Origin of the sequence: Streptomyces sp. NPDC004647 (assembly GCF_040609575.1) — a bacterium.
Classification (GTDB): Bacteria; Actinomycetota; Actinomycetes; order Streptomycetales; family Streptomycetaceae; genus Streptomyces.
In genome coordinates this window covers 55953-106314 of record NZ_JBEXKU010000016.1, presented here as the reverse complement: position 1 = coordinate 106314, position 50362 = coordinate 55953, and the positions used below count along the sequence as shown (strand labels likewise).

The following is a 50362-nucleotide window of genomic DNA, read 5'->3' as shown; positions in this document are numbered from 1 at the left end:
AGGCAGCAACGACAAGGAACTGTGCTAGGTCGCCACCGCCGTCGGGGCCAAGGCACTGAAGCGGTCAACGGTCAGTTCTCAACCCCGTCCACAAGATGGCCGCGAAGCGCGACCACACCGGCCCGATGGAGCTGTACGAGGGCCAACCTCACCAACCCTGAGCGCTGTTCGCGCCCGAGCGGAGGGGGACGCACATCAGGCGGGTGTCGCCACGGGCGTCCCGGAAGAACGGCACGGTCTCGGCGCGCGGAGCGGGGCGGACACCTCCGCTCCGGGACCACCGGCCCCCGGGATCCGCATCCCGTAGGGTGCCGCCGTGACGACATATGTGGCGCTGCTGCGCGGAATCAATGTGGGCGGCCACAAGAAGGTTCCCATGGCGGCCCTGCGCGAATTGCTGACAGAGCTGGGACACGGCGACGTCCGTACGCTGCTGCAGAGCGGCAATGCCGTATTCACCAGCGCGGAGAAGAACCGGGCGAAGCTCGTGGCCGGGCTCGAGCAGGCACTCGCCGACCGCTTCGGCTTCGAGGTCCGGTGCATCGTGCTCGACACGGCGGAGCTACGGGCGGTGGCGGACCGGAACCCTTTCCCGCCCGGCTCCTTCGAGCCCTCAAAGCTCGTGGTCATCTTTCTGACCGGCCCGGTCGACCCTGGAAAGCTCAGCGGTCTCGACCCGGAGGCGTACCTCCCGGACGAGTTCCACCCCGGGGAACGGGAGATCTATGTGCACTGCCCGAACGGCCTCGGAACCAGCAAGCTCATGCCCGCCCTCGGCAAGGTCCGGCTCGGAGTGGAAGGCACGGCCCGCAACTGGAACACCGTCACCAAGCTCCTGGCGATGATGGAGAACTGACGGTACGTCAGTGACGTCCGGAGCGCCGCCGCCAGGAGAATCCGCCGGGCAGCCGCACCGTGGTGGTGTGTCGGCCGTGCCGGTGCCAGGTGATGTTCGCCTGCCGCGGCCCGAACGAAACCGACCAGCCGTGCGCGCCGATGTTGAGGTGGACAAGCTTCGGGATGATCGTGATTCGCTTGTGATAGTGGATCGGCATAGCAGCGTCCTTCGCTCGGGCGGCAGGTCACGGGTCTGCGGGTCGGCGGGTCTGCGGGTCTGCGGGTCTGCGGGTCGATGGGTCGATGGGTCTACGAGTCGATGGGTCGACGGGCTTCTTCCCATGATGTCGGATTGCCGACCATTCGCCGGCCGCCGAGACTGGCCGTATGAGTGTTGCCCGCGAGGTCGTGCTCGTGGGGGTGCCCATCGACTGCGTGGGCATACCCGAGCCGGGCGATCCGTCTTTCGGGACCGAGCTGGCCCCGGCGGCCCTGCGTGGCGCGGGGCTGGCGGACGCGATCGGAGCCGTGGATCTCGGCGATCTCGACGTACGTCTCGTCGGGAGCGCCAGAGACGCCGAGGTCGGGGTCCTGGGATGGCCGACGGTGCGTGCCATGACCGGCATCCTGCGGACGCGGATCGGCGCCGTCATGGACGACGGCCGGATGCCCGTGGTGCTCGGAGGCGACTGCACGATGCTGCCGGGAGCGCTGGCGGGCGCCCGCGACGCCCTCGGTGATGTCGGCCTGGCCTATCTGGACGGACACCTCGACCTCTATGACGGGCGGACCTCGACCACGGGCGAGCCGGCCGACATGCCGGTCGCCGTGCTGACCGGCGTCGGTCCGCCGGCGTGGTCCGAAGAGGTGGCTGCGCCCCTGGTCTCCGCCGACCGCCTCGCCCTGCTCGGTCCGCGGGACCGGGCGGAAGCAGCCGGGCTGGCATCAGCGCTGCCGGAGCAGGTGGGACTGCGGCGCGAACTCAGCCCCCCGGACCTTCGGGCCCGTGGGATGGCCGCAGCGGGGGAGGAGACACGGGCACGGCTGGCCGGGGCCGACAGTGCGGGCCGGGCGCAGGGGCGCTACTGGGTGCATCTCGATGTCGACGTCCTGGACGAGCTGGTCTTCCCCGCCACCGACTACCTGATGCCCGGCGGTCTCACGCTCGGCGAACTCCACGACCTGATGCGACCGCTCGTCACCGGCTGCGGGCTCGCCGGTCTCTCGCTCGGCTGCTACAACCCCGACAAGGACCCGGACGGATCGGGTGCCCGTTCCCTGGTCGGGCTGTTCCGAGAACTGCTGACCTGACCGACGAAGGACTTCGGGGCCCGGCTCACCTGCCGACGGCTCACATACCGACAGGAGATCAGGCGGAGAGCGCCGCCAGGCGCGGGACGCGGACCTCGTCGTAGCGCCCCAGAAGGACCCGCGCCAGCTCCGGCGCCGGGCCCAGGACATCGGCGAGCACGTCCGCGCCCGCCTCGCGGGCACCCGCCTCGATGCGGTCCGGCAGCCGCCCGGGTGCGATGACGTACGGAGCGACGGCCACGCGCTCCACGCCCTCCGCGCGCAGGGCACGCACCGCGTCCTCGGTGCTGGGCACATCGGTCAAGGGGCGTGATGCGGAGGCGAACGCAGGTCGCACGGCGCACCAACCAGCAGTGCGCCGCCACTCCCGCGCGTTTTCAGCGATCACTGCGATCGCCTCCGGGTCGGAGGAGCCCGCCGAGGCCAGCACGACCCCGGTCGACCGCCGGTCGCCGGGCCGCAACCCGGCCTCGTACAGCCGCCGTTCGAGGGTGGCCGTCAGCAGGGAGGACGGACCGAGCACGTCCGCCTGGTGAACGGCCAGCTGGGGCAGGCAGGCCGAGGCCTCGCGCAGTACGGACGGGATGTCCGACTTGGCGTGGAAGGCGCGATTGAGCAGGAGGGGGAGCCCCACCACGTCCCGTACTCCCTCGGCTGCCAGCCGCTCCAGCACACGCGGCACGCTCGGCGCGTTGAAGTCGAGGAAGCCGGTCTCCACACGCAGCCCGGGCCGCAGCGACCGTACGCGCTCGGTGAGCGCGGTGACGGTCGCCGCGTGCCGCGGGTCGCGGCTGCCGTGGGCGATGAGGAGGAGTACGGGATCGTGCACGGCGACTCAGCCCCTGGCGAGGAGACCGCGGCTGCGCAGCACACGGCGCTCGATCGGGGCGAAGATCAGCAGCTCGATGCCGATACCGACGATCAGAATCAGCAGGATCGCCGAGAGGACCCAGGACATGTCCTGGAGCTCGCGGCCCTGTTCGAGAAGCTGGCCGAGGCCGACACCCAGGTCGCCGGCGTTCACGATCAGCTCGGCCGCCATCAGCGAGCGCCAGGAGAAGGCCCAGCCCTGCTTGAGCCCGGCGATGTAACCGGGCAGGGCGGCCGGGAGCAGGACGTGCCGTACGGCGCTGACGCCCGTGGCGCCGATGACCCGCCCGGCGCGCAGATACAGCGGCGGGATCTGGTCGACGCCGGCCACCAGGCCGTTGGCGATCGACGGGACGGCGCCGAGGAGCACCACCGCGTAGATCGTGGCGTCGGTGAGTCCGAACCAGATGATCGCGGCGGGCACCCAGGCGACGGACGGCAGCGACTGCAGCCCGGACAGGATCGGGCCGATCGCCGCCCGTACCGGCTTCACCCGGGCGACGAGCAGCCCCAGCGGGGTGCCGATCGCGACGGAGACCACGAAGCCGAGGGCGCCGCGCGAGAGGCTGGTCCATACGTAGTCCAGGAGCGTCCCGTCCAGCCACTTGTCCTGGAGGGAACGGCCCACCTCCACCGGGCTCGGGAGCAGATAGTGCTCCTTGAGCTTGAAGTGGTAGGCGAGCTGCCACAGCACCAGCACGATGGCGACGGCGAGGATGGGCGGCAGGACCTTGGACACCAGGGTCCTGCCCAGCGGCGCGCGCTGCGTGGCCCGCGTCTCCAGGGCGTCGAGCCCGGCCTCGAGACCGGCGAGCTGGTCGGGTGCGGCGCCGGTGGGCTGCTTGGTATCAGTGCTGGCCATGTCGGCGAATCTCTCCCCGCAGCTGTTCGGTGATCTCTACGGACAGGTCGGCGACCCCGGAGTCCTCGATCCGGCGCGGCTGCGGGATGTCGACCTCCCACTCGCGGGCGATACGGCCGGGGCGGGAGGACAGCAGGACGACCCTCTCGGCGAGACGTACGGCCTCGCGGACGTTGTGGGTGACGAAGAGGACGGACAGGTTCGTCTCGCGCCAGATGCGGGTCAGCTCGTCGTGCAGGACATCACGCGTGATGGCGTCGAGCGCGGCGAACGGCTCGTCCATCAGCAGCAGCTGGCTGTCCTGGGCGAGCGCCCGGGCGAGCGCGACGCGCTGCCGCATACCGCCCGACAGCTCGTGCACCCGCTTGCCGTACGCACCCTTCAGCCGTACGAGCTCCAGCAGCCGCTCGGTCTCCTCGCGCCGTTCGGACTTGGGCAGACCCCGCATCCGCAGGGCGAGTTCGATGTTCTTGCCGGCGGTCAGCCACGGGAAGAGGGCGTGCTCCTGGAACATCAGGGCCGGCCGTCCGCCGGGTACCTCGATGGTTCCGGCAGACGGCTTGTCGAGTCCTGCGACCAGGTTGAGCAGGGTGGACTTTCCGCAGCCGGAGGCTCCCAGGAGCGTGACGAACTCGCCCGGTCCGACGTCGAGGGTGATGTCGTCGAGTACGAGCTGCTGGGCGCCCGGCCGGCCGAACGATTTCGAGACGTGTTCGAAGCGGGCGGCGTGGGACACCGCCGTGTCGTCCACGGCGGCCTTGGTGAGCGTGGTGGCCATGAGTGTCACCTCCTGGAAGTTCCGGTTGCTGGTTACTTGACGCCGAGACCGGCGTCGTCGACCTCGGGCTTGCCTTCGGCCTTCAGCACCTTGTTGAGCAGGGTGAGGTCGTAGATGCCCTTGAGGTCGGGCTTCTCCAGCAACCCCGCCTTGACCGCGTGGTCCGCCTCGCGGTCCAGGGTCGAGGCGAGCGGGTCATCGGTGATCTCGACGTGTCTGAACGCCGGGTCGAGCACCTCGGGCGGCAGCGGCTTCCCGGCGTCCTTCTCCAGGGCCGCGTTGATGGCCTTCTTGGCTTCCTCGGGGTTGTCCTTGATCCACGCGTTGGTCTTCACCGAGCCGCGCAGGACCGCTTCGACGACATCCGGGTGCTCCTTGAGGAACTTCTGGGACACGATCAGGTTCGTGATGACGAACTTGCCGTCCTTCCAGAGCGTCTTCTCGTCGAGGAGGACCTTCCCACCCTCCGCGACCAGCTTGGACGCGGTGGGCTCCGGGACCCAGGCGGCGTCGATGCTGCCGCTCTTGAAGGCGACCGGCGTCACCTTGTTCTCCGTACGGGCGACGGTCACATCGCCCTTGCCGGAGGTGGGGTCGACCTTCAGGCCCTTCTCCGCGAGGTAGTTGAGCAGCGCCACGTCCTGGGTGTTGCCCAGCTGCGGGGTGGCGATCGTCTTGCCCTTGAGGTCGTCCAGGCTCTTGATCTTCTTCGGGTTGACCACGAGGGAGACGCCGCCGGAGGCGGAGCCAGAGATGATCTTCAGGCTCTTGCCCTGGGACTTGGTGTAGCCGTTGATCGAGGGGGAGGGGCCGATCCAGCCGATGTCGATGGCGCCCGAGTTGAGGGCCTCGATCTCGGCCGGGCCCGCGTTGAAGACCGCACCCTCGGCCTGGGTACCGCCCAGCTCCTTCTGGATGAAGCCCTTGTTGCCGAGGCCGACCAGCGCCGAGGCATGGGTCGTGTTCGCGAAGTAGCCGATCTTCACCTTGTCCAGGCCGCCGAGCTTCTTGCCCTTCGCGACGGGAGCTGCGTCGTCCTTCTTGGCCTGGGAGCCGTAGCCGCAGGCGCCCAGGCCGGCTATCAGCAGCGGGAGGGTCACAGCGGCGGCGAGCAGCCGGCGGCCGGCTGGTCGAACGGGGATGGGGCGATCGGCAGACACGGGAGGTGTTCCTCTCGGAAGGCCGGTGCGTACGGTCAGGTGACGCCCGGCGGTTCATGGGGTCTTCGGGTGCGGTGCGTGGCTGAGCGGTGCTGGGTGACCAGCGGCATCAGCGCACACATCGGCCGACTCCGCCCTGACCGCTTCCGAGGGCGCCGCTGCCGACGCGGCCGCCCTCCTTCGCGAAGGTCGAAAAGGCGTCAACCATCAAAAGTCCCACCCCTCGTCGTCCTGAACCGTCCCGGCGTCGTCGGAGGCGGCGAAGGAGGCACCCGCCATGCCGGCTGTCAGGGTCGTACCGTCCGCCGGGTCGATCAGCAGGAAGGACCCGGTACGCCGGGAGTCGGCGTACGCGTCGAGCGCCAGCGGCTCCGCGGTACGCACCACCACCCGGCCGATGTCATTGGCCACCAGCTCACCAGGCGCCGGGTGCTGTGAGAGATCGTCCAGGGTCAGCCGGGAGGGGATGTCCTTGACGATCGCCTTCACCGTGCGGGTGGTGTGCTTCAGCAGCACCCGCTCGCCGATCTTCAGCGGCCGGTCGTGCAGATGGCAGACGGTGGCCTCGATGTCCTGGGTCGTCGCGGGGGCGCCGGCCGTCGGGACGATGATGTCGCCGCGCGATATGTCGAGATCGTCGGCCAGGCGCACGGTCACGGACTGCGGCACCCAGGCCACGTCCACCTGCTCACCCAGGGCGTCGATGCCCTCGATCGTGCTCGTACGGCCGGACGGCAGGACGGTCACGGCGTCGCCGACGCGCAGCACACCCGAGGCGACCTGGCCCGCGTAGCCGCGGTAGTCGGGGAGCTCGGCGGACTGCGGGCGGATGACGTACTGGACCGGGAAACGGGCCGGGTCCGCCGACGGGTCGGTGACGACGGGCACCGTCTCCAGGTGCTCGAGCACCGTCGGGCCGCCGTACCAGTCCATGTTCGCCGACACGGTCACCACGTTGTCCCCGGCGAGCGCGGAGATCGGGATCGCGGTGATCTCCGGTACGCCCAGCGAGGCGGCGTAGGCGGTGAACTCCTCGGCGATCCGGGCGAAGACGGGCTCCGCGTAGTCGACCAGGTCCATCTTGTTGACCGCGAGGACCACATGCGGGACGCGGAGGAGCGCTGCCACGGCCGCGTGCCTGCGAGTCTGCTCGACGACACCGTTACGGGCGTCGACCAGGACCACGGCCAGCTCGGCGGTGGACGCGCCGGTGACCATGTTCCGGGTGTACTGCACATGCCCGGGGGTGTCGGCGAGGACGAACCGCCGCCGCGGGGTGGCGAAGTAGCGGTACGCGACATCGATGGTGATGCCCTGCTCCCGCTCCGCGCGCAGCCCGTCGGTGAGCAGCGCGAGGTCCGGCGTCTCCTGGCCGCGGCTGCGCGAGGCGTGCTCCACGGCCTCCAGCTGGTCGGCGAGGACCGACTTGGAGTCGTGCAGCAGCCGGCCCACCAGGGTGGACTTGCCGTCGTCGACGGAACCGGCGGTCGCGAAGCGCAGCAGCGAGGTGGCCGAGGTCTGCTCGGCGATGCCGCTGGGACCGGTGCTGATGCTGGACATTTTTAGAAGTACCCCTCGCGCTTACGGTCCTCCATGGCGGCCTCGGACAGCTTGTCGTCCGCTCGTGTCGCGCCCCGCTCGGTCAGCCGGGAAGCGGCGATCTCGGTGATCACCTGCTCGATGCTCACCGCGTCGGAGTCGACGGCGCCGGTGCAGGACATGTCGCCGACGGTGCGGTAGCGCACCATCCGGGTCTCGACCCGCTCGCCCTCCTTCGGGCCGCCCCACTCGCCGGGCGCCAGCCACATGCCGCTGCGGGCGAAGACCTCGCGCTCGTGGGCGAAGTAGATCTGCGGGAGCTCGATCTTCTCGCGGGCGATGTACTGCCAGACGTCCAGCTCGGTCCAGTTGGACAGCGGGAAGACACGGACGTGCTCACCGGGGGAGTGCCGGCCGTTGTAGAGCTGCCACAGCTCGGGGCGCTGACGCCGCGGGTCCCAGCCGCCGAACTCGTCGCGCACGGAGAAGACGCGCTCCTTGGCGCGGGCCTTCTCCTCGTCCCGGCGGCCGCCGCCGAACACCGCGTCGAAGCGGTTGCTCTCGATGGCGTCCAGCAGCGGCACGGTCTGCAGCGGGTTGCGCGTCCCGTCGGGGCGCTCGCGCAGCTTGCCGTTGTCGATGAACTCCTGGACGGAGGCGACGTGGAGGCGCAGCCCGTGCCGTTCGGCCGTACGGTCCCGGTAGTCGAGGACCTCGGGGAAGTTGTGCCCGGTGTCCACATGCAGCAGCGAGAAGGGGACCGGCGCCGGGGCAAAGGCCTTCAGCGCCAGGTGCAGCATGACGATGGAGTCCTTGCCGCCGGAGAAAAGGATCACCGGCCGCTCGAACTCGCCTGCCACCTCGCGGAAGATGTGCACCGCCTCGGACTCCAGCGCGTCCAGGTGCGACAGGGCGTACGGGTTGTCGGTGCCTTCGGTCAGTGCGGTCGCGGTCGTCACGACAGTCCTCTCTCGGTCAGCAGCGCGTGCAGTGCCGCCGCCGACTCCTCGACGGCTTGCTCGTGCGCCTCGATCCGAAGATCCGGGTCGGCCGGCGCCTCGTACGGGTCGTCGACCCCGGTCAGTCCGGAGATCTCGCCCGCTGCCTGCTTGGCGTAGAGCCCTTTCACATCGCGCACGGAGCACACGTCCACCGGGGTGGCCACATGTACTTCCAGATATGCCGTGCCTGCGGCCTGGTGGCGGCTCCGCACGGCCTCGCGGCTCTCGGCGTACGGCGCGATGACCGGGACGAGAGCCTTCACCCCGTTCGAGGCCAGCAGCTCGGCGACGAAGCCGATCCGCTGCACATTGGTATGGCGGTCCTCGCGGGTGAAGCCGAGCCCGGCGGAGAGGAACTCGCGGATCTCATCGCCGTCGAGCACCTCCACCCGGTGCCCGTCGCCGCGCAGCCGCTCCGCCAGCGCGTAGGCGATCGTCGTCTTGCCGGCGCTCGGCAGACCGGTGAGCCAGATGGTGGCGCCCGACTGCAGCGCACTCACCTCGGCGCGTGGCCGCGCACCGTGGTCCGTCAGGCTCATCTCCCGCTCCCTGGATATCTCGTCGATGGTCATCAGCCGTGCAGTCCGCACTCGGATTTGCTGCGTCCCGCCCAGCGGCCCGCCCGGGCGTCCTCACCGGCCTGTACGCGGCGGGTGCACGGCGCGCATCCGACGGAGGCGTAGCCGTCCATCAGCAGCGGGTTGGTGAGCACGCCGTGTTCGGCGATGTAGGCGTCCACGTCGTTCTGGGTCCAGCGGGCGATCGGGGAGACCTTGACCTTCTGCCGCTTGTCGTCCCAGCCGACGACCGGGGTGTTCGCCCGGGTCGGGGACTCGTCGCGGCGCAGGCCGGTCGCCCACGCGTCGTACTCCGTCAGGCCCTCTTCGAGCGGCTTGACCTTGCGCAGGGCGCAGCACAGGTCCGGGTCGCGGTCGTGCAGCTTCGGCCCGTACTCGGCGTCCTGCTCGGCGACGCTCTGGCGCGGGGTGAGGGTGATGACGTTGACGTCCATCACGGCCTCGACCGCGTCGCGGGTGCCGATGGTCTCCGGGAAGTGGTAGCCGGTGTCGAGGAACACCACGTCCACACCCGGGTTGGCGCGGGAGGCGAGGTGGGCCACGACGGCATCCTCCATGGAGGAGGTGACGCAGAAGCGGCTGCCGAAGGTGCCGGTGGCCCAGGTCAGGATGTCGAGCGCGGAAGCGTCCTCCAGCTCGCGGCCCGCCTCCTCGGCGAGCGTCCGGAGCTGGGCCGGGGTGCGCTGCTGTGCCGTGGTCATTCCGTGGTGCCCCCTTCGTTTCGGTCGCGCTGCAGGCCCTTGGCCAGCAGCCCGAGGAACGAGAGTCGGAACGCGCGGTTGCAGGACCCGCATTCCCAGGCTGCTCCCTTACCTGCGGCGGTTCCCTCCTCGGAGGGGCGCAGGTCCTCGTCCCCGCAGTACGGGCAGTAGAACGGTGCGGCTCGCTCACTCATGAGAGCGCCTCCTCACTCGCCCGGGCCGCCCACTGCGCAAACCGCTCGTCGTCCTCGCGCTCCGCCTGGAAACGCTTCAGTACGCGCTCCACGTAGTCGGGCAGCTCGGCGGAAGTGACCTTCAGACCGCGGACCTTGCGGCCGAAGCCCGGTTCGAGGCCGAGCGCACCGCCCAGGTGCACCTGGAAGCCCTCGACCTGGTTGCCGTCGGTGTCCATGACGAGCTGGCCCTTGAGGCCGATGTCCGCGACCTGGATACGGGCGCAGGCGTTCGGGCAGCCGTTGAGGTTGATGGTGATGGGCTGGTCGAAGTCGGGGATACGGCGCTCGAGTTCGTCGATCAGCGCCGACCCGCGCTCCTTGGTCTCGACGATGGCGAGCTTGCAGAACTCGATGCCGGTGCAGGCCATCGTGCCGCGCCGGAAGGGCGAGGGATTGACCCGCAGGTCCATTGCCTCGAGCGACTCGACCAGCGACTCGACCTGCGACTCCTCGACATCGAGCACGATCATCTTCTGCTCGACGGTGGTACGGACCCGGCCCGAACCGTGCGCCTCGGCCACTGCGGCGATCTTGGTCAGGTCGGTGCCGACGATCCGGCCGACGCGCGGGGCGAAGCCGACGTAGAACCGGCCGTCCTGCTGGCGGTGGACGCCGATGTGGTCGCGCCACTGCTCCAGCGGGTCGTTGGGCGCGGGGCCGTCGACCAGTTTGCGCTGCAGGTACTCGTCCTCCAGCACCTGGCGGAACTTTTCCGGGCCCCAGTCGGCGACCAGGAACTTCAGCCGGGCGCGGGTGCGCAGCCGCCGGTAGCCGTAGTCGCGGAAGATGCCGACGACTCCGGCCCAGACGTCGGGTACCTCGTCCAGCGGGACCCAGCCGCCCAGCCGTACGCCGATCTTGGGGTTGGTGGACAGCCCGCCGCCGACCCACAGGTCGAAGCCGGGGCCGTGCTCGGGGTGCTCGACGCCGACGAACGCGATGTCGTTGATCTCGTGCGCCACATCCAGCAGCGGCGAACCCGAGATGGCCGTCTTGAACTTGCGCGGCAGGTTCGAGAATTCCTTGCTGCCGATGTAGCGGCTGTGGATCGCGTCGATGGCCGGGGTGCCGTCGATGATCTCGTCCTCGGCGATACCGGCGACCGGCGACCCGAGGATGACGCGCGGAGTGTCGCCGCAGGCCTCGGTCGTCGACAGGCCGACGCCTTCCAGCCGCCGCCAGATCTCGGGCACGTCCTCGATCCGGATCCAGTGCAGCTGGATGTTCTGCCGGTCGGTGACATCCGCCGTGCCGCGGGCGAACTCCTCGGAGATCTCGCCGATGATCCGCAGCTGCTCGGTGGTCAGCCGTCCGCCGTCGATGCGGACACGGAGCATGAAGTACTTGTCGTCCAGCTCCTCCGGCTCCAGGATCGCGGTCTTGCCGCCGTCGATGCCGGGCTTGCGCTGGGTGTAGAGGCCCCACCAACGCATCCGCCCCCGCAGATCGTTGGGGTCGATCGAGTCGAATCCGGCCTTTGAGTAGATCGTCTCAATGCGTGTCCGCACATTGAGACCGTCGTCATCCTTCTTGAACTGCTCATTGCCGTTGAGCGGAGTGAAGTGACCCACGGCCCACTGGCCCTCGCCGCGGTGGCGGCCGGCCTTGCGGCGGGTCGTGGCAGCGGTTGCTCGTTCCGGGGTGGCGGCCATGGGGTTACGTCCTTCTAGGGCGGCTCAAGTTGGGTCCTCCTCCCCGAAGGGGGGCGAGGAGGAAGGGTTCGGTATGCCGGGGCGCGCTCCTGCCTGCGGATACGCAGCTGTGCTCACACCGCGGGGAGGGTGCGTGCGGCAGCGCGGATCAGGGGCGCTCGCCAGTCCGCAACGGTGGGGACGGCGTGGGATACGACGGTGCTGTGACTGTCAGCCCGCCGGACAGATGGCGCTGGACATGCGGCCGAGGTCGACGTGCCGCCGACTCACCAAGGCAATTCCAGCTCGAGACATGACGAAAGCGTGTCACGGCGGTCTCCGGAGAGTCCACCGCTATCCAGAATGTGGACGAGTCTGTCTTGCTTGACGAGACGCTGTGTCGCGGGTCACGTTGCCGGTCAGGCCTCCGGTCGCGCCTCCGGACGGACAGGCGCCGGGTCAGTACGCGCCGGGCCACGGACCCGGGGGAGAGGTCTCCGGCTCCTCCTCGGTCCTGGTCCCGAAGACCCGGAAGCCACGCCGCCGGTAGTTGTCCAGCGCGTACGGCCCGTCCTTGCTGCAGGTGTGCACCCACAGCCGCTCGGTCGGGGCGAGTCCCTGCCATCGCCCGGCCAGGTCCCAGGCGCGCGCCGCGCCCACGCTCAGCAGGTGCCCGCCGATGCGCCGTCCACGGAAGGCGGGAATCAGTCCGAAATAGCTGATTTCGACCACGCCCCCCTTCTGTGCGTCCAGCTCGATGTATCCGGCCGGGGTCCCGTGGTCGTAGGCGACCCAGGTCTCGACGCCGGGGCGCTCCAGGAACTCCCGCCACCGGGCGTACGGCCAGCCCAGCCGGTCGGTCCACCGGACGTCGCCGCCCACGGCGGTATAGAGAAATCGGCTGAATTCCGGTGAAACCACCTCGGAGCGGATGATCCGTACACCGCTGCCGTCCTCCGGCGGGCCGGCCGGTACGAGGTCGGCGGGCGCGGTCTGCTCCAGGGACCAGGTGGTCACGGTGATGCTCATGTCCGACAGCCAATCATGGGTGCCGGACGCTCCTCGAGGTGCCCGCCCCCGGATGCCATGACCCTCCCGGCATGTCCGTCGGGCCCGCGTGGGCTGTGCGGCCGGTGTCACCGGGCCGGGACGAGCTTGGCGAACACGACGACGTTCCCGTTGTAGCCCGTCTTCTTGGAGAAGCCGCCACCGCACGTTATGACCCTGAGCTCCGGATGCCCCTGGTCGGCGTACACCCGCTCCGCGGGGAAGGCCCGCTTCTCGAACACCTCGATGCCGTAGATCTCGAACACCGCGGTACGGCCGTCCTGCCGGACCACCTCGATGCTGTGGCCCTTCTTCAGGGCACCCAGGTTGTAGAAGACGACCGGGCCCGCCGCGTTGTCGACATGTCCGACGAGCACCGAGGTCCCCTTCTCCCCCGGGGTGACCGCCTCCTTGAACCAGCCCGCGAGATTCTTCTGCGCCGCCGGCGGTGAGTCGATCCAGCCCTCCCGGTCGAGCCCGACCGCCGTCAGCGGGGCGTCCACCCTGATTGCGGGGATCTTCACGCGGGTCGGGGCGGAGGCGGGCAGCGGGTCGGGCGGGGGCGCGGGCGCGGAGGGCGAGGGGGCGGGCGCAGCCCGGCTGTCCATGGCGGACTCGGCGGTCGGCTGCGGGGGCCCTTCCGCCGCGCCGGCCCCGTTCCGTATCAGAGCGGCGCCGATGAGGAGTACGAGGGCTATCAGCCCCCAGGGAGAGCTTCTTCTCCGCACCGGTCTGTAGGCGCCGCGGCTCCGGCCGTACCTCGCACGCATCTCTCTCCCCTCCAGGCGCGGTGGTGGACACGCCAGGGTCACCTAACGGCACGTTAGGACCGCGAGTCCGGGGCTGCGACAGGACACGGGCGAACGGGTGGCGGGGCATGGACATCGCCTCGGGCATCGCCTCGGGCCCACGTCGGACATCGCGCCGGACCGGTCTCGGCCCGGCGGAGGGCCGCCCGTTCGGACCGCCGCCGCATGCGCTTCCGGGCCTTCCGGGCGACGGTCGACGTGGGCGCGATCACTGAACGTCCGGGGCACCGTCCCGCAGCGCGCCCGCGCCGGAGGAAGCCCATGCCTGTCACCCGCGCCGTCGCGGCCGTCGCGCTGGCCGCCGCCGCTCTCGCCCTGCCGGCCCCGTCGGCCGTCGCGGACCCGGGCCGCGCGGGCCCCAGCAACATCGTCGTGCGGCCCGGGACGGTCGAGCAGGGCGGCAGCCTGACGGTCACGGTCGACGGCACCGCCTGCCGCGGCACCGGCAGGGCCTACGACGCCATCGTCGAGTCCAACGCGTTCCCCCGCACACAGCTGCGGGGCGTACCGAACGAAGGCTCCTCGGTCGCGCGGCCCGAGGTCTTCGCGGCCGTACGCCCCGGCACGCACACGGTCTCCGCCACCTGCGGCGGCAGGACCGTCACCGGCGGCCACTTCGAGGTCGTCGCGCGCCCCGGCACCAACAAGGACTCGCACCCCGGCACCAAGGCCGTCCCGCGCCGCGACACCGAGCCCGCGCCGCGGCACAGCGCGGTCGCCGGGCCGAGCCATGCCGCCAAGGCCGGTCTCGACGGGAGCACCGATCGTGTGACCCCGGTCGCGGTGACCGTCGGCGTCGCCCTGGTCACGGCGTTCGCCGGAGCCGTCAGTTACTTCCTGATCCGCCGCCGCGCGCGCCAGGACTCCGCCTGACGGGTCAGCCGGTACCGGGTGAGCGGCCCGCGACCACCGCCGGGGCGGTCGAGTGCGGAAGCAGCCCGGTCTGATCCGCCGGCGTCAGCAGCTCGACCCCCACCCCGTCGGCGAAGCGGTACGGGCGGTGGTCCAGAACCCCCGCCAGGGTCCGCCGGATCCGCGACAGCTCGGCCCGCACCGTCACCGTCCTGGCGGAGTCGCCGAACAGGTCCAGCGCCAGTTGCGCCGCCGTACGCCCTTCCCGGTGCCGGGCGAGGACGTACAGCAACTCCGCATGCCGCGGCGTCAGATCCTGCGTCCAGCTGCCCGTCCCACCCATCACGGAGAGCGTCCAGTGCCGGGGCATCCGCAGATCCAGTACGACCCGGCTCGGCTCCGCACACGCCTCCCCGCCGTCCGGCCGGGGCTCAGCGGCGCGCACCAGCCAGCCGTCCGGCAGCGGCTCCACCGTGCACAGTCCGAACGACGGGATCCGGACCTGCCCCGCGCTCAGGGACCTGGGCAAGACCAGGCGGTTCATCGGGGGCATGCCGGTGACGGCCGCTGTCCAGCCGTTGCGGTCGACGGCGACCGCTCGTCCGCCGATCCGGCACAGCATCGGCGCGGCCACCGCGCGCAGCCGCTCGATCGCCGCCAGATGCCGCTCGCGCAGCTCGCTCTCGGCGAGCCGGGCGACAGCGCTGACCAGGGCCAGCGTCGCCGGGTGCAGGGAGGCGGCGGGACCGCTGACATCGACCACGCCCAGCAGGCGGCCGTCCCGCGGATCGTGCAGCGGCGCCGCGGCGCAGGTCCACGAGTGATGCCTGCGGACGAAGTGCTCGGCGGAGTGCACCTGGACCGGCCGGCGAGCCACCAGCGCGGTGCCCACCGCATTCGTGCCGACCGCTTCCTCCGCCCAGCTGGCGCCCAGCTCGAAGCCCAGCCCGTCCGCCTGCTTCTGGACGGCCTGGCTGCCGTCGCGCCACAGCATCCGGCCTTCGGCGTCGGTGACCACCATGATGTGCCGGGCCCCGCCGGCGGCCGTGACGATGCCCTGCCGCAGGGTGGGCAGGACCGAGGAGATCGGCGAGGACCGGCGCCGCGCCTCGATCTCGTCCAGTGCGAGCAGACCCGGGTGGGAGCCCCGGTCGGGATCCACGCCGTATTGCAGCGTCCGGTCCCAGGACTCGCCGATCACCGGGCGGGGAGTGACGGGCGGGCGCCGCCCTGACAGTGCCGCCGCCCGTACGCCACTGAGCACACGGGATGCCTGACGTGCGTCCATGGCCGACAGCCGGGCCATGTCCATCGGTTCGTCGTTCACGGGTTCGGTCTCCGAAAAGGACAGGACTGGTCGGTACCAGCATTCCCATGGTGCCGTTGGAGAGCGGAGCGGACAGGTACTTGGCGTTATTGCTGCAACCCTCGCAACGTTTGTGCACAACCGATCGGCAGGACAAGAGTGTCCTGTACGCCGCTCGATGCGCACGGCTGTGCCGCAGCGGTGGCGTTCCTGGACGGGGGTGGTGCCGTGTCGGCGCAGCACCACTCCCGGCTCCGGGCCGCCGCTCCCGCACCCCTCAGACCGGCACCCGCGCACGGTCCACGATCGATGCCAGGTCCAGGGTGTGCGGCAGCGTGCCGAACGCCCCGCCCCAGTCACGTCCCAGCCGCGAGGCACAGAACGCGTCGGCGACCTCCGGCGGTGCGAACCGCAGCAGCAGCGACCCCTGCAGAGCGAGCGCCATCCGCTCGACGAGCCTGCGGCCCCGGGCCTCGATCCCGTCCAGATCGGCGAGTTCGGTGAGCATGTCCCTGATCGCGGCGTCCAGCCGGTGGTCGGCGCCCCGAGCCAGGCCGACCTCGGTCAGGAAGGCGTTCAGGGCGGCGGGTTCGCGCTGGAGGGCACGGAGCACATCGAGTGCCTGGACGTTCCCCGAGCCCTCCCAGATCGAGTTGAGCGGGGACTCGCGCAGCAGCCGGGGCATTCCCGACTCCTCGACATAGCCGTTGCCGCCCAGACACTCGAGGGCCTCGGCCGCCAACGGCGGACAGCGCTTGGTCACCCAGTACTTGGCAACCGGCACTGCCAGCCGCAGCAGCTGCTTCTCGCTCTCGTCATCCGCGTCGTACGCCGCGGCCAGCCGCAGCGCGAGCGTCGTCGCCGCCTCCGACTCCAGCGCCAGATCCGCCAGTACGTTGCGCATCAGCGGCTTGTCGATCAGCGGGCCGCCGAAGGCGCTGCGGTACGCCGCATGGTGCACCGCCTGCGCGACCGCCTGCCGCATCTGCCCCGCCGCCCCGGTGACGCAGTCCAGCCGGGTGGCCGCGACCATCCCGATGATGGTGGGGACGCCGCGGCCCTCCTCGCCGACGCGGCGCGCCCAGGTCGTCCCGTCGAACTCCACCTCGGCGGACGCGTTCGAGCGGTTGCCGAGCTTGTTCTTCAGGCGCTGGATACGGAAGGTGTTGCGGCCGCCGTCGGGCAGGAGGCGGGGGAGCAGGAAGCAGGTCAGGCCGCCCGGGGCCTGCGCCAGTACGAGAAACGCGTCCGACATGGGAGCCGAGCAGAACCACTTGTGGCCGGTCAGGACGTACTCGCCCGCGGCGGCCAGCGGCTCCGCCCGTGTCGTATTGGAACGTACATCCGAACCGCCCTGTTTCTCCGTCATGCCCATTCCGAACAGCGCCCCCGGCTTCACGTCCGGCGGCCACAGATCCGGCTCATACACCCGGGAGGCGAGCCGGGGCTCCCACTCGGCTGCGAGCCCGGGGTCGGCCCGCAGCGCCGGGACCGCCGCGTGTGTCATCGACAGCGGGCAGCTGTGTCCCGCGTCGGTCTGCGTCCACACCAGGAAGGCGGCCGTACGCCGGAGGTGGCCGTCCGGCCGCGACCAGGCGTCGGTCAGCCCCGCCGCGATCGCGTGGCCCAGCAGGCGGTGATAGGCGAAGTGGTACTCCACCTCGTCGATACGGTGGCCGTAGCGATCGTGGGTGTGCAGCACCGGCGGATGGTCATTGGCCAGCGCTCCCCACCGCTGGGCCTGGGCGGAGCCCGCCGAGCGCCCGAGCTCACCCAGCTCCGTACGGATCTCGTCCAGCCGGTCGGCTCCGGCATGGCGCGCCACACCCTCGGCGAGGGCGGCGTCCGCGGCGAAAGCGTCGTACCCGGTCAGGGGTGGAGCTTGGTTGGTCACGGTGTGTGTCGAGGCTCCCATGCCGGATACGTTATGGAAGTGCAAGCAGCAGAGTCATCCCCCAACCGGTCCATGGGCCGGTTGCGCAGGGCCCGCGCCCTCTATCCGCATCTGTCCAAGCGCAAGGTGGCCTGGCTGCTGCTGAAGGACACGGTCAACTCCTGCATGGAGTACCGGATCCTCGGCCTCGCCGCCGAGGCGGCCTTCTTCACGCTGCTGTCGCTGCCGCCGCTGCTGCTCGGCCTGATCGGGCTGATCGGCTATCTCGATGCCGGCACCGAGACCATCGACAGCATCCGGCAGAACATCCTCACCGCGTCCGGGACCGTGCTCTCCGACCGGGGCGTCAAGGAGATCGCCAGCCCGCTCCTGGAGGACGTCACGCGCGGCGGCCGGCCGGATGTCATCTCGCTGGGCTTCGCCTTCGCCCTGTGGTCCGGGTCGCGGGCGGTGACGGTCTTCATCGAAACGATCACCGTGATGTACGGGCTGGACGGTGTGCGGGGCATCGTCAGGACCCGGCTGCTCGCCTTCCTGCTCTATGTCGTCGCGCTGCTCATCGGGGCGGTGGTGCTGCCGCTGATGGTGGCCGGGCCGGACGCGGTCATGGACTTCCTGCCGTGGAGCGAGGGTGTGGTGCGGGCCCTGTACTGGCCGGTCGTCCTCATCCTCTCGGTGATCTTCCTCACCACGCTCTACCACGTGTCCGTACCGGTGCGTTCCCCGTGGCAGGAGGACATCCCGGGCGCGCTGGTGGCGCTCGCGATCTGGGTGCTCGGCAGCTTCCTGCTGCGCATCTATCTGATCAATACGGTCGAGGGGCCGACCATCTACGGCTCGCTGGCCGCGCCCGTCGCCGTCCTGCTGTGGATCGGTGTCTCCGCCTTCGCCGTGCTGGTCGGGGCGGCGGTCAACGCGGCGATCGACCGGGTGTGGCCGTCGGTGGCGACGGCCGCGGCGCGGCAGGCGAACGAGCGGGTCCGGGAGGAGGCCGCGGCGGCGCTGGTCGCCCGGGCGGCGGCCCAGCGCGCGGCCCGCGACCGTGGCCGCGCGGAGGACCCGGACGAGGACTGGGACGAGGCCGAGGACGGCCCCGACGCGGAGCCGCCGTCCGAATTCCCGGAGCGCTGGGCGCAGTTCCTGCCGCATGAGGACATCCGCTCCCGCCTGCACGGCAAGCGGGAGCGGGAGCGGGAGGAGCGCGCGGAGGACACGGAGCATGCGGAGGACGCGGGCGACGGCGCGGAGGGGGACGGCCGGCCCCGCAACGGCACCGAGCCGAGCCGGGGTGCGCGGGGCTGAGGCGGCCCCTGCGCCACGGCGAGGATCTACCGCCCGTACCAGTCGAGGCAGACGATCAAGGCATCGTCGTCGAGGGGGGTGTCCCCGCGGTAGCCGGCGTGTTCACGCAGGACGGCTCGCGGCACCTGGGGCGGGGGGAGCAGGCGGGTCGCGTTCAGGGAGCGGGCGAGGGCGCGTTCCCCGTAACGCTCACCGGCGCGGGAGACCGTGTCGTAGACGCCGTCGCTCCCGATGAGCAGCCGGTCCCCCGGCTGGACCCGGAGGTGCTCGGTGACGTACTGGGTGTCCTCGAACATCCCCAGGGGCAGCTGCGCGTCGAAGGACAGGGGTTCGGCACTGCCGCCGCGCATCCGCCACATCCGCGGGGAACCAGCATCGACGATCTCGACGTCACCGGTTGCGAGGGTGAAGCGGAGCAGCAGCACCGACACGTACGCGGCGCCCTGATACTGCGCGTAGACCGCCTGGTCGGCGAGGACGGCTTGATCGGCCGGCCCGAGGCCGGCCCGCCGTGCGTTGCGCAGGGCATTGATGGCGAGATTGGTGAGCAGAGCGGCATTGATGCCGTCGCCCATGCCATTGGTGACGGTCAGCGTCAGATGTTCGGCCGAGGCCGACCAGTCGTAGTTGTCTCCGAAGATCGCGTACGCGGGTTCCAGGTGGGCTCCCAGTGCGTATTCGGTACGGGACAGGGAGTGGCCGGGCAGAAGCTGCCATTGCAGCTCGGCGGCGAGTGTAAGGCGTGCCGCCCGGCGGGCCAGCAGGTAGAGGTCGGTGTCCCGTTCGGCGACAACGATTTCATGCCCCAAAGCTTCACAAAGGGGTTGGATTTCCTGCGGGAGGCCGGTGAAATACTCGTGTTCAGGCAGGCTGACGGTCAGCACGCCCATCCGGTCGCCCCGGATCGTGATGGGGAGGTGCACCCTGCCACCGCGTTCGGTGAGATCCGTTTCGACGTATGGCTCCTGCGCACCGAAGGCACGGCCCTGGGGGCTGTCGTGGATGGGTACGGGTTCTGTGGTGCCGGGGAGAGATCCCACGGTTTGCAGAGTGGTCACGCTGTAGTCGGCCATGCGCAACTCGACACGGGTGGCGGCGTACGCTTCCTGCAGGGCTGCTGTGACGACGTCCAGGAGGGTGTGGGGTGCGGCGGTACGCAACGCACGCTCTACGGCGGCAAACCTGTCCACGGGGGCATCTGCTTTCGGCTGGGCGCGGAAGCGCCTTGGTGATGAGCGGCCTGCTGACTTCGAATGGATATTTTCGGGCAACTGTCAACGTATGAGGACGAACGATATTCTTCCTCGGCAGCGCCCCGGCGTGGGAGCACACATGGTCTCTGAGGTGGTCGAGCTGTTGGAAATGCTGTGGGAGCACAGCAAGGAAGTGCCCACGGCTCCGGTCTCGACGGCCCAGTTGCGAGCCATGTATCTGCTGGAGCGTGAGGACGGCATCAAGCTGAAGAGTTTGGCGGACGGTCTGGGAGCGACGCCGCCTTCGGCGAGCCGGCTGTGCGACCGGCTGGAGGCTGTGGGCTTTCTTGAGCGGGCGCCGAGCGCATCCAGCCGCAGAGAACTGGAATTGTCCTTGACCCCGGCCGGGCGGGAACACCTCGGGAAGGTCCGGGCGCTGCGCGAGGAGCATCTGGCGCCTCTGGTGACCGCGATGCCCGCCGTACAGCAGGCTGCTCTGCGCGATGGACTGCGGGCACTGCAAGCGGCCGCGGCCGACGCGCGGGCCGCGTCCGAGGGCCGGGGAACGTCGATGCGCTCGGCGTAGCAGGCGCGGCCTACCCACCCCGCAGCCCACCCCGCAGCCCACCTCGCAGCCCACTGCGCAGCCCGCCCCGCATCCAGCCCGCGCATCCAGCCCGTCCGGGGCCGCTGTCCGGCCACCCGGATGGCCCACGATCGGGTCCGACCAGAGGCCGCGCGCTTCCCGCCTGGGTCCGGCACCCAACCCGGGTCCGCTCCTCCGGCCCGCGTGCCCCGCTCTCCGTACAAGGACGAGCGGCCTGTGCGGCACGCCGCTTCAGTCCTGCTGCATCCCGGTACGGAGCCGGGTCAGGCAGCGAGTGAGGAGACGGGAGACATGCATCTGTGAAATGCCGAGTTCGGCGCCGATCTCGGACTGCGTCAGTTCCTCACCGAAGCGCAGCTGCAGGATCGTGCGATCCCGCTCCCCGAGGTCTTCCAGCAGAGGCTTGAGTGCGTGCAGATCTTCGATGATCTCGATCGCCGGGTCGGGGTCGCCCATACGCTCGGCGAAAGTCGACCCGCCGGTGGGGCCGTCCTCGCCGACGGGCACATCGATGGAGGACGCGACGTATCCGTTGGCCGCCACCTTGCCGTCGATGACTTCCTCGGGGGTGCGCCCCAGGAACTCCGCCAGTTCGTCCATGGTCGGCGCGCGATCCAGCCGCGCCTCGAGCTCTTCGGTGGCCTTGGCCAATTCGATCCGCAGCTCCTGGAGGCGGCGCGGAACATGGACGGCCCAACTCGTATCGCGGAAGAAGCGCTTGATTTCTCCCACGATGTACGGAATGGCGAAGGTGGTGAATTCGACCTCACGGGTCAGATCGAACCGGTCGATCGCCTTGATGAGCCCGATCGTGCCCACTTGAAGGATGTCCTCGAGCGGTTCATCGCGGTTCCGGAAGCGAGCTGCCGCGTATCGAACGAGCGACACGTTCATTTCGATGAGGGTGTTGCGCGCGTACTGATACTCGTGCGTGCCCTCTTCCAGCTCCCGAATCCGGTCGAGGAACAGCTTGGTCAGTTCACGCGCGTCCTTGGGGGCGACCATCCCCGCGTCCTCGATCCACGGCAGCTCCGTGGCAGGCATCATTCCCGACACGTGCCCGGCACCGTTCCGCGGTTTCGTCGCTGAATCCGCAGCCGCCGAGATGTCCATAAAAACCCTCCTCAATGCAACTGTTGACGTCCGACACCTATTCCCCTGCCCACAAGGGAAGGGCGCACACCCCTGCGGACGCAATGGATCCGGTCGGACGGTCCAGCGGCCCCGGACAGCGACCGGGCACCGGCCCGCCCGGAGAGTCCGGCACCGGGCAGTCGGCAGGGCGGCAGGTGTGGAGGTTCCTGACCGCCGGGCCGTCGGCGGATGTCACTCCGGCGGAAGCTCGTCCCCGTCGGACTTCTGACGGCCGCTTCTGCGGGGCATCCGGCGTAGCCTGCCCCGGGGCTTGGTGACACCTTCTTCCTCGAGGACCTCTCCCACGGTGGCACGGATGGCGTCGCGCAGGCCGTGGAGGGGGTGGACGTGCCGAGCGGGGCCCGCTCCCGGGTCCTCGCGCAGCTCGGTCACCAGTGACCAGCACAGCGCGATCATCACCAGGACGAAGGGCAGCGCCACCAGGATGGTCGCCTGCTGCAGGGCTTCGAGCCCGCCGGCCACCAGCAGTACGGCGGCCACGGCGCCGATCAGTGCGCCCCAGGTGACGACCAGCCACTTGTTGGGCTTGAGGGAGCCCTGGCTGGACAGTGAGCCCAGCACCAGGGAGGCGGCGTCGGCACCGCTGACGAAGTACAGCGCGACCAGGATGATGGCGACGGCCGCGGTCAGTACGTACCAGGGAAGCGCGTCCAGGAGGCCGAACAGCGCGGCCTCCTGGCCGTCGTCCAGCTTGCCGACCAGGTTCGCCTCCCCGGTGGCCTGCAGGCGGAGCGCCCCGCCGCCGAGGATCGCGAACCACACGGCACTGACGCCACTGGGGATGAGCAGGACGCCGACGATGAACTGGCGCACGGTGCGGCCACGGGAGATGCGGGCGATGAAGGTGCCGACGAACGGCGCCCAGGACAGCCACCACGCCCAGTAGAAGATGGTCCAAGTGCCCAGCCACGACGGATCGGTGAAGGCGCCGGTCGCGCTGGACATCGGGATCAGGCCGAAGAGGTAGCCGCCGACGCTGGCGGGCAGCACGTCGAGGATGTAGATGGTGGGGCCGACCAGGAAGACGAAGGCGAGCAGGAACGCCGCCAGGAGGAGGTTGATCGTGCTCAGCCACTTCACCCCGCGGTGCACCCCGGAGACCGCGGAGACCACGAAGGCGGCCGTGAGGGCGGCGATGATGGTCAGCTCCAGGGACCGGCCGGCCTCCAGCGGCGTCACCAACTCCAGGCCGGCGGCCATCTGCAGCGCGCCCAGGCCCAGGCTGGTCGCCGAGCCGAAGACGGTGGCGAAGATCGCGAGCAGGTCGATGGCCCGCCCCCACCCGCCGTTGGCGCGGGCCTCGCCGATCAGCGGCACGAACGCGGCGCTCACCCGGTTGCCGCGGTGCTTGCGGAACGTGGCGTACGCGAGCGCCAGGCCGACCACCGCGTAGATCGCCCACGGGTGCAGCGCCCAGTGGAAGTACGTGGTCTCCATCGCCGTCCTGGCGGCATCCTCGCTCTGCGGCTCCACATGGGCCTGCGGGGGAGGTTCGGCGAAGTGGGTGAGCGGCTCGGCGACGCCGAAGAACATCAACCCGATGCCCATGCCGGCGCTGAACATCATGGCGACCCAGGCCAGCGTGGTGAACTCCGGTTCATCGTCGTCGCTGCCGAGCCGGATCCGGCCGAACCTGCTGAGCGCCAGAAAGACCGCCAGGATCACGAAGAGGTCGGCGGCGATCACGAACAGCCAGCCGAACGTGCGGATGGTCCAGTCGAGGGAGGTGGTCGCCGTGGTGTTCAGCGACTCCTTGGAGACTGCGCCCCATACGACGACGGCCATCACGATGGCCGCCCCGGCCCAGAAGACCACGGGGTCCGCGGGCAGGGTCTGTCGCTGCTGTCTCTCCGCAGCCGACTCTTCCGGGGGCGTCGGCTGCGGGGATTCCGGAGGTTCAGGCGTACCGGTGCTCACGATGCACCACTATGAGACGGAAGAGGAGGAATCGCTCCCAGCCGCGCCGTCCGGCCCTGTGCGTGGCTGAACAGGGGCTCTGCGGAGCGCGGGACCGTCCGTCTCCGGGCGAGGAGGAGCGAGGAAGTTCTGAGCCGCCGACTGTGCGGCGGGGAGTTGGGCAGCAGGGGAGGCCCGGGAAAATCGGTGGCGCCGTCGTGTGCGCTGTTCTATCGTCGGCACCGTTCCGTAGGGGGCCATGAGGCCGCCGTCCGCGGCCGTTTGAGCGAGTGGGAGGTGAGGACGTTGATGACCGTCGTTGCGCTGGGCGCTGCCCGGATTCAGAAGCTCATCAATCCCGCCCCCGTGGTCTCCGGCTGACTCGATCCTGTTCTCCTTCGCGCCTGTCGTGCGCGTCGCCGGGGCCACCCTTGTGAAGGGTCCCTCCCTTGAACCTCTCTTCTGTCTCGCATCCGCTGTCCCGCTATGGCTGGGACGACGGATGGGACGCGGTGTTCGCTCCGTACGCTTCGCAGGGCCTGGTGCCCGGTCGGGTGGTACGCGTGGACCGCGGTCTGTGCAGTGTGGTCGTCGCCGACGGCGATGCCGTGACCGAACTGCGCGCCGGCACCGCCGATGTGGCCTCGCCGGATCCGATGCCGGCCGTCTGCACGGGCGATTTCGTCGCTGTGGATCGGGAGGCCGGTGAGCGGCCGTCCGTGCGGGCGCTGTTGCCGCGCCGTTCGGCGTTCGTGCGGTCGACGTCCTCCAAGCGCTCCGAGGGCCAGGTGCTGGCCGCCAACATCGATCACATCGTCATCTGTGTATCGCTCGCGGTCGAGTTGGACCTCGGGCGGGTGGAGCGGTTCCTCGCGCTGGCGATGTCCGGCGCCGGCGGCGGCGCGGCGTCGCACGAGTCCGCGCCCTCCGGGGAGCGCGGGGCGCAGCCGCTGGTCGTCCTCACCAAGGCCGACCTGGTGCCCGACGTGGCCGGGCTGTCGTATCTCGTCGCCGATGCGGAAGCGGTCGCGCCGGGTGTGCCGGTGCTGCCGGTCAGCGCGGCGACCGGTGACGGCGTGGACGTACTGACCGCCGTACTCGGCGGCGGTACGGCCGTACTCCTCGGCCAGTCCGGTGCGGGCAAGTCCACACTCGCCAACACGCTGCTGGGCTCGGAGGTCCAGGACGTACGGTCCGCGCGCGACAGCGACGGCAAGGGCCGGCACACCACGACCACCCGCGATCTGCTGCCGCTGCCCGGCGGCGGAGTGCTGATCGACACCCCGGGTCTGCGCGGGGTCGGCCTGTGGGACGCCGAGGACGGTGTCACGCAGGTGTTCGCCGAGATCGAGGCCCTCGCTCAGGAGTGCCGCTTCCACGACTGCTCGCACACCGCGGAGCCGGGGTGCGCGGTGATCGGGGCGGTCGGGAACGGGGCGCTGGCGGCGCGGCGGCTGGAGAGCTACCGCAAGTTGCTGCGGGAGAACGAGCGCATCGCCGCCCGGACGGACATGCGACTGCGGGCGGAGATGCGCCGGGCCTGGAAGCAGAAGCAGGCGCTGGGACGGCACATGGTGGAGCGCAAGCGGGGTCCGCTGCGCAAGCCCTGACCGGGGGCGGTACGGGCCTGGCCGGGTGCGGGGGACCTGGTCACGCCCGGCCGGGTCGGGCGAGGTGCTCGTGCCCGGGCGGGTTGGGCGAGGTGCTCGTGCCCGGGCGGGTTGGGCGAGGTGCTCGTGCCCGGGCGGGTTAGGCGAGGTGCTCGTGCCCGGGCGGGTGTGGGAGCTCGTGCGGCCGGTGCGGGGAACTGCTCACGCCCGGCCGGGTTGGGGGAACTGCTCACTCCGGGCCGGGTCGGCTGCCCGCCTGGTTCTGTTGTCCGGCTGCTCGACTGTCCGGCCGAGGTTGCCCCAGCGGCGGCCGGACAGACGCTCGGCCCACCCTGCCGGGCCGTTCTCTCCCCGCGCTCACACGGCTGAGCAGGGCGCCCTCCGGCTCCTGCCCGCCTTGATGGATGGTGAGGGTGCGCAGCGCCGGATCCGCGGGCGGGTCTCGCTCAACGACGGGCCCCGCCTTTAGGCGGGCAGTGGCGGCGGCAGCGCCGTACGGATCAGGCCCGTTCCCGCCCGGAAACGCGACGTCCGATTTCCGCCAGTCGGCTGCCACGGAATGGGCGCAGACTGGACGGCATGATGGACGAGGAGACCAGGTACGAGGCGGTGTGCAGCCGTGATGCCCGCTTCGACGGGGAGTTCTTCCTCGCCGTGGCGACCACCGGCATCTACTGCCGACCCAGCTGCCCCGCGGTAACCCCGAAGCGCAAGAACGTCCGTTTCTTCCCGACCGCCGCCGCTGCCCAGGGCTCCGGCTTCCGGGCCTGCCGGCGGTGCCGCCCGGACGCGGTGCCGGGCTCCGCCGAGTGGAACGCGCGCGCCGATGTCGTCGGCCGGGCCGTACGACTCATCGGCGACGGTGTCGTCGACCGGGAGGGTGTCGCGGGGCTGGCCGTACGGCTGGGCTACAGCGCGCGCCAGATCCAGCGCCAGCTGACCGCGGAACTCGGGGCGGGCCCGATCGCCCTGGCCCGCGCCCAGCGGGCCCACACCGCGCGCGTGCTCCTCCAGACCACCGAACTGCCGGTCACCGAGATCGCCTTCGCGGCGGGCTTCGCGAGCGTCCGGCAGTTCAACCAGACGATCCGCGAGATCTACGCATCCTCCCCGAGCGAACTGCGTGCGGCCTCGGGCGGGACCGGTTCGAAGGGAGCGCGCGGGGGAGCGGCGAAGCGCCACGCGGCTGCGGGCCACGAGGCCGGGGACCGGGCCGCGCAGGCGGGTATCCCGTTGCGGCTCGCCTACCGCGGGCCCTATGCCGCCCGCGAGATGTTCGGATTCCTCGCGGCCCGAGCCGTCCCCGGTGTCGAGGAGGTGCAGGGCGCGACCGGCGATCGCGTCTACCGCCGGACGCTGAGCCTCCCGCACGGGATCGGCGTGGCCGAAGTCCGCGAGCGGGCCGGCCCGCTCACCGCGCGGGGGCGCCGGAACACCACCGCGAACGGCGCCGGGACCTCCGACACCCTGATCGCGCATGACCGCGGCGGCCCCCCTTCGCCGGTCGCCGCGGGGAACGCGCACGGAACCGCGCCGGCCAACGGCCACCCGTCCATGCCCGGACGGCAGAGCCGGACGGGTGGCCGCCGTGGCGCGGCGGCCGCAAACTCCCGGCCCACCACCACCACCGGCGCCGCCTGGCTCGAGTGCCGACTGCGCCTCGGCGATCTGCGTGACCTCACCACCGCCGTACAGCGGCTGCGGCGGCTCTTCGATCTCGATGCCGACCCGTACGCCGTCGCGGAGCGACTCGGCGCGGACCGGGTGTTCGGGCCGCTCGTCGAGGCTCGGCCCGGACTGCGGTCACCCGGCGCGGCGGAACCCGAGGAGATGGCCGTTCGGGTTGTGCTCGGGCAGGGGATGGACGTGGAGTCGGCGCGAAGGCTCACGGGGGCGCTGGTCCGGGCGTACGGCAAGCCGTTGGCCGCGCCGGACGGCGGGCTGACCCACCTCTTCCCGCAAGCCGAGCAGCTCGCCGGCGCCTCGCTCGACGAGCTGGAGTTGCCTGCTGAGCGGCGTGCAGCGCTGCGGTTCCTGGCCGCGGCCCTCGCCGACCGCACCGTCGTGCTGGACCCGGGCGCCGACCGGGACGCGGCCGAACGGTTGCTGGGCGCGTTGCCCGGGATCGGGCCTTCGGCCGCCGCACTCATCAGGATGCGGGCGCTCGGCGACCCCGATGTCTTTCCGCCCGGGCCGCACGCCTCCGCGGCCGAGAGCCGGCGGCCCTGGCGCTCGTACGCGTGGCACCACCTGCTGCTGGACCACCGGCCCGTACCGCGGAATGAAGTGCAACGGTGAAGGCGCGGGACCGCTGAAGGCCCGGGACCGAACCGCTCAACCGGCGGTACTAGCCCTCGAGGCCCCAGCTGTGGATCTTCCGCGGGTGGATGCGGATGACCTCCTGGCTCACGAACGGGCCGAGGTCGTGCGGACTGTCCAGGAGTTCCGCCTCACCGCGGATGTCCACTCCGCGCACCACCCATGGATCGACGCTTGCGATGTCGTCCACCACCAGCGCGACCTTGGGGTTCGCCTGCAGATTGCGCCACTTCTTGGTGCTGCCCAGGGACCGACCGCCGACCAGGATCGTCCCGTCGTCCTGCGGGAAGAACCCCACTGGGCTCGCCTGCGGCTGCCCTTGCGGATCGACGGTGGCGAGCCGTCCCAGGCGCTGAGTCTTCAGGTAGGCGCGCTCGGCTTCGCTGAATTCGGTCATAGGCCAAGGGTCACACCGGTGCACCCACCTCCGCGTCGGATACGAGACCTGGGCCGCTTCGTCTGGATCATCTGATCGCGCGGCCATGGGCGGCGACGGGCATCCCGGCTGTGACGTACGTCCTGTTGCCGCTCAGGCGGCCGCCTTACGGTTACCTGCCTGCCACGCGCGCCCCAGGCGCGCGAGTGCTCGCGACCGGATCACGCACAGGTAACCGAACCGTTGCGGGCACGTGCGGGCACGTGTAAAGGACGGCTCCCTCATGTCCAGTGATCTCTCGCCAGTCATAGCCGCCGCCACTCGCTGGCTGCTGTCGGCATTCCCGCCGGCAGCCGGCTCGCTGAACCACGCCCTGGCCGAAGCCCAGGCATGGCAGGCGGTCACCATCGCCGCCGCCCTGCGCTACCCCACCGCGCTGGATGCCGAGCTGCTGAACATGCTCGGCCCCGGGGGCTCCGACCGGCTGGACTCCGTCACCGGTGCCGATGCCCACCCGCTGGAGGGGCACGAATCGGCCTGGCGCACCGGAGTGGACGAAACCGTCGTCAGCTGGGCGGCCTGCCTACTGGCCGACGAGGATCTCGCCGCCCTGGCAGCGGCCTGCCTGGCCGCAACCCACCACGGTGCCGACTCCGTGGGCGATGCGCGTCGGCTGACAATGCCCAGCCCTCGCGATCACAGTGCTGCGCCGCTGCTGCGCCACCCGGACCTTCTCAGCCCGATCGCAGACCTCCACCGCGAGACACTGCTCGGCCAGCTCGATGCCGACCCGGCCGGCAGCTCACCCGAGCGAACGTAACCACGAAGCCTGCATACCGGGAAAGGCCGTCGCAGCAGGTGGCCGCCACCCATCACCGCGTGAACGACGCTCCGGGACATACACCTGGGGCCGAGGGCGCGAGGCAGGGAGGCGGGGTCAGCCGGCGGCGACCGCCCCGATCCACGCGCCCACCACCAGCAGGCACGCGAAGAGCTCGATGAGGATGCCGAGACCGATCGCCCGCATCGCCGTACGCGTCGACGCCCAGGCGCCACCGTGGCTGCCGAGGCGGTCGCGCTCGGCGCCGTAGACACCCGCGACGAAGCCGATCAGCGCGCCCACCACCGGCACGACGAAGAAGCCCACGACGCTCGCGACGCCGCCGACGTACAAGGTGCGCCAGGGGACCCCGGACTGCGACATGCGGCGGGCCGGGAGCAGCCACTTGAGCGCCTGGTTGAGCAGCAGCACGGCCGTCGCGCCCATCAACACCCACCAGGCCAGCCCGGACTTGTCGGTCAGCGACCACCACAGGACCCCTGACCACACGACCAGGGGACCCGGAACGACGGGGACCAGGACGCCGAGCAGGCCGAGCAGCATCACCAGTCCGACCGCGACCAGCTGCCAGGTCCCCATGGGGCCAAGGGTGCCGGAAGGCATACGACTACGCTTCCCGGCACCGGGCCGTGCCCGGGTCCGTGGCGTGGCGTCGCAGCAGGTCAGTGAAGGTCCGCACGCCCGGCCCCGGCACACTCCCCACCCGGCCGGTCCTCGCGGGACACCCAGCCCAGCTCGTACGCGTGCCAGCCCAGCTGGAGCCGGGTCGTCACCCCGGTCAACTCCATCAGCCGCTTCACCCTGCGCTGCACGGTCCGCAGGCCCAGATCCAGCTGTTTGGCGACGCTCGCGTCGGTCAGCCCGGCCAGCAGCAGCGAAAGGATCTCCAGGTCGGTGCCGTCCGGTCCGTCCTGCTCGCTCTCGTACGGGCCGCTGCCGGTGCCCAGCCGCAGCGGCAGCGCCTCCCGCCACACCCCCTCGAACAGGCCCGTCAGGGATTCGAGCAGCCCGCTGGCGCGCACGACCAGGGCGGCTGGCTCACCGGCGCGCCGGGTCAGCGGCACCATCCCGACCGCGCGGTCCGCGACGACCAGCTGCGCCGGAACCCGGCCGACCACCCGTACCTGCTCGTCGCGGCCGAGTGCCGTGACGAGTTCCGTCACCCCGGACGGGCCGGACAGCACCTCGCGCTCGATCACCATGCGGTGCCGCACACCGCGGGCAGCCTGCTGCTCCAGTTCGTTCCCCACGCCGAGACCACTGGCCGACGCGCCGGTGACCAGGGTGCACACCTCCTCGGACGCGCCCAGCCGGACCTGGAGGAAGCGGTGCGCGACGGCGCTCGCTCCCGTCACGACCTCGATGAGATCGTGCACGGCCGGCTCGGCCGCCTCCGCGCGGTACTCCTCGGCCAGCAGCGCCGCCGCCAGCTCGGCCCGCTCCAGTTCGTGGCGCTGCCGGGTGAGCAGCGCGCCGAGTGCGACGGCGGGCGGGGCGGCCACCCAGCGGCCCGGCCGGGTGGAGGACTGGGCCGCCAGGCCCTGGCGCTCGAGCCGGCGCAGGGTGCGTACGGCCTCCTCCTCCGCCAGGGCCAGCCGGTGCGCGAGATCGCCGGCCTCGGCGGCGCCCAGCCCCACCAAGGCGCGGTACACCGACTCCTGAACCTCGTCCAGCCCGATCGCACTCAGCATCCGACTCTCCTGGGCATCCGATACCCCCTGGCCCCGTCGCGGTGGCGGTGGGTGCTGGACGAAAGAGTCCGGGGGCGGTGGCGGAAGACTGCCACGGCAGGTGCCCGCCGCGGAACATCGCCCCCGCTCCGGAGGCCACTCGGCTTGCCGCGCACCCTTTCCGTAGGAGCGGGGAGGTGGACAATTGAGGGCATGACTCAGCAGGGGGAGCGGCACGGCCACGAGGACGACTGGTGGCGGGAGTTGTACGACGAGGAGAAGCCGGACACGGGCCCCGCGGCCGCTCCGGACTCGCTGGACGACCGCTTCGACTCGGCCTCCCGTACGGTCGGTTCGCCGCCCGGCCCTGCCACCCCTCGCCCTGCCACTCCGCCCCCGTCCACTCCTCGCTCCTCCGCCCCGCCCTCGCTCCAGGACGATGATCTGCCGCAGCGCGCGGCGGAGGAGGGCGAGTGGTGGCAGGGCTCCGTCTCGCTCCCCGATGAGGAGCCTCCTCGGGGCCCGGCCCCCGAGGAGTGGCCGGAGCCGACCTGGCCGCCGACGGCCGGTGCCCCTGCCCGGGCACGGGCCGAGAAGCCAGGTTCCGCGCCCCCGCCGGGCGGAGCAGCGGGACCGGACGAGCCGCCGCCTGCGGGGGCCGGTCGGCCCAGACCTGCCGTGGAGGCGGAGTACGTCGGCCCGCGGCCGCCCACCTACGAAGGCGAGCCGAGCGCGCTGCCCGCAGCCGATCCCGAGGACATCGGCGACCTCGTGCCGGACACCGCCCTCGACGGGGCCCGGTACGGACCGCTCGTGCTGCGAGCGGTCTCGCTGCGTGGCGACTCGGCGCGCTACCGCGGTGAGCCACGGCGGGACGCGCTGCTCACGGCGCGGTTCGGCGAGGGCGACCGCGCGCTGCTGCTCGTCGCCGTGGCCTGCGGTGTGCGGGCCACGGAGGGAGCGCACCGGGCCGCCGCGGAGCTGTGCCAGGGGATCGCCGCGGCCGTCGGCCGCAGTCAGGCCCGGCTCGCCGAGGACATACGGGCGGGCAGGCGCGGCGCCCTCAAGTCAGGGCTTCACCGGCTCACCGACCGCTCCTACGGCCGGCTCCGCGCCCGCGCCGCCGAAATCGGCCTGGCACCCGCCCAGTACACCGCGACGCTGCGCTGCCTGCTGCTCCCCGCCGACCCCGAGTGCCGTACGCGGGTGTTCTTCGGCGTGGGCGACGGCGGTCTGTTCCGGCTGCGGGACGGCGCATGGCAGGACATCGAGCCCGCCCTGCCGGAAGCACCACGCACCGGCGCGCCCGTCGTCGGCTACGGATCCACCGTCACCGACCGGCTCACCGTCGACCTGGCGGTGCCGGCCCAGCCCTCCCCGTCCACTCCGGCCGCGTCGTCCACTCCGTCCTCCCCCGGCGGCGAACCGCACGCCGGCGACGTACAACCGCCCGCCGAACCCTTCCGGTTCCGGGCCTCGGTCGCCCGCCCGGGGGACACCCTCGTCCTGTGCAGCTCCGGCCTCGCCGACCCGCTGCGCGGCGAGAGCGCGCTCGGTGGCCTGCTGGCGCAGCGTTGGGCCGGCAAGGCCCCGCCCGGACTCGCCACGTTCCTCGCCGATGTGCAACTGCGGGTCAAGGGCTACGCCGACGACCGTACGGCCGCCGCCGTCTGGGAGACGTAGGAGACGCGTAGGAGACGTAGGAGTCATAAAGACGGAGACCCGGGGCCCGTACGTGAGGTGCGCCCCGGAAACGTCATCCGTGGGCGTAGCCGGGAGGCGTATTCGCGCGGACCGTGGGTTGATGGACCGGAGCCGACCGACCGGATCCGAAGGGTGAGCACCCATGGCGAAGCAGACCGTGGCGGGGCAGTTCGTCGACATTCTCGTACGTGCCGGGGTGCGGCGGCTCTACGGAGTGGTCGGCGACAGCCTCAACCCCGTGGTGGACGCCATCCGCCGGAACTCCGCCATCGACTGGATCCAGGTCCGCCACGAGGAGACCGCCGCTTTCGCCGCCGGCGCCGAGGCACAGCTCACCGGCAAACTGGCCGCCTGTGCGGGCTCCTGCGGCCCCGGCAATCTGCACCTCATCAACGGCCTGTACGACGCGCACCGTTCGATGGCCCCGGTGCTCGCCCTCGCCTCGCACATCCCCAGCAGCGAGATCGGCTCCGGCTACTTCCAGGAGACCCACCCCGACCAGCTGTTCCGCGAGTGCAGCCACTACTGCGAGCTGATCTCCAACCCCCGGCAGATGCCGCGCGTCCTCCAGACGGCGATCCAGCACGCGGTCGGCCGCAGCGGCGTGAGTGTGGTGGCCCTGCCCGGCGACATCGCGGCGCAGCAGGCCCCCGAGAGGGCGGTGGAGCACGCACTGGTGACCTCCCGGCCGACGGTGCGCCCCGGGGACGCGGAGATCGACGAGCTCGCCAGGATGGTGGACGAGGCGAAGCGGGTGACGCTGTTCTGCGGCAGCGGCACGGCGGGTGCGCACGAGGAGGTCATGCGATTCGCCGAGCGTGTGAAGTCCCCGGTGGGGCATGCCCTGCGCGGCAAGGAGTGGATCCAGTTCGACAACCCGTACGACGTCGGGATGAGCGGGTTGCTCGGCTACGGCGCGGCGTACGAGGCCACGAACGAGTGCGACCTGCTGATGCTGCTCGGCACCGACTTCCCCTACAACGCCTTCCTGCCGACCGATGTCAAGATCGTGCAGGTGGACGTACGGCCCGAGCACCTCGGCCGCCGCTCCAAGCTCGACCTCGCGGTGTGGGGCGATGTCCGCGAGACGCTGCGCTGTCTGACCCCGAAGGTCTCGGTGAAGTCGGACCGGCGGTTTCTCGACAGGATGCTGAGGAAGCACGCCGACGCCCTCGAAGGGGTCGTCAAGGCCTACACCCGCAAGGTCGAGAAGCACACCCCGATCCACCCCGAGTACGTGGCCTCGGTACTCGACGAGGAGGCTGCGTCGGATGCGGTCTTCACGGTCGACACGGGCATGAACAACGTCTGGGCGGCGCGCTATCTGACCCCCAACGGCAGCCGCCGGGTCATCGGTTCGTTCACCCACGGCTCGATGGCGAACGCGCTGCCGCAGGCGATCGGCGCGCAGTTCCTCGACCGGAAGCGCCAGGTCGTGGCGGTGTCCGGCGACGGCGGGTTCTCCATGCTGATGGGCGACTTCCTCACCCTGGTGCAGTACGGGCTGCCGGTGAAGGTCGTGCTCTTCAACAACTCCTCGCTCGGCATGGTCGAACTGGAGATGATGGTGTCCGGCCTCCCGGCGTACGGCACCGGCAACCACAACCCCGACTTCGCCGTGATCGCCGAGGCCGCCGGGGCGTACGGAGTCCGCGTGGAGAAACCGAAGCAGCTGCCGGGCGCGCTGCGGGAAGCCTTCAAGCGGAAGGGGCCGGCGCTGGTGGACATCGTCACCGACCCGAACGCGCTGTCCATCCCGCCGAAGATCAGCGCGGAGATGGTGACGGGCTTCGCGCTCTCCGCGAGCAAGATCGTGCTGGACGGCGGTGTCGGCCGCATGGTGCAGATGGCCCGCTCCAACCTGCGGAACCTACCGCGCCCCTGACCGGGCGACAGCCCGGCCTGCTCGGGGCGGCCCGGCCTGCTCGGGGCAGTCGGGCCCCGCTCGCGACAGGCGGGGGGATGCGCCGTACGGGTGGAACAGGTGCCCGAGTGGACTGCCGATCCGGTCGATGCGGAATGGTCCGAATGTCGACTGTTGTGCAGCGGGGCGACCCGCGCGACCGTCCTCCCCTTATGCCCGGCATCGTTCTCCCGGCGATGCCGGGCATTGCCTTGCGTGAACGGGGCATGCATGAGCCTGGGCCTTTTCGAGATCGGACCAGAGGCGATTCGGCTTTACGGGGCGGGGTGGATGGCGCAGCAGCGCGAGGAGTCCGTACTGAACAAACGGCTACGAGGGTCGGATCTGACGGCGGTCGCCGACGTCCGGGCCTCGCTGCGCGATCTGCTGCGGAGCTGGTCGTGGGGCGGACCGGAGCAGACCGATGTGGCCGAGTTGCTCATCAGCGAACTGGTCACCAACGCCCTGGTCCACACCGACAACGGCGCGGAAGTGACGGCGACTCTGGTCCGGGGGCGGCTCGCCAAGGCGGCGGACCGGCTCCGGGTGGAGGTCCGGGACTCCGTCGCCCGGCGGCCCATGGTGCGCAAGCCGGACGGCGAGGCGACCGGTGGCCGGGGCCTCATGCTCGTGCAGATGCTCGCTGACGCCTGGGGCGTCCGGCCGCAGGCCACGGGCAAGGTCGTGTGGTTCGAGCTGGACGGCGGACCGGCCTGAGAGGTCGGCCGTCAAGGACCGATTCCGCTCGACTCGACCTGCCCTGACCTGATGACCAGAGCAGAGCAGACCAGACCAGCCCTGACCCGAGCCGGTCGGCCCGGCCGACCCAGACCCCGCCGGCCGATTCATCCGAACTGCCGCTCGAGGTCCTTCAGCTTCTGCTCCAGGGAGTCCAGCCGGGGGAGCGTCATCGTGTCGTCCTCGGCGGTGAGGTCGACCGTCCTGGCCCGGTCCGGCCGGCCAGCTGTGGCCTCGCGCTCATCGCCGTTCACGGCCTGCAGGGGCGGACGTGAACGCACGGGCAGCGTGCCCTGTTCCGCTATGGCGGTCTCCGCGCCGACCCGGACGCCGGACGGAGCCGGCCTCGAGACGTCCACCTGACGGCCACCGCGGCCCCGGCCCCACATGCGGTGCTGCCGGTTGATCGCCTTGATGTGCGCGCGGTCCAGCTTCTCCTTCTCGCGCCGCCGCCGGCCGCTCTCCTCCTTCTGCTGCCGGTCCTCGCGCACTTCCTCCACCGCCTCGTCCAGCGTCCGTACGCCCTCCAGCAGCATCAGCGACCAGGCGCCGAAGGTCTCCCGGGGCGCCCGGAGCCACCGGACGATCCGGATCTGCGGCAACGGCCGCGGCACGAGGCCCTGTTCGCGGAGCGCCGCCCGGCGGGTCTGCTTCAGCGCCCGGTCGAAGAGCACCGCGGCGGACAGGGACATCCCGGCGAAGAACTGCGGGGCGCCCGCGTGGTCGATGCCCCGCGGCGCGTGCACCCAGTTGAACCAGGCCGCCGCACCGGCGAACGTCCAGACCAGCAGACGCGAGCCGAGGGCCGCGTCCCCGTGGCTCGCCTCGCGCACCGCGAGGACGGAACAGAACATCGCCGCGCCGTCGAGCCCGAACGGAACGAGGTACTCCCAGCCTCCGGAGAGATTGAGATTCTGCTGTCCGAAACCGACCAGGCCGTGGAAGGAGAGTGCCGCGGCGACCGCCGCACAGCAGAACAGCAGCACATAGGAGGCGGTGCCGTACACGGCTTCCTTGCGCCGCCGGCGCTCCTCGCTCAGCTCCCAGCTGTCGGTGACGGCACTGTCCTTCGCGGGACGCCGGCCGCGGTTGAGGAGCACCGCCGCCACCAGAATGCCGACGAGCAGTACCGCGCCCGCGAGCAGCCAGTCCAGGCTCAAGTCGGTAGGTCTCATCCGGTGCCCCTTGCCTCGCTCCCGTGACGCTCATGCCGTGTGCGGCACTTACCGGCGTCATCCTGGCGGAATCCGCCCTTGCGCCAAGGGCTTTCGGGCCAAGTGGACGACAATCGGAGCCTCAGCCATACGAATAGGGCGATACGGGTCGAACTTCCGTATGAAACAGGCGTGTTGTGTTCGGATGGCGGCGTGCTCCGGCGGGTGGCCCGGGTCGGTCAGCGCGTGGTCGGGTCGGTCAGCCTGCGGTGAGCCGGGCGACGCGGTCCGCGTCGCAGGTGCGCGGGCAGGTCACACAGGTGTCCTCGGGGCGCACCGTGTAGAAGAGGCAGCAGCTCGCCCGGTCGCGGGTCCGCAGCGCTTCGCCTGCGGGGCCGGTCAGTTCACGGAATGCCGAACTGCCGACGTACGGCTTGGTGGAGCCCGGCAGCAGCCGCTCCAGTTCGGTCATCGCCCGCTGCTCCTCGCCGAGCAGGTGGCCGATGTACCACAGGCCCTCGACGATCTCGTCGGTCGCCATGGCCCACAGCGCCCGCCGCCCCCGGCGCATCCGCGGCCGGAAGCCCTCCAGCACCGGCCCGAGGTGCTCGGCCGCCGCTTCGCGCACCTCCGCCCGGAGTGCTTCCTCGTCCGGTACGACCCGGGCGTGCGGCAGCGAGGCCGCCGGATCGTCGGGCAGACAGGCGAACTCCCGGGCCCGCGCGGTCATCCGGCCCGTGGTGCGCTGGAACGAGACCTGGCCGACCGGGACTCGGGGAACCCGCCGCAGCAGGAACCACGGAACGGTGATGAGCAGGCAGGCGGGCCAGGCGTACCGGTGCAGTCCGAAGCCCGCGATGACATCCGGGCGGCCCTGCTGCCCGAAGTCGCGCAGCACCTGCGCGTTGTCCCAGGCGAGAAAGGCGTCGAGGGCGGGGCCGCCCGACGCGAGCTCGGTCGCCGCGACCCAGCCGCCGCCGGAGCGCGGTGGTTCCTCGGTCACACGCAGCCCGGGGAACACCTCGGCCAGTCGCGCGTAGGCCGCGGCGACGGGGGAGGAGACGGGTGTGGCCAGGGGTGCGGCCGGTGCGACGGGCATGGGGGACCACCGAATCGCGCGTCGTTTGCAGGTTAGCCTTACCTTATCCGATGTGATCGAGGTTTGAACTGCGGCAGGGTCCACCTATCGTTCGGGAGGACGTCAGGAGGACCCTCATGGAGCAGGCCGGTGCCGAGGTTGCCCAGCCGCGCCTGCGTGCGCCGGTGCCGGCGCAGGCGCAGGCCGTACCGCCGAACGAGGCGGCCCGGGGTGAGCACGGTCACAGCGAGCCCCCGCCGCCCGTTCTGCTCTCCGGCGTCCGCGACCCCGTCCGCTCTCCCCCGCGCAGGCTTCCGCAGCGCCACTCCGTACGCGGCCAGGTCCTCGACGCCCTGCGCTGCGCTCTGGTGAGCGGTGAGCTGACGCCGGGCGAGGTGTACTCCGCGCCCGCGCTCGCCGAGCGGTTCGGCGTATCACCCACTCCGGTCCGCGAAGCGATGCAGCAGCTCGCCGCCGAAGGCTCCGTCGAGGTCGTACCGAACCGCGGTTTCCGGGTGGCCCGGCGCAGCGCACGTGAACTCGCCGAGCTGGCCGAGGTCCGGGCGCTGCTCGAGGTGCCGGTGATGCTCCGGCTGGCGTGCACCGTGCCGCCCGAGGAGTGGGACGCCCTCCGTCCGCTCGCCGCCGCGACCGTCGCCGCCGCGGCGCGCGGCGACCGTGTTGGCTACGCCGAGTCGGACCGGGCCTTCCACCACGCCCTGCTCTCCCTGACCGGTAACGGCCAGCTCGTCATGGTGGGCGACGACCTGCACCGCCGGGCGCAGTGCCCGGTGGGCGACGGCTCGATCGTCCGCACGGCCGATCTGCTGGCCGATGCGGCGGAGCACACCGCGCTGCTCGACGCGCTGGCCGCGCAGGATCTGGCGGTCGTCGAGCAGCTGGTCCGCGAGCATTTCGCAGGTGCGCGCCACACCCGCTGACTCAACTGTCGATTCGGCCAACGGCCGCAGGTCTTCTTGTACGGATCTGCTGTTGCCCGATCTTTTGCGTTCCCGCAGGATCCCCCGAACCCCGCGGACGGTCGGGGACGCGACAGGATCTTCAGGAGGAGTCATGGGCCGAATGGCCGGCCGGCTGTGTCGCCGCAAACCGCTGGACCGCATGATCGCGGAGGCGGACGGAGGGTCGTCCGGTGCCTCCTCCGGCGCCTCCTTGCAACGCACCATGGGCCTTGGGCAGTTGACGCTGCTGGGCATCAGCTCGGTCGTCGGCACCGGGATCTTCTTCGTCCTGGGCACCACCGTGCCGGACGCGGGCCCCGGCGTGGTGCTGTCCTTCGTCCTCGCCGCGGCCGTCGCCGGTCTGGCGGCGCTGTGTTACGTGGAGCTGGCCGGCGCGGTGCCGGTCGCGGGCAGTACGTACTCGTACGCCTACGCCACGCTCGGCGAAGGCGCGGCCTATCTCGTCGCCTGGTGTCTGATCCTCGAGTACGGCGTGGCGGTGTCGACTGTCGCCGTCAGCTGGGGCCAGTACCTCAGCGAACTCAGCGACACTCTCTTCGGGTTCACCCTGCCGGACGCCATCAGCCAGCCCCCCGGAGCCGGCGGCTACGTCAACATCCCCGCTCTCGTGGTCGTCCTGCTCTGTTCGCTGCTCCTGGCCCGCGGCACGCGCGAGTCGGCGGTCGTCAACGCGGTGATGGTGTGCGTCAAGCTCGGTGTGCTGGTGCTCTTCGTCGCTGTCGCCCTGTCGGCCTTCCGGTCCGAGCACTTCACCGATTTCGCCCCGCACGGCATCGGGGGTATCGGTGTCGCGGCCTCCGGGGTCTTCTTCTCCTACGTCGGCTTCGACACCGTCGCGACGGCGAGTGAGGAGGTCCGCAATCCGCGCCGGACCATCCCGCTCGCGCTGCTCCTCACCCTGGGCACGGTCACCGTGCTGTACATCCTCGTCGCGATCGCCGCCGTCGGCGCGCAGCCGGCCGGAAGGTTCGGGGAGCAGGCCGACGCGGGTGAAGCGGTCCTCGCGCAGATCCTGCGGGATGTCACCGGCGCCGGATGGCCCGCCGCGCTGCTGGCCGCCGGGGCCGTCGTCTCCATCTTCAGCGTCGTCCTCGTCACGCTCTTCGGGCAGACCCGGATCCTGTTCTCCATGGCGCGTGACGGACTGGTGCCCGAGATCTTCCGGCGGGTCGACCGGAAGCGGCACACCCCCGTGCACAACACCTGGATCGTCGGCGTGTGCGTCGGCGCCCTCGCCGCACTCGTGCCGCTGCAGTACCTCGCCGACCTCACCAGCATGGGGACGCTCGTCGCCTTCGTGGCTGTCGCGGCGGCGGTGGTCGTACTGCGCCGTATCGCGCCGGACGCCCCGCGCTCGTACCGCGTGCCGCTCTACCCCGTCGTACCGGTGCTCGCCGCCGTGTCCTGCCTGTACCTCGCGTATCTGCTGCCCGGCATCACCTGGACGCTCTTCGGCTGCTGGCTGTTGCTGGCCGCGGTGCTGTATCTGGCGTTCGGACGCCGCCACTCGGCGCTGCGGGACGCGGACGCGGGCCCGCCGGATGCGCCGTCCACGCCGCAGGAGCACGAGTCGGCCTCCCTGCCCCGTACTTGAGCCCACGGAAACGCGGCGGCCGCCTCTCCGTTCGGGGAGGGGCCGCCGCGGGTGGTGCGGTACTACGGGCGCTTGGTACGGGCGTAGTGCCTGCGGGCACGGTCGCGGTTGCCGCAGTCGCCCGAGCTGCATCAGCGCCGGGTGTGGCTGCGACTCCGGTCGGGGAACAGCCAGCCGCAGCCGGGGCCTTCGCACAGCCGGATGCGGTGCACCTCTTCGCCGGCGAGCAGCACATCCCGCTTGGCGAGGCTTTCGGTCCGGGCGGCTTCAGCGGCGGGCGGGCCCGGGTGACGCCTCCGCACCGCGAAGGCCGGGGGCACCGGGCGGGGGCCGCGGTCCGGGCGGCGTCAGCGGGAAGCCGACCCGGGCGATGCCTCCGCCGACCGCGTTGCTGCGAGCGTGAGTTCGAGCCAGGCGGCCAGCCGTACGTCGGGGTCGTCGAGGTCGACGTCGAACAGCTCCCGAATGCGCCGCAGCCGGTAGCGCAGGGTGTTGGGATGCACCTTCAGCCGGGCCGCCGCGCCCGCGACATCGCCGACCGAGTCCAGCCACGAGGTGACCGTGGCCGCGTAGTCCGCGCCCTGCTCCCTGTCGTACGCCAGCAGCTGCGCGATGCCGGGAAGGCGCAGCCAGGGCTCCCGCTCCAGCTCGTCGCCGAGCCGGTCCAGCAGGATCCGGTGGCGTACGTCCTCGGCGGTCGCCGCAGGCTCCGGCTCCCCCTGCCGCCGGGCGGCTGAGGCCGTCTCGCGCGCGGTCGCGCGCAGCACGGAGTCGGCCTCGCGGCGCAGGGCGGCGGCGCGCAGCAGATCGCTGTACGGGCGGGTGACCGCGGCCCGCACGTGTTCGCCGACCGCCGGGCGTACGGCGGCCAGGGCCCCGTCCGCGAACCGCCGCCCCGCCCCGGGAGCCGTCGACGGCAGCAGGACGTAGACCGCGCGGGCGGTCGCCGCCACCGTCGCCTCCGCCCGCTGGGAGGAGCAGTAGCGCACCAGAGCGGACTCGATGTGCGTGATCAGTGCTGCGCCCGCCGCCTCCCCGGAGCGGGGGGCGAACGCCGCCAGAGCGAACTCCGTCCCCGGCCGCAGGCCCAGCCGGGCCGCCGCCTCGTCGGCCGGCGGGCCGTAGCCCTCCAGGACCGCGCGCAGCGTATCCCGGCGCATCCGGCGCTCGGCCTCCGGCGCGTTGAGCGCGCGCAGCAGATGCGGGGCCGCCGCCCGGGCGCCGTCCCGCAGCGCCGCCTCGGCCTCGGCGGAGAGCCCGCCCTCCGGTTCGATCGCCCACAGGGTGCCCAGCGGCAGAGCCCCCGCGCGAACGGCGACCGCCGCGCGGGCCAGTTCCTCGCCCACCGTGGGGAAGCGGACCACGGCCGGTGCGGCCAGTACCTCGCGGTACTGCTGCCGCTGCTCGGGCATGTCCGGGACCCGGCGCTGCAGGATGCCGCGCTCGCGCAGCGCGTCGATGCGCTGGCCCGGGATGTGGGAGTACGCGACCACGTGCTGGTCGAGATCCTCGATGGCCACGGACCCGCCGACCACCGCGGCGAGCGTGTCGGCCAGCGCGAACAGCTCCTCGCCGCCGGCCGGGGCGGAGGCGGCCGCGTCCCCGACGCCGTACGCCGCGAGCGAGCAGCTGAGCGCGGCGTCCACGAACCGCCAGGGGACCGCGTCCCCGGCCTCCAGCACCGCGATTCCGCAGGCGCGGGCCTCCTCGACGAGCCGCGCCGGGTCCTGGCCGCGGCTCTTGACGACCACCGCCGCGAAACCCTGCTCGGCGGCCCGGCGCAGCACGGCGCACGAGCGGGGGTCGGCCACCTCCGCGCCGACGAGGAGCAGCAGGGCGGCGGGCGAGGGGGACAGCGGTTCCCCCGGGTCGTGGATCACCGTCCCGCGCACCGGCACATCGAGCCCGGCGGGGGTGGCCAGCGCCCGGACGGTGGCACTGCCGGAGCCCTCGAGCAGCAGGCTCAGGGTGCCCGCGGTGCGCTCGTCGGGCAGTCCGTAGGGACTTGTGGGATCGGACAAGGGAAGCCTCGGTTTCTGGGGCGATCGGCAGGGGCACCGTACGGCCGCAGCGGCCAGGATAGGACCCGAACCCGTTGACAGGAGCAGCCGCACATGACCGCCACCGCGCAGCCCGCCGCAACCGCTGCCGATCTCGTCGGGCTCTTCCCGCCCGGTTCCCGCCTGGACGAGGACGGCGGACTCGTCGTCGCCGGCTGCCGTGCGAACGACCTGGCGGACCGCTTCGGAACCCCGGCCGTCATCGTGGACGAGGGCGCCCTGCGGGAGCGTGCGCGGAGCTATGTACGAGCTCTGGCAGAGCATTGGCCGAACAGCCAAACCGTCTTCGCGTCGAAGTCCTTTCCGTGCACCGCCGTCGTCCGGGTGATGGCCGAGGAGGGCCTCGGGATCGACGTCGCAGGCGGCGGGGAACTGGTCGCAGCGCTCGCCGCCGGGGCGGACCCGGCCCTGCTCGTGGTGCACGGCAACGCGAAGACCGACGAGGATCTGGACATGGCCGTCCGCGCCGGCGCGGGCACCGTCGTGGTCGACAACTTCGACGACATCGACCGCCTGGAGCACCTCGTGGAGGGCGAGCAGCGGGTGCTGCTGCGGGTGATCCCGGGCGTCGACGCCGATACCCACGAGGCGATGGCCACCGGGCACGCCGGATCGAAGTTCGGCCTCTCCGTGCCGGACGCGGTACGCGCGGCTGCGCGGCTGCGGGTGAGCGACCGGCTGCGTCTGGAGGGGCTGCATGTGCATGTCGGCTCGCAGCTGCTGGACACCGAGCCGTTCGCGCGGGCGGTCGAAGCGGTCGGCGCCATCGGGGAGTTGGGCGAGCACGCGGTGTACGACCTGGGCGGGGGACTGGGCGTGCGCTACACGTACGAGGACCGCCCCCCGACGATCGAGGAGTACATCCGCACGCTGACCGACGCGGCCCGCAAGCACCTGCCCGCCACCGCCCGGCTCCTCGTCGAGCCCGGCCGCTCACTGGTGGCCGGGGCCGCCGCCACCCTGTACCGGGCCGTCACCGTCAAGCGCGGACCGCGCACGCTGGTGGCCGTGGACGGTGGCATGGGCGACAACCTGGAACCGATGCTGTACGGGCAGCGGTTCGAGGCCACGGTCGCCACCCGCGTGGGCGGCGGCGAGAGCTGCGACCTCGTCGGCCGCCACTGCGAGTCGGGCGACACCCTGATCCGCGACATCCCGCTGCGCGAGCCGCGGGTCGGTGACGTCATCGCGGTCCCGGTCACCGGCGCGTACTGCTACTCGCTGTCGAACAACTACAACGGCGCCCGCCGCCCGCCGGTCGTCTTCTGCCACGAGGGCGAGGCACGCGAGGTGGTCCGCCGCGAGACGTACGACGACCTGCTGCGGCGGGATGTCCCGGCCGGGTGGCCGCCCCGGTCGGTGCGGCTTCGATGAGATGTACGAGGACCTGCTGCGGCGGGATGTCCCGGCCGGGTGGCCGCCCAGATCCGTGCCGGACGCTCTCAGCTGTCGCGACGAGTTTCTCTACAGTGCGCGCTCAACCCGTGATCGCGAGGAGATCGTCGAAGACCTCAAGACGCTGTTCGGGTGGGCGCCCGTGGACGACCGGGCCTACGTCAGGGCCTGGGAGGTCCAGCAGGAGCTGACCGCGCCAGGCCGCCATCGCTCTGCCGGTCCGGTCGACCTCGTCGTGGCCGCGACCGCCGAGCTCCAGGGCCTCACGATCCTCCACTACGACGTCGACTTCGAGACGATTGCCGAGACCACGGGTCAGGCATCCCAATGGCTCATGCCCCCCGGTTCGCTCTGACGGCTGTCCCGTACCGTCCCGCAACCGTCGCTGTATATCCGTCAGGCCGCGGGGGCCGTGGTCAATTGGTCGGCCAGCCAGGTGGGGTGGCCGCCCAGGAGGCGGAAGAGGCGGGCCGCCTCCGCCCGCAGGCGGGTGGCCTCCGGCTCCGGCTCGGCCTCCGCAAGGGCCACCAGGGCCGGTGCCGTGCCGATCAGATAGCCCAGCTCCTCGCGGAGACGGAGAGACTCGGCGAATCCGTGGCGGGCCTCCGCCAGTTCGCCGTCGCGCAGCGCCAACCCGGCCAGGTGCCGCCAGGTGGAGGAGCACAGCAGCAGATCCCCCTGGGCCGTGGCGCCCGCGTGGGCGCGGCGGTAGGCGGCGCGGGCCGCCTGCGGGCTGTCCGCGATGTGCTCGGCGATCAGACCGCGGCGGAAGTCCAGCAGGGGGCGGCCCGGAGCGGATGGGGCCAGCAGGGCCGCCGAGCGGCCGAGTGCGGCACGGGCCTCGTCGGCCCGGTCGCGGGCGCCGAGGACCGTCGCCGTGTACGCGAGGTGGCCGCGCTCGCACGCCGCGGCGCCCCGTTCGTCGTCCGTACGCGCGACGGCCTCGGCGGCACGTAGCGCGTCCTCGGCCTCGGCCCAGCCCGCGGCGGTGAACATGCACCGCTCGACGAGCAGGGCCGCGCGCTGGAGGGTCACCACCGGGTCGCCCTCGGCGTACGGGGCGAGCAGCGCCGCCGCGTCGTCCCAGCAGCCGCGTGACCGCAGCCGCCATACGGCAACCTGGCGCGGATCGTGGGCGTGTGGATCGTGGGCGTGCGGATTCCATGCGTGCGGATCCCGTGGGCCGGTCCCCCCCACTGCCTCTGGCCGTCCAGAATGCGACATGGCGGTATCCGCCACCTTTCCTCCCCTAGCGCGCCATCGAGCCGGAAGCCGTGGAGGAATCTCAGCACGAATTCCGTTGCGTGGCCAAGAGCTTGAGTGAACGAATTCACATGATGTTTCCGGCGAGGAACCCAAAACGTTTGCGCAGGCGAGGGATCCGCTCCCCCGATTCCGGCGGTGCGGAGCCGCGTATCGCGGGCCTCGTAAGCGGGCCCCAGCAGGGGCGAAGGCGGATCATCGGCCGCGGTCGGCCCCCGGAACGGACCACGCCCGGACCACGTCCGGACCAACCCTGTCCGCACCGACCCGCAGGATCCGGCCGGGAGTTCGGCCCGGAATTCGGCCGGAACCGGCTCAGCTCATCCGCAGGGCCAGGAAGAAGTCCAGCTTGTCCTCGAGCCGCGACAGGTCACGGCCCGTCAGCTGCTCGATCCGGCCCACCCGGTACCGCAGCGTGTTCACATGCAGATGCAGCCGCGTCGCGCAGCGCGTCCACGAGCCGTCGCACTCCAGGAAGGACTCCAGCGTCGAGACCAGCTCCGCCCGGTGGCGGCGGTCGTACTCCCGCAGCGGGTCCAGGAGGCGGGCCGTGAAGGCGCGCCGGACATCGTCCGGGACGAACGGCAGCAACAGGACGTGCGAGGCCAGTTCGTGGTGGCCGGCCGCGCACACCCGGCCCGGCCGCGCCGCCGCGACCCGGCGTGCGTGCCGGGCCTCCTCCAGCGCACCGCGCAGCCCCTCCGCGGAGTGCACGGCCGCGCTGACCCCGATCGTCAGCCGTCCGTCCCCGTCCAGGCCGCGCGCCAGCGGCTCGCCGACCGCCGCCAGCAGCTCAGCGGCCTGCAAGCCCGGTAGATCCCCGTCGTCCCCGGCGGCCGCGGACGGCAGCGGCACCAGCGCGATCGCCTCGTCCCCGCTGTGCGCCACCGCGATCCGGTCCGACGGCTCCGGGCCGCCCGCCTGCGGGTCGACGAGGATCTCCTCCAGCAGCGACTGGGTGACCGGCCCGCCCTCGATGTCGCTCTCGTCCCACTCGACCCGGGCCACCACCACCTGCCAGTGCGGAGCACTGCCCAGACCGGGCAGCAGCACAGGAGCCGCCACCCGCAGACGGGCCTCGACCTCCGCGGGCGGCGCCCCGGTCTGCAACAGCTCCAGCACCTCCTGCGCCAGCCGGCGCCGCACCGTACGGGCCGCGTCCCTGCGGTCCCGTTCCACCGCGATCAGCTGCGTGACCCCGTGCAGCAGGTCGAGCCGCTCGGCCGGCCAGTCCCCAGCGTCCGCCTCGACCGCCAGCAGCCAGTCCGAGAGCACGATCTCCCGTACGTCCCGGGAGCCCGCCGCGCCGCGGCCGCCGGTGCGGATCGGGAAGAGCGAGTACGTGCTGCCGCCCTGGGTGACGACCCGGTGCGGGCCGCGCCGCCCGCTGCGCAGCGTCGCCAGATGCTCGCCCGCCAGCGCCGCGCACATCGGAGCCGACAGCTCGGGCCCGGCGCCGGCGAGGCTCGAGCCGGCGATCTGCCGGCCGGCCGGAGAGAGCACCCAGGCCCGCAGGTCCAGGTCGGAGCCGAGCAGATCGAGGACCACTTCGGGTCCGCCGCCCGCGGGCCCGGAGGTCATCAGCCGCCGGTGCCGGTCCACGACCGCCGCGAGGTCCCCGGCACGCTCGCCGGAGACCTGCCGCACCACATGCTCGGTGATCGCTGCGAACGCGACGTCCTCGTGCACCGAGAACAGCGGCAGCCGGTTGCGGGCGCAGGCCACCACCAGGTCCTCCGGGACGGATCCCAACTCCGCCTCGCCCGCCGCGAGCCCCGCGACCCCGGCCTGGGTGAGGATCCGTACGAACCGCTCGGAGTCCTCCGGCCTGCGACGCCAGGCCAGGCCCGTGAGCACCAGCTCGCCGCCCGACAGATAGCGGCTCGGGTCGCGCAGATCGGTGGTCATCACACCGCGCACACTGCGGTCCAGCTCGTCCTCGCCGCCGAGTAGTCGCAGGCCGAGGGTGTCGGTCTCCAGCAGTGCGCGCAGCCGCATCTCGTCGCCCGCCGATCGTCCTGTGTTGCCGTTGGAAAACTGCGAGGTTTCCGATCCCCGTCTTTCGTTCGAATCTACAAGACCCGGCCGGGGGCCAGCCAACTCCTTCATGGTTTCGGTGACTGCACCCACTGGGGCGTAGCTCGGTGTACTGGCCTCAGGCCGCGTCAACAGGACATGTATGAGCCGGTGAGGGCAGTCCGTCCTCGCCGGCCGGTTTCCGAAAGACCGAATGCGTAGAAGAGAGCCACCATGGACTTCCTTCGCCCCTCAGGCTGGGGTGAGGCGCTCGCCGCGAAGGCCGAGCACCCCACGGCCGTGCCCATCGCGGGTGGCACCGATGTGATGGTCGAGATCAACTTCGACCACCGCCGGCCGGAGTACCTCCTCGACCTGAACCGCATCCCCGAGCTGCGGGAGTGGGAGGTCGGCGAGGAGACCGTACGGCTGGGCGCCGCCGTGCCGTACACCCGGATCATGGAGTATCTGCGGGCCGAGCTTCCCGGCCTGGCGCTGGCCGCCCACACCGTCGGCTCCCCTCAGATCCGCAACCGCGGCACCGTGGGCGGCAATCTGGGCGCGGCCTCCCCGGCGGGCGACTGCCACCCGGCGCTGCTCTCCGCCGGGGCCGAGGTCGAGGTCGAGTCGGTCCGCGGGACCCGTCTCATCCCGGTCGAGGAGTTCTTCACCGGGGTGAAGCGCAACGCGCTCGCCGCGGACGAGCTCATCAGGGCCGTCCACATCAAGAAGGCCGGCGGGCCGCAGCAGTTCTCCAAGGTCGGCACCCGCAACGCGATGGTCATCGCGGTGTGCGCCTTCGGCCTGGCGTTGCACCCGGAGACCCGCACTGTGCGGACCGGCATCGGCTCCGCCGCACCCACCCCGGTGCGGGCCCGCGAGGCCGAGGACTTCCTGAACGCGGCGCTCGACGAGGGCGGCTTCTGGGAGAGCGGCAGGATCATCACCCCCGCCATCGCCCAGCAGTTCGCCGAGCTGTGCTCCGGGGCGTGCAACCCCATCGACGACGTACGCGGCAGCGCGAAGTACCGGCGCCACGCGGTCGGCATCATGGCCCGCCGCACGCTCGGCTGGGTCTGGGAGGCCCACCGCGGCAACGAGAGGAGCGCCCAGTGCGCGTGAACTTCACGGTCAACGGCCGTCCGCAGGAGGCCGATGACGTCTGGGAGGGCGAGTCCCTGCTGTACGTGCTGCGCGAGCGGATGGGCCTGCCGGGTTCCAAGAACGCCTGCGAGCAGGGCGAGTGCGGCTCCTGCACGGTCCGCCTCGACGGCGTACCGGTCTGCGCCTGCCTCGTCGCCGCCGGACAGGTGGAGGGCCGCGACGTCGTCACCGTCGAGGGCCTCGCCGAGTACGCCAGGCAGCGCGCCGGGAGCGGCTGCGGCGACGGCGTCTGCGGCACCGGCCTGGACGACGCCCGGAACTGGTTGCCTCGCCCGTCGGAGAGTCCGCTGCCACCGGCCGCCGACTCGCAGACCGGCGAGGCCGCGATCTCCCGCGGGACGGATCCGGAAGCCCCGGCGTCGGCTCTCTCCCCGGTCCAGCAGGCGTTCATCGACGCCGGGGCCGTGCAGTGCGGTTTCTGCACCCCGGGTCTGCTGGTCGCCGCCGACGAGCTGCTGGAGCGCAGCCCGGAGCCCTCGGACGCGGACATCCGCGAGGCCCTGTCGGGCAACCTGTGCCGCTGTACGGGCTACGAGAAGATCCTGGACGCGGTACGTCTGGCGGCCGCCCGCAGCGCGGCCGCGACCACGGGAGAGGCGGTCTGACATGGGCGTCACCCGTACCCCCACCAGCATCACCCAGGGCAGCAGGACCAGGGGCGGCATCACCGAGTCCACGCTCCGCCCCGACGGCACCCTCAAGGTGACCGGCGAATTCGCGTACGCCTCGGACCTGTGGCACGAGGACATGCTGTGGGGTTTCACCCTCCGCAGCCCACACGCACACGCCGCGATCACGTCGATCGACATCTCCGAGGCGCTGGCGACGCCCGGCGTCGAGACGGTCATGACGTACGACGACCTGCCGGCCGGCACGCACTACGGTCTGGAGTTCTGCGACCAGCCGGTACTGGCCAAGGACGTCGTCCGCTTCCACGGCGAGCCGGTGGCCCTGGTCGCCGCCGACCACCCGGAGACCGCGCGCCGCGCCGCCGCGAAGATCAGGGTCGAGTACACCGAGCTGCCGCTCGTCACCGACGAGGCCTCCGCGACCGCCGAGGGCGCCCCGGTGCTGCACCCGGACCGCGAGGACCGTCACGCCCGCCATGTGCCGCACCCCAACATCGTGCACCGGCAGCCCGTACTGCGCGGCGACGTGTCCGCCGCCGAGGCCCGGTCCGACGTCGTCGTCCGGGGCGAGTACGAGGTCGGCATGCAGGACCAGGCCTTCCTCGGACCGGAGTCGGGCCTCGCGGTCCCGGCGGAGGACGGCGGAGTCGACCTCTACATCGCCACCCAGTGGCTCCACGCGGACCACCGGCAGCTCGCCCCGGTCCTCGGCCTGCCCGACGACAAGGTCCGGATGACGCTCTCCGGCGTCGGCGGCGCCTTCGGGGGCCGCGAGGACCTGTCCATGCAGGCCCACGCCTGTCTGCTGGCGATGCGCACCGGCAAGCCGGTGAAGATCGTCTACAACCGGTTCGAGTCGTTCTTCGGCCACGTCCACCGGCACCCGGCCAAGCTCGCGTACGAGCACGGCGCGACCCGCGACGGCAAGCTCCAGTACATGAAGTGCCGGATCGTGCTGGACGGCGGCGCCTACGCCTCCACCACCGCGGCGGTCGTCGGCAACGCCGCGTCCCTGGGCGCCGGCCCGTATGTGATCGACAACGTCGACATCGAGGTCGTCGGGCTCTACACCAACAACCCGCCCTGCGGCGCCATGCGCGGCTTCGGCGCGGTCCAGGCCTGCTTCGCGTACGAGGCACAGATGGACAAGCTCGCCGCGGAGCTGGACCTGGACCCGGTGGAGTTCCGCCGGCTCAACGCGATGTCACAGGGCTCGACCATGCCGACAGGCCAGGTCGTCGACTCCCCGGCGCCGGTCGCCGAACTGCTGCGCCGCGTCAAGGCACTGCCGGTGCCGCCGGAGAAGCAGTGGGAGGCCGCGGGGCCCCAGGGCCACTCCACCGACGTCCGCGCCTTGCCGGGCGGTCTGTCCAACACGACCCACGGCGAGGGCGTCGTCCGCGGAGTCGGCTACGCCGTCGGCATCAAGAACGTCGGCTTCTCCGAGGGCTTCGACGACTACTCCACCGCCCGCGTACGGCTGGAGGCCGTCGGCGGCGAGCCGGTCGCCCTGGTGCACACCGCGATGGCCGAGGTCGGGCAGGGCGGGGTCACCGTGCACGCCCAGATCGCCCGCACCGAACTCGGCGTCACGCAGGTGACCATCCAACCGGCCGACACCCGGGTCGGCTCCGCCGGCTCCACCTCCGCGTCCCGCCAGACCTATGTCACCGGCGGCGCGGTGAAGCACACCTGCGAGGCCGTCCGCGAAAAGGTGCTCGAGCTGGGCCGCCGGAAGTTCGGCTCGTACCACCCGGCGTGGGCGACCGCCGAGCTGCTGCTCGAGGGCGGCAAGGTCGTCACCGACGGCGGTGAGGTCCTCGCCGACCTGGCCGACGTGCTGGAGGACGAGGCCATCGACATCGAACTGGAGTGGCGGCACCGCCCGACCGAGCCGTTCGACCTGGTCACGGGGCAGGGTTTCGGTCACGTCCAGTACTCCTTCTGCGCCCATCGCGCGGTCGTGGAGGTGGACACCGAGCTCGGCCTGGTGAAGGTCATCGAGCTGGCGGCCGCCCAGGACGTCGGCAAGGCACTCAACCCGCTGTCCGTGGTCGGCCAGATCCAGGGCGGTACGACCCAGGGCCTCGGCCTCGCCGTCATGGAGGAGATCGTCGTGTCCCAGGACGGACGCGTGCGCAATCCCTCCTTCACCGACTACCTGATCCCGACCATCCTCGACACCCCGACCATGCCGGTCGATGTGCTCGAGCTGGCCGATGAGCACGCGCCGTACGGGCTGCGCGGTGTCGGCGAAGCGCCGACGCTGTCCTCCACCCCGGCCGTGGTCGCCGCCATCC

46 protein-coding genes (1 of these 46 running past the window's edge) are annotated in these 50362 nt (G+C 71.6%); 18 read left to right on the top strand and 28 right to left on the bottom strand.

Going from position 1 to position 50362, the window contains the following annotated elements; translation table 11 throughout:
- The first annotated feature begins 316 nt into the window (after positions 1 to 316).
- Positions 317 to 856 (top strand): DUF1697 domain-containing protein, encoded by a 540-nt coding sequence (locus tag ABZW18_RS10070; RefSeq protein WP_356184718.1) that lies wholly within the window; start codon positions 317 to 319, stop codon positions 854 to 856.
- A gap of 7 nt (positions 857 to 863) precedes the next feature.
- Here the strand turns inward: ABZW18_RS10070 and ABZW18_RS10065 are convergent, their stop codons facing one another.
- The gene (locus ABZW18_RS10065) at positions 864 to 1055 is read right to left on the bottom strand and encodes a DUF4236 domain-containing protein (RefSeq protein ID WP_356184715.1); all 192 of its coding nucleotides are present in this window, start codon (positions 1053 to 1055) and stop codon (positions 864 to 866) included.
- Positions 1056 to 1224: 169 nt separating this feature from the next.
- Between ABZW18_RS10065 and ABZW18_RS10060 the strand changes: the two genes are divergently transcribed.
- Positions 1225 to 2148: an arginase family protein gene (locus tag ABZW18_RS10060; RefSeq protein WP_356184712.1), complete on the top strand. Its 924-nt coding sequence runs from the start codon at positions 1225 to 1227 to the stop codon at positions 2146 to 2148.
- A 58-nt stretch (positions 2149 to 2206) separates the two neighbouring features.
- On the opposite strand, the gene ABZW18_RS10055 is transcribed toward ABZW18_RS10060, so the two are convergent.
- The 13 genes from ABZW18_RS10055 to ABZW18_RS09995 form a co-directional block, all read right to left on the bottom strand.
- Entirely contained in the window at positions 2207 to 2977 is a 771-nt protein-coding gene (locus ABZW18_RS10055) for a sirohydrochlorin chelatase (protein WP_356184710.1), read from the bottom strand.
- Positions 2978 to 2983: 6 nt separating this feature from the next.
- A complete protein-coding gene (locus tag ABZW18_RS10050) occupies positions 2984 to 3880 on the bottom strand; it encodes an ABC transporter permease (protein WP_356184707.1) in 897 nt (298 codons plus the stop codon).
- Positions 3867 to 4658, bottom strand: coding sequence for an ABC transporter ATP-binding protein (locus ABZW18_RS10045; RefSeq protein ID WP_356184704.1), 792 nt, complete (start codon positions 4656 to 4658; stop codon positions 3867 to 3869). Before ABZW18_RS10045 ends, ABZW18_RS10050 begins: the two co-directional genes overlap by 14 nt.
- Positions 4659 to 4690: 32 nt before the next feature.
- The gene (locus ABZW18_RS10040; protein ID WP_356184735.1) at positions 4691 to 5800 is read right to left on the bottom strand and encodes an aliphatic sulfonate ABC transporter substrate-binding protein; all 1110 of its coding nucleotides are present in this window, start codon (positions 5798 to 5800) and stop codon (positions 4691 to 4693) included.
- A gap of 225 nt (positions 5801 to 6025) precedes the next feature.
- On the bottom strand, positions 6026 to 7378 hold the full coding sequence (locus ABZW18_RS10035) for a GTP-binding protein (RefSeq protein ID WP_356184701.1): 1353 nt from the start codon (positions 7376 to 7378) through the stop codon (positions 6026 to 6028).
- Positions 7379 to 7380: 2 nt separating this feature from the next.
- The gene (cysD, locus tag ABZW18_RS10030; protein ID WP_356184698.1) at positions 7381 to 8316 is read right to left on the bottom strand and encodes a sulfate adenylyltransferase subunit CysD; all 936 of its coding nucleotides are present in this window, start codon (positions 8314 to 8316) and stop codon (positions 7381 to 7383) included.
- Positions 8313 to 8897 carry an adenylyl-sulfate kinase gene (gene cysC, locus ABZW18_RS10025; protein ID WP_356184695.1) on the bottom strand — a complete coding sequence of 195 codons (585 nt, stop codon included), beginning with the start codon at positions 8895 to 8897 and terminating at the stop codon, positions 8313 to 8315. Before cysC ends, cysD begins: the two co-directional genes overlap by 4 nt.
- 32 nt (positions 8898 to 8929) lie before the next feature.
- Positions 8930 to 9637: a phosphoadenylyl-sulfate reductase gene (locus ABZW18_RS10020; RefSeq protein WP_356184692.1), complete on the bottom strand. Its 708-nt coding sequence runs from the start codon at positions 9635 to 9637 to the stop codon at positions 8930 to 8932.
- A complete protein-coding gene (locus ABZW18_RS10015) occupies positions 9634 to 9831 on the bottom strand; it encodes a hypothetical protein (RefSeq protein ID WP_356184689.1) in 198 nt (65 codons plus the stop codon). Before ABZW18_RS10015 ends, ABZW18_RS10020 begins: the two co-directional genes overlap by 4 nt.
- Complete coding sequence (locus ABZW18_RS10010) at positions 9828 to 11525, bottom strand: nitrite/sulfite reductase (RefSeq protein WP_356184686.1); 1698 nt, start codon at positions 11523 to 11525, stop codon at positions 9828 to 9830. Before ABZW18_RS10010 ends, ABZW18_RS10015 begins: the two co-directional genes overlap by 4 nt.
- Before the next feature lie 210 nt (positions 11526 to 11735).
- Positions 11736 to 11819, bottom strand: coding sequence for a putative leader peptide (locus ABZW18_RS10005; RefSeq protein ID WP_309471194.1), 84 nt, complete (start codon positions 11817 to 11819; stop codon positions 11736 to 11738).
- Positions 11820 to 11963: 144 nt separating this feature from the next.
- On the bottom strand, positions 11964 to 12533 hold the full coding sequence (locus tag ABZW18_RS10000) for a GNAT family N-acetyltransferase (protein WP_356184683.1): 570 nt from the start codon (positions 12531 to 12533) through the stop codon (positions 11964 to 11966).
- A 107-nt stretch (positions 12534 to 12640) separates the two neighbouring features.
- On the bottom strand, positions 12641 to 13321 hold the full coding sequence (locus ABZW18_RS09995; RefSeq protein WP_356184680.1) for a class F sortase: 681 nt from the start codon (positions 13319 to 13321) through the stop codon (positions 12641 to 12643).
- Positions 13322 to 13621: 300 nt separating this feature from the next.
- On the opposite strand from ABZW18_RS09995, the gene ABZW18_RS09990 reads away from it, so the two are divergent.
- On the top strand, positions 13622 to 14233 hold the full coding sequence (locus ABZW18_RS09990) for a hypothetical protein (protein WP_356184678.1): 612 nt from the start codon (positions 13622 to 13624) through the stop codon (positions 14231 to 14233).
- A gap of 4 nt (positions 14234 to 14237) precedes the next feature.
- On the opposite strand, the gene ABZW18_RS09985 is transcribed toward ABZW18_RS09990, so the two are convergent.
- Together ABZW18_RS09985 and ABZW18_RS09980 are read right to left on the bottom strand one after the other, a co-directional pair.
- On the bottom strand, positions 14238 to 15539 hold the full coding sequence (locus ABZW18_RS09985; RefSeq protein ID WP_356184675.1) for a GAF domain-containing protein: 1302 nt from the start codon (positions 15537 to 15539) through the stop codon (positions 14238 to 14240).
- A 256-nt stretch (positions 15540 to 15795) separates the two neighbouring features.
- On the bottom strand, positions 15796 to 17433 hold the full coding sequence (locus ABZW18_RS09980) for an acyl-CoA dehydrogenase family protein (RefSeq protein WP_356184673.1): 1638 nt from the start codon (positions 17431 to 17433) through the stop codon (positions 15796 to 15798).
- A gap of 18 nt (positions 17434 to 17451) precedes the next feature.
- Here ABZW18_RS09980 and ABZW18_RS09975 point away from each other — a divergent pair, with 18 nt between their 5' ends.
- Positions 17452 to 18714 carry a YihY/virulence factor BrkB family protein gene (locus ABZW18_RS09975; protein WP_356184671.1) on the top strand — a complete coding sequence of 421 codons (1263 nt, stop codon included), beginning with the start codon at positions 17452 to 17454 and terminating at the stop codon, positions 18712 to 18714.
- Between the two features lie 26 nt (positions 18715 to 18740).
- On the opposite strand, the gene ABZW18_RS09970 is transcribed toward ABZW18_RS09975, so the two are convergent.
- Positions 18741 to 19904, bottom strand: coding sequence for a PP2C family protein-serine/threonine phosphatase (locus ABZW18_RS09970; protein ID WP_356184668.1), 1164 nt, complete (start codon positions 19902 to 19904; stop codon positions 18741 to 18743).
- 142 nt (positions 19905 to 20046) lie between these two features.
- On the opposite strand from ABZW18_RS09970, the gene ABZW18_RS09965 reads away from it, so the two are divergent.
- Positions 20047 to 20493 (top strand): MarR family transcriptional regulator, encoded by a 447-nt coding sequence (locus tag ABZW18_RS09965; RefSeq protein WP_356184666.1) that lies wholly within the window; start codon positions 20047 to 20049, stop codon positions 20491 to 20493.
- Between the two features lie 252 nt (positions 20494 to 20745).
- Here ABZW18_RS09965 and ABZW18_RS09960 read toward each other — a convergent pair whose 3' ends face one another.
- Together ABZW18_RS09960 and ABZW18_RS09955 are read right to left on the bottom strand one after the other, a co-directional pair.
- Positions 20746 to 21558 (bottom strand): RNA polymerase sigma factor SigF, encoded by an 813-nt coding sequence (locus ABZW18_RS09960; RefSeq protein WP_356184663.1) that lies wholly within the window; start codon positions 21556 to 21558, stop codon positions 20746 to 20748.
- A gap of 282 nt (positions 21559 to 21840) precedes the next feature.
- Positions 21841 to 23499 (bottom strand): BCCT family transporter, encoded by a 1659-nt coding sequence (locus tag ABZW18_RS09955; protein WP_356184732.1) that lies wholly within the window; start codon positions 23497 to 23499, stop codon positions 21841 to 21843.
- Between the two features lie 515 nt (positions 23500 to 24014).
- Here ABZW18_RS09955 and rsgA point away from each other — a divergent pair.
- Complete coding sequence (gene rsgA, locus ABZW18_RS09950) at positions 24015 to 25175, top strand: ribosome small subunit-dependent GTPase A (protein ID WP_356184660.1); 1161 nt, start codon at positions 24015 to 24017, stop codon at positions 25173 to 25175.
- Positions 25176 to 25757: 582 nt separating this feature from the next.
- On the top strand, positions 25758 to 27473 hold the full coding sequence (locus ABZW18_RS09945) for an AlkA N-terminal domain-containing protein (RefSeq protein WP_356184729.1): 1716 nt from the start codon (positions 25758 to 25760) through the stop codon (positions 27471 to 27473).
- A gap of 49 nt (positions 27474 to 27522) precedes the next feature.
- Here the strand turns inward: ABZW18_RS09945 and ABZW18_RS09940 are convergent, their stop codons facing one another.
- Positions 27523 to 27891 (bottom strand): PPOX class F420-dependent oxidoreductase, encoded by a 369-nt coding sequence (locus ABZW18_RS09940; protein WP_356184657.1) that lies wholly within the window; start codon positions 27889 to 27891, stop codon positions 27523 to 27525.
- Between the two features lie 262 nt (positions 27892 to 28153).
- On the opposite strand from ABZW18_RS09940, the gene ABZW18_RS09935 reads away from it, so the two are divergent.
- Positions 28154 to 28690, top strand: a complete 537-nt coding sequence (locus ABZW18_RS09935) for a hypothetical protein (RefSeq protein WP_356184655.1) — start codon at positions 28154 to 28156, stop codon at positions 28688 to 28690.
- Between the two features lie 117 nt (positions 28691 to 28807).
- Here the strand turns inward: ABZW18_RS09935 and ABZW18_RS09930 are convergent, their stop codons facing one another.
- Positions 28808 to 29290 (bottom strand): DUF456 domain-containing protein, encoded by a 483-nt coding sequence (locus tag ABZW18_RS09930; RefSeq protein WP_356184653.1) that lies wholly within the window; start codon positions 29288 to 29290, stop codon positions 28808 to 28810.
- A gap of 83 nt (positions 29291 to 29373) precedes the next feature.
- Positions 29374 to 30402, bottom strand: a complete 1029-nt coding sequence (locus ABZW18_RS09925) for a helix-turn-helix domain-containing protein (RefSeq protein WP_356184650.1) — start codon at positions 30400 to 30402, stop codon at positions 29374 to 29376.
- Between the two features lie 192 nt (positions 30403 to 30594).
- On the opposite strand from ABZW18_RS09925, the gene ABZW18_RS09920 reads away from it, so the two are divergent.
- The 3 genes from ABZW18_RS09920 (at position 30595) to ABZW18_RS09910 (ending at position 34705) form a co-directional block, all read left to right on the top strand.
- Positions 30595 to 32064 (top strand): protein phosphatase 2C domain-containing protein, encoded by a 1470-nt coding sequence (locus ABZW18_RS09920; RefSeq protein WP_356184647.1) that lies wholly within the window; start codon positions 30595 to 30597, stop codon positions 32062 to 32064.
- 163 nt (positions 32065 to 32227) lie between these two features.
- The gene (locus ABZW18_RS09915) at positions 32228 to 33970 is read left to right on the top strand and encodes a pyruvate dehydrogenase (RefSeq protein ID WP_356184645.1); all 1743 of its coding nucleotides are present in this window, start codon (positions 32228 to 32230) and stop codon (positions 33968 to 33970) included.
- Positions 33971 to 34219: 249 nt separating this feature from the next.
- Positions 34220 to 34705, top strand: a complete 486-nt coding sequence (locus ABZW18_RS09910; RefSeq protein ID WP_356184643.1) for an ATP-binding protein — start codon at positions 34220 to 34222, stop codon at positions 34703 to 34705.
- A 128-nt stretch (positions 34706 to 34833) separates the two neighbouring features.
- Here ABZW18_RS09910 and ABZW18_RS09905 read toward each other — a convergent pair whose 3' ends face one another.
- Entirely contained in the window at positions 34834 to 35901 is a 1068-nt protein-coding gene (locus tag ABZW18_RS09905; RefSeq protein WP_356184640.1) for a DUF2637 domain-containing protein, read from the bottom strand.
- A gap of 238 nt (positions 35902 to 36139) precedes the next feature.
- A complete protein-coding gene (locus tag ABZW18_RS09900) occupies positions 36140 to 36979 on the bottom strand; it encodes a (2Fe-2S)-binding protein (RefSeq protein ID WP_356184637.1) in 840 nt (279 codons plus the stop codon).
- A gap of 116 nt (positions 36980 to 37095) precedes the next feature.
- On the opposite strand from ABZW18_RS09900, the gene ABZW18_RS09895 reads away from it, so the two are divergent.
- On the top strand, positions 37096 to 37899 hold the full coding sequence (locus ABZW18_RS09895) for a GntR family transcriptional regulator (RefSeq protein ID WP_356184635.1): 804 nt from the start codon (positions 37096 to 37098) through the stop codon (positions 37897 to 37899).
- 133 nt (positions 37900 to 38032) lie between these two features.
- Entirely contained in the window at positions 38033 to 39535 is a 1503-nt protein-coding gene (locus ABZW18_RS09890; protein WP_356184632.1) for an APC family permease, read from the top strand.
- A gap of 131 nt (positions 39536 to 39666) precedes the next feature.
- Here the strand turns inward: ABZW18_RS09890 and ABZW18_RS09885 are convergent, their stop codons facing one another.
- Positions 39667 to 39747 (bottom strand): CGNR zinc finger domain-containing protein, encoded by an 81-nt coding sequence (locus ABZW18_RS09885; protein ID WP_356184728.1) that lies wholly within the window; start codon positions 39745 to 39747, stop codon positions 39667 to 39669.
- A 135-nt stretch (positions 39748 to 39882) separates the two neighbouring features.
- Positions 39883 to 41556, bottom strand: coding sequence for a helix-turn-helix domain-containing protein (locus tag ABZW18_RS09880; protein ID WP_356184630.1), 1674 nt, complete (start codon positions 41554 to 41556; stop codon positions 39883 to 39885).
- A 93-nt stretch (positions 41557 to 41649) separates the two neighbouring features.
- Between ABZW18_RS09880 and lysA the strand changes: the two genes are divergently transcribed.
- Together lysA and ABZW18_RS09870 are read left to right on the top strand one after the other, a co-directional pair.
- Positions 41650 to 42969: a diaminopimelate decarboxylase gene (gene lysA, locus ABZW18_RS09875; protein WP_356184628.1), complete on the top strand. Its 1320-nt coding sequence runs from the start codon at positions 41650 to 41652 to the stop codon at positions 42967 to 42969.
- Position 42970: 1 nt separating this feature from the next.
- Positions 42971 to 43345, top strand: a complete 375-nt coding sequence (locus ABZW18_RS09870) for a PIN domain-containing protein (RefSeq protein ID WP_356184625.1) — start codon at positions 42971 to 42973, stop codon at positions 43343 to 43345.
- A gap of 41 nt (positions 43346 to 43386) precedes the next feature.
- Here the strand turns inward: ABZW18_RS09870 and ABZW18_RS09865 are convergent, their stop codons facing one another.
- Entirely contained in the window at positions 43387 to 44214 is an 828-nt protein-coding gene (locus ABZW18_RS09865; protein ID WP_356184622.1) for a hypothetical protein, read from the bottom strand.
- Positions 44215 to 44568: 354 nt separating this feature from the next.
- Complete coding sequence (locus ABZW18_RS09860) at positions 44569 to 46251, bottom strand: PucR family transcriptional regulator ligand-binding domain-containing protein (protein ID WP_356184620.1); 1683 nt, start codon at positions 46249 to 46251, stop codon at positions 44569 to 44571.
- A 252-nt stretch (positions 46252 to 46503) separates the two neighbouring features.
- Here ABZW18_RS09860 and ABZW18_RS09855 point away from each other — a divergent pair, with 252 nt between their 5' ends.
- The 3 genes in view from ABZW18_RS09855 to ABZW18_RS09845 are tightly spaced (at most 1 nt apart) and all read left to right on the top strand, a layout consistent with a single transcriptional unit that may run on beyond the window.
- Positions 46504 to 47391 carry a xanthine dehydrogenase family protein subunit M gene (locus ABZW18_RS09855; RefSeq protein ID WP_356184619.1) on the top strand — a complete coding sequence of 296 codons (888 nt, stop codon included), beginning with the start codon at positions 46504 to 46506 and terminating at the stop codon, positions 47389 to 47391.
- The gene (locus ABZW18_RS09850) at positions 47382 to 48038 is read left to right on the top strand and encodes a (2Fe-2S)-binding protein (RefSeq protein WP_356184617.1); all 657 of its coding nucleotides are present in this window, start codon (positions 47382 to 47384) and stop codon (positions 48036 to 48038) included. Before ABZW18_RS09855 ends, ABZW18_RS09850 begins: the two co-directional genes overlap by 10 nt.
- Position 48039: 1 nt before the next feature.
- Positions 48040 to 50362: the 5' portion of a molybdopterin cofactor-binding domain-containing protein gene (locus ABZW18_RS09845; RefSeq protein WP_356184615.1), read on the top strand. It continues 65 nt past the right edge of the window; the window shows 2323 of its 2388 coding nt (coding positions 1-2323); it begins with the start codon at positions 48040 to 48042; its stop codon lies off the right edge, out of view.

Bases quoted from the DNA above. Each gene is read 5' to 3' on its own strand.
- ABZW18_RS10005 (WP_309471194.1), bottom strand. From the start codon at position 11,819: ATGTCTCGAGCTGGAATTGCCTTGGTGAGTCGGCGGCACGTCGACCTC.
- ABZW18_RS10065 (WP_356184715.1), bottom strand. From the start codon at position 1,055: ATGCCGATCCACTATCACAAGCGAATCACGATCATCCCGAAGCTTGTC.
- ABZW18_RS09920 (WP_356184647.1), top strand. From the start codon at position 30,595: ATGACTCAGCAGGGGGAGCGGCACGGCCACGAGGACGACTGGTGGCGG.
- cysC (WP_356184695.1), bottom strand. From the start codon at position 8,897: ATGAGCCTGACGGACCACGGTGCGCGGCCACGCGCCGAGGTGAGTGCG.
- ABZW18_RS09900 (WP_356184637.1), bottom strand. From the start codon at position 36,979: ATGCCCGTCGCACCGGCCGCACCCCTGGCCACACCCGTCTCCTCCCCC.
- ABZW18_RS09915 (WP_356184645.1), top strand. From the start codon at position 32,228: ATGGCGAAGCAGACCGTGGCGGGGCAGTTCGTCGACATTCTCGTACGT.
- ABZW18_RS09945 (WP_356184729.1), top strand. From the start codon at position 25,758: ATGGACGAGGAGACCAGGTACGAGGCGGTGTGCAGCCGTGATGCCCGC.
- ABZW18_RS09870 (WP_356184625.1), top strand. From the start codon at position 42,971: ATGTACGAGGACCTGCTGCGGCGGGATGTCCCGGCCGGGTGGCCGCCC.
- ABZW18_RS09890 (WP_356184632.1), top strand. From the start codon at position 38,033: ATGGGCCGAATGGCCGGCCGGCTGTGTCGCCGCAAACCGCTGGACCGC.
- ABZW18_RS09965 (WP_356184666.1), top strand. From the start codon at position 20,047: ATGGTCTCTGAGGTGGTCGAGCTGTTGGAAATGCTGTGGGAGCACAGC.
- ABZW18_RS09940 (WP_356184657.1), bottom strand. From the start codon at position 27,891: ATGACCGAATTCAGCGAAGCCGAGCGCGCCTACCTGAAGACTCAGCGC.
- ABZW18_RS09930 (WP_356184653.1), bottom strand. From the start codon at position 29,290: ATGGGGACCTGGCAGCTGGTCGCGGTCGGACTGGTGATGCTGCTCGGC.
- ABZW18_RS10050 (WP_356184707.1), bottom strand. From the start codon at position 3,880: ATGGCCAGCACTGATACCAAGCAGCCCACCGGCGCCGCACCCGACCAG.
- ABZW18_RS09910 (WP_356184643.1), top strand. From the start codon at position 34,220: ATGAGCCTGGGCCTTTTCGAGATCGGACCAGAGGCGATTCGGCTTTAC.
- ABZW18_RS09860 (WP_356184620.1), bottom strand. From the start codon at position 46,251: ATGCGGCTGCGCGCACTGCTGGAGACCGACACCCTCGGCCTGCGACTA.
- ABZW18_RS09895 (WP_356184635.1), top strand. From the start codon at position 37,096: ATGGAGCAGGCCGGTGCCGAGGTTGCCCAGCCGCGCCTGCGTGCGCCG.
- ABZW18_RS09980 (WP_356184673.1), bottom strand. From the start codon at position 17,433: ATGGGAGCCTCGACACACACCGTGACCAACCAAGCTCCACCCCTGACC.
- ABZW18_RS09960 (WP_356184663.1), bottom strand. From the start codon at position 21,558: ATGCCTGCCACGGAGCTGCCGTGGATCGAGGACGCGGGGATGGTCGCC.
- ABZW18_RS09995 (WP_356184680.1), bottom strand. From the start codon at position 13,321: ATGCGTGCGAGGTACGGCCGGAGCCGCGGCGCCTACAGACCGGTGCGG.
- ABZW18_RS09855 (WP_356184619.1), top strand. From the start codon at position 46,504: ATGGACTTCCTTCGCCCCTCAGGCTGGGGTGAGGCGCTCGCCGCGAAG.
- ABZW18_RS09865 (WP_356184622.1), bottom strand. From the start codon at position 44,214: ATGTCGCATTCTGGACGGCCAGAGGCAGTGGGGGGGACCGGCCCACGG.
- ABZW18_RS09925 (WP_356184650.1), bottom strand. From the start codon at position 30,402: ATGCTGAGTGCGATCGGGCTGGACGAGGTTCAGGAGTCGGTGTACCGC.
- ABZW18_RS10035 (WP_356184701.1), bottom strand. From the start codon at position 7,378: ATGTCCAGCATCAGCACCGGTCCCAGCGGCATCGCCGAGCAGACCTCG.
- ABZW18_RS10015 (WP_356184689.1), bottom strand. From the start codon at position 9,831: ATGAGTGAGCGAGCCGCACCGTTCTACTGCCCGTACTGCGGGGACGAG.
- ABZW18_RS10020 (WP_356184692.1), bottom strand. From the start codon at position 9,637: ATGACCACGGCACAGCAGCGCACCCCGGCCCAGCTCCGGACGCTCGCC.
- ABZW18_RS09935 (WP_356184655.1), top strand. From the start codon at position 28,154: ATGTCCAGTGATCTCTCGCCAGTCATAGCCGCCGCCACTCGCTGGCTG.
- ABZW18_RS09990 (WP_356184678.1), top strand. From the start codon at position 13,622: ATGCCTGTCACCCGCGCCGTCGCGGCCGTCGCGCTGGCCGCCGCCGCT.
- ABZW18_RS10045 (WP_356184704.1), bottom strand. From the start codon at position 4,658: ATGGCCACCACGCTCACCAAGGCCGCCGTGGACGACACGGCGGTGTCC.
- ABZW18_RS09905 (WP_356184640.1), bottom strand. From the start codon at position 35,901: ATGAGACCTACCGACTTGAGCCTGGACTGGCTGCTCGCGGGCGCGGTA.
- ABZW18_RS10000 (WP_356184683.1), bottom strand. From the start codon at position 12,533: ATGAGCATCACCGTGACCACCTGGTCCCTGGAGCAGACCGCGCCCGCC.
- ABZW18_RS10060 (WP_356184712.1), top strand. From the start codon at position 1,225: ATGAGTGTTGCCCGCGAGGTCGTGCTCGTGGGGGTGCCCATCGACTGC.
- ABZW18_RS10010 (WP_356184686.1), bottom strand. From the start codon at position 11,525: ATGGCCGCCACCCCGGAACGAGCAACCGCTGCCACGACCCGCCGCAAG.
- lysA (WP_356184628.1), top strand. From the start codon at position 41,650: ATGACCGCCACCGCGCAGCCCGCCGCAACCGCTGCCGATCTCGTCGGG.